This window comes from Candidatus Pelagibacter sp. IMCC9063 (assembly GCF_000195085.1).
Lineage (GTDB): Bacteria > Pseudomonadota > Alphaproteobacteria > Pelagibacterales > Pelagibacteraceae > IMCC9063.
In genome coordinates, this window is the sequence record NC_015380.1 from 1,077,323 (window position 1) to 1,134,993 (window position 57,671).

Here is a 57,671-nt window from a genome sequence, read left to right on the forward strand (position 1 = left end):
TCTGTGTTCTCTACTCTATATTCTTTCAGAAATTTTTTAGCTTCTAATGATTTTTTTGCATAAAAACCCTTCATGGATTTGGTAAGTTTTGAACTTTTAATATGACCATAACCAACTAACAAAGCAGAATAACCACGCTTATCCTTTTCAATAACTTCGACTATTTTACCAGGCTCGACCTGCAAGACTGTCACAGGAACGGCCTCACCACTCTCGTAGAATTTTTGTGTCATACCAATTTTTTTACCAACCAAGCCTAATCTCATAACTAAATTTTAATCTCCACATCTACACCAGCCGCAAGATCTAACTTCATTAAAGCTTCGATCGTTTGGGGTGTTGGTTCTAAAATATCAATAAGTCTCTTATGAGTTCTTGTTTCAAATTGCTCTCTACTTTTTTTGTCAATGTGAGGAGATCTCAAAACGGTAAAAATTTCTTTCGTAGTCGGCAAAGGAATAGGTCCTTTGATTTGAGCACCAGTTCTTTTTGCAGTATTCACAATTTCAATAGTAGACTGGTCCAATATTTTATGATCGTACGCTTGTAATCTAATTCTTATTTGCTGCTTATCCATAATTTATGCTAATTTTTTAGTTACTTCGTCTTGAACATTTTGAGGAACTTTCTCATAATGATCAAAAGTCATTGTATACTGTGCTCTACCTTGAGACATAGATCTTAGGTTGTTTACATAACCAAACATGTTTGCAAGTGGGACCATTGCATTTATCACTGTTGCATTACCTCTTTTATCTGTTGAACCAATTTGTCCTCTTCTTGAATTTAAATCTCCAATTACATCTCCCATATGATCTTCTGGGGTAACTACTTCTACTTTCATAATTGGTTCAAGTAATTTTAGCCCAGCTTTAGTACAGGCCTCTTTAAACCCCATTCTTCCAGCAATTTCAAAAGCCAGAACACTAGAATCTACATCGTGATGCAAACCATCAATGATAGTTACCTTATAATCCAACATAGGAAATCCTGCCAAAATCCCTGAATCTGCAACTCCTTCAATCCCTTTTTCAACACCAGGAATAAATTCTTTAGGTATTGATCCACCTTTAACAATATTTTCAATTTCTCTACCCTTACCAGGCTCTAATGGCTCAACACTTAATTTAACTTTTGCAAATTGTCCTGCTCCACCAGATTGTTTTTTATGTGTGTAGTCAACCGTGGCTGTACCTTGAATAGTTTCTCTGTAAGCAACTTGAGGAGCTCCAATATTAGCCTCTACTTTGAACTCTCTTTTCATTCTATCAACAATAATATCCAAATGTAATTCACCCATTCCTTTGATAATTGTTTGGCCAGATTCATTGTCTGAAGAAACTCTAAAGGAAGGATCTTCTTTTGCTAATCTAGCTAAAGCTTCCCCCATTTTTTCTTGGTCAGCTTTAGTCTTAGGCTCAACTGCAATTTCAATAACGGGATCTGGAAAATCCATAGGTTCTAAAAGAATTGGATTAGATGGATCAGATAAAGTATGTCCGGTAATTGTATGTTTTAAACCAGCAAGAGCCACAATGTCTCCTGTTGATGCTGTTTTAATATCTTCCCTATCGTTTGCATGCATAAGAAGCATTCTTCCAACTCTTTCTTCTTTATCTTTGCTGGTATTCATAACTCCAGTTGCAGCATTTAATGTTCCAGAATAAATTCTAATAAAAGTTAAAGACCCCACAAACGGGTCGTTAGCAACTTTAAAAGCCAAGGCAGAAAATGGTTCAGAGTTTCCAAACTTTCTAATAATCTCATCTTCGGTACCAGGCTTAGTTCCTGTAATTTCTCCAATATCTAGAGGGCTTGGCAAGTAATCTACGACAGCATCAAGCAAAGGCTGAACGCCTTTATTTTTAAAAGCTGATCCACAAACAATTGGAACAAAAGAAAAATCTAAGGTACCTTTTCGAATGCATTTTTTTAAATCATCTTCTGAAATATCTTTACCATCAAGATAAGCTGCCATTAAATCTTCATCCTGCTCTACTGCAGTTTCAACTAATTCTTTTCTATATTTTTCAGCTTCTTCTTTTAAATTTTCAGGAATTTCAACTTCTTCAAACTTGGCTCCAAGACTTTCATCATTCCAAATAACACCCTTCATTTTTACCAAGTCAACGATACCTTTTAAATCAGCTTCCAATCCTATAGGAAGTTGAAGAAGCAAGGGTTTTGCGCCTAAACGTTCCCTAATCATGTCAACACACATAAAAAAATTTGCTCCAGTTCTATCTAGTTTATTAACAAAACACATTCTAGGAACTTTATATTTGTCAGCCTGTCTCCAAACAGTCTCTGACTGAGGTTCAACTCCTGCTACTCCATCAAATACAGCAACAGCACCATCTAAGACTTTTAATGATCTTTCAACCTCAATCGTAAAATCAACGTGGCCTGGAGTGTCAATGATGTTAATTCTATGATCTTTCCAAAAACAGGTTGTAGCGGCAGAAGTAATGGTAATTCCTCTTTCCTGCTCTTGTTCCATCCAGTCCATAGTGGCAGCGCCATCATGAACTTCTCCAATTTTATGTTCTTTACCCGTGTAATACAAAACACGCTCTGTTGTTGTGGTCTTTCCAGCATCAATATGAGCCATGATCCCAATGTTTCTGTATTTATCTTTTGTAATTTCTGCAGTCATAATTACCACCTAAAATGAGCAAAAGCCTTATTTGACTCTGCCATTTTATGAACGTCCTCTTTTTTTTTAATTGCATTACCTTTATTGGTTGACGCATCTAGAAACTCTTTTGATAATCTTTCTTGCATTGTTTTGTCACCTCTTTTTTTAGAAGATTCAATTAACCATCTAATTGCTAAAGCTTGTCCTCTATCGGAACGCACTTCAACAGGAACTTGATAAGTAGCCCCACCCACTCTTCTAGACTTAACTTCTAAATTAGGTCTAACATTTTTAATCGCCTCATTAAAAACATCCAATGGATCTTGTTTTGATTTCTCTTTAATAATTTCAAATGTTTTGTAAACAATTTTTTCAGCAACTGTTTTTTTTCCGTCAAGCATTAAAGAATTAATAAATTTTGTAATTACTCTTGTTCCATAAACTGGGTCAACTTCTACTTGTCTTTTAATTTGAGCTCTTCTTCTAGACATAATTATTTAGGTCTCTTCGTTCCATACTTGGAACGTCTTTGTTTTCTGTTAGCTACACCTTGAGTGTCCAAAAGACCTCTTACGGTATGATATCTAACTCCAGGTAAGTCTTTAACTCTTCCTCCACGTATCATAACAACTGAGTGTTCTTGCAAGTTATGTCCTTCTCCAGGAATGTAACTTGTAACTTCAGAACCATTAGACAATCTAACTCTTGCAACTTTTCTCAATGCTGAATTCGGTTTTTTTGGAGTGGTCGTATAAACTCTTGTGCAAACTCCTCTTTTTAAAGGACAAGCATCAAGCGCGGGAACTTTGTTCCTTGCTACGATTTTTTTCCTTTTCTTTTTTAACAACTGATTGATAGTTGGCATAATTTTTCAAATAATTATTTTTAAGGAAAGCTTACGTAGAACTGTAAAAGGGTAGTAGTTTAAAGACAAAAAAGCTTTACGTGCTACCTTAAAAATTTCGCTATTAATACTGATTTCTGCCAGAAGGTCAATAACAAGTTGGGTCTGAAATGCTTAAAATTAAGGGCTTTTAATTACTGAATTGCTTCTTCAACTGGCTCTGATTTTTGATTTTTAATCTTCTCTTGAAGTTCAATATCTTTTTTCTGAGCTTCGTTATTTAGTCGTATACGACTCATTCCACTACCTGCAGGTATCAATCTACCAACGATAACGTTCTCTTTTAGTCCGTACAAGTCATCAGATTTTCCTTTAATGGCAGCGTCGGTCAATACTCGAGTAGTTTCTTGGAAAGAAGCTGCTGAAATAAACGATTTAGTTTGTAGTGAAGCCTTTGTAATACCTAGCAACACAGGGTCAGCAACAATTTGCTTTTTACCTTCTTTTTTCAACTCAGCGTTAATATTAAGAACATCAATTTTGTCTATAACTTCTCCCAACAAGTAATTACTATCTCCAGGATTTTTAATATCTACTTTTCTCAACATTTGTCTCAAAATTACTTCAATATGCTTATCGTTAATAACCACACCTTGTAAACGGTAAACATCCTGAACCTCATTAACAAAATACTCTGTTAGATATTCAACACCTAAGATTTTTAAAATATCATGTGTAGCTGGACTTCCGTCTAAAAGATATTCTCCTTTAGAAATACCTTCGCCAGGATTGAAATTGATTTGTTTTCCTTTTGGAATTAAATAATTCGATTCAACTCCATCTTCTCCTTGGATGGTAATTTTTTGTTTTCCTCTAACCTCTTTACCGAAGATTATTTTTCCATCATTTTCTGCAATGATAGCTCCTTCTTTTGGTTTTCTTGCTTCAAACAATTCAGCTACCCTTGGCAGACCACCTGTAATATCTTTTGTTTTAGATGTTGCTTTTGGCAATCTTGCTAACACGTCTCCAGCATTTACTGTAGAGCCATCAGCTACTGATAAAATTGTTTCTGGTGATAAATAATATCTAGCCTCATTACCGTCCGCTTTTTTGACTACGTCATCTTTTTTATCTCTAAGCGTAATTCTTGGTTTTAGGTCTAAGCTTTTTGATTGAGATCTCCAATCCAAAACTATTTTAGATGATATACCTGTGTTTTCATCTGTCTTGTCTGAAATCGACGACCCATCAACTAAATCAACGTAATTTACAATTCCAGCTGTCTCAGCAATAACTGGCAATGTGTAAGGATCCCATTCACAAATTTTTTGATTTTTCTTTACAGGCTGATCTGGTCTTACAAATAACTTAGTTCCATAGGGAACTTTATAAGAAGCTTTCACATATCCATCTTTTTCAATAGTGATTTCAATATTTCTTCCCATGATAATTAAATTTTTAGAGGAATCTTCCACAAGATTTTTACTTAGTAATTTCAATACACCATCTGATGGTGCCATAACTGATGACTCTTCTTTAAATGAGGCTGTACCTCCCACGTGAAAGGTTCTCATGGTTAACTGAGTACCAGGCTCACCAATAGATTGCGCAGCTATCATTCCAACACACTCACCTACTGAAACTGGTTTTCCTCTTGCTAAATCTCGACCATAACATTTTTGACAAACACCTTTTTGACTAGAGCAGGTAATAACTGAATAAACTTTAGCTGTTTTTACTCCAGCAGCTTCAATTAATTCACATCTTTCTTCGTCAATCATTTGCTTTTTCTTAACAATAACTTCCCCTGTTAAAGAGTTTTTAATATCTTCAGCTGCATATCTACCTAGTGACCTGTCAGCCAAACTCACCATAATATTTCCACCTTCGATAATCTCACCGATCGTAATAGGCTTATCGTTACCACAATCTAAAGATGAAATGATAACATCCTGAGAAACATCACAAAGTCTTCTAGTAAGGTAACCAGAGTTTGCTGTTTTTAAGGCTGTATCTGCAAGGCCTTTTCTTGCTCCGTGAGTTGAAGTGAAATATTCTAAAATAGTCAAACCTTCTTTAAAGTTTGAAATAATTGGAGTTTCGATAATTTCACCAGATGGTTTTGCCATCAATCCACGCATACCCGCTAATTGCTTCATCTGGGCTGCTGATCCCCTAGCTCCAGAGTCTGCCATCATAAATACAGAATTAATTTGTATTTTTCCTTCTTTGTCTTTTTTAGGAGTGGAAATATTGTCCATCATCTCTGATGCAATTTTATCAGTACATTTAGACCACTGATCGATCACTTTATTATATTTTTCGCCTTTAGTAATCAAACCTTCAGCATACTGGTCTTCATATTCTTCTACTAATTTTTTTGCGTCTTTGATTATATCCTTTTTACTTTCTGGAATAATAAGGTCGTCTTTACCAAAAGAAATACCAGCTTTAAATGCATTTTTAAAACCCAAGCTCATTAAACGATCGCAAAAAATAACTGTTTCTTTTTGTCCGCAAAATCTAAATACCTTGTCAATAACTTCTGAAATATTTTTCTTAGCTAAAGTTTGGTTAATTAAATCAAATTTAATATCTTTGTTCTTAGGTAAAATATTAGAAATAATAAATCTGCCTGCTGTACTTTCAAATTTTTTAAAAATTAAATTACCCTTGTCATCTTTTGTTTCAAACCTTGAGATAATTTTAGAGTGAATATGTATATTTCCTCCCTCAATGGCTTGTTCGATTTCATTAATATTTAAAAAATAACCCTGAGGCTTTTCATCTTTATTTTCTAATGGTTCTTGAGATAAATAATAAATACCTAGTACCATGTCTTGACTAGGTACAATAATTGGCTTTCCGTTAGCTGGGTGAAGAATGTTGTTTGTGGACATCATCAAAACTCTAGCTTCCAACTGCGCTTCAATACTTAAAGGAACGTGAACTGCCATTTGGTCACCATCAAAGTCAGCGTTAAATGCTGCTGTTACCAAAGGATGTAATTGAATAGCTTTCATCTCGGTCAATACTGGTTCGAAAGCTTGAACGCCCAATCTATGCAAAGTAGGGGCCCTATTTAGAAGAACCGGGTGCTGCCTGATAACTTCATCTAAAATATCCCACACTTCCTGTTTTTCTTTTTCAACTATTTTTTTTGCTTGCTTAATAGTTGTTGCATAACCAAGCTTGTCTAATCTTGCATAAACAAAAGGTTTAAATAGCTCTAATGCCATTTTTTTAGGCAGACCACATTGGTGTAACTTTAGTTCTGGTCCAGAAACAATTACGGATCTTCCTGAATAATCAACTCGCTTACCTAATAAGTTTTGTCTAAACCTTCCTTGTTTTCCTTTAAGCATTTCTGCTAAAGATTTTAAAGGTCGTTTTCCTGTTCCTGTTATAACTCTACCTCTTCTACCATTGTCAAAAAGAGCATCAACAGATTCTTGAAGCATTCTTTTTTCATTTCTAACGATGATATCAGGAGCTCTTAAATCCATTAATCTTCTTAAACGATTATTTCTATTAATCACTCTTCTGTAAAGATCGTTCAAATCCGAAGTTGCAAATCTTCCACCATCTAGAGGAACTAGAGGTCTAAGTTCAGGCGGAATTACTGGCAAAGTAGTTAGGACCATCCATTCAGCTTTATTTCCTGAAGCAATGAATGATTCAATTAATTTTAATCTTTTGATAGTTCTTTCTTCATTCACTTTCGATGTAATATTAGGAAGTTCTTCTCTAAGCCTATCTCTATCAGCTTCCATATCTAAGTTGGCAAGGCAATCTCTAATAGCAGAAGCGCCAATACCACCCGTAAAAGAATCTTCTCCAAATTCTTCTTGGGCTTTTAAAAATTCTTCTTCTGAAACAATTTGATTTCTGTGGAAAGGAGTTAATCCAGGCTCTATAATGATAAAGTGTTCGTAATATAAAACTTTTTCTAGATCTTTTAATTTTAAATCCAAAGCAAGTGCAATTCTGCTTGGTAGTGATTTTAAAAACCAAATGTGAGAAACGGGTGTAGCCAAATCAATGTGGCCCATTCTATCTCTTCTAACATTAGATTTAGTAATTTCAGTTCCACATTTTTCGCAAATAATACCCCTGAACTTCATACCTTTGTATTTTCCACATAGACATTCGTAATCTTTGACAGGACCAAAAATTCTTGCACAAAATAAGCCATCTTTTTCAGGCTTGAAAGTTCTATAATTAATAGTCTCTGGTTTTTTTATTTCTCCAAAAGACCAAGATTTAATTTTTTCAGGACTAGCAAGAGATATTTTTATTTTAGAAAAAACGTCTTTGCTAATTTTTTTAGAAAATAAATTTGATAGTTCTCTACTCATAATTAATTAAGCTCCAAGTTTAATGCTAATGATCTAATTTCTTTAACTAATACGTTAAACGATTCTGGGATACCCGATTCAAAATCGTCATCTCCTTTAACAATGGTTTCGTATACTTTAGTTCTTCCTGCAACATCGTCAGATTTCACAGTTAAAATTTCTTGTAGTGTATAAGCGGCACCATAAGCTTCTAGCGCCCAAACTTCCATCTCACCAAATCTTTGTCCACCAAATTGAGCTTTTCCACCTAAAGGTTGCTGTGTAACTAAACTATAAGGACCAGTTGATCTTGCGTGTATTTTGTCATCCACCATATGATACAATTTAAGCATATAGATTATCCCAACAGTCACTTCTCTATCAAACTTCTCGCCTGTTCTTCCATCGTATAAAGTAGTTTGTCCACTCTCTGGCAGCCCAGAAAATTTCAACATGTCAGTAACATCTTCCACACTTGCACCGTCAAATACTGGAGTGGCAATAGGAACGCCTGAAGAAAGATTCTGCAAAACATCTTTTAATTCATTGTTGGTAAAATTTTGAATTTCTTTTTCAATTTCTTTATCATTGTAAATAGAGGATAATGCATCTTTAGTATGAGCTGCATTTTTAGTGGTCTTTTGATATTCGTCTAGGATTTTTTTAATTTTCTCACCCAATTCTGAACAAGCCCAGCCTAAATGAGTTTCTAAAATTTGTCCTACATTCATACGACTTGGCACACCAAGAGGATTTAGAACAATATCAACTTGCTTACCATTGGCCATGTAAGGCATATCTTCAACAGGAACTATTCGACTAATAACACCTTTGTTACCGTGCCTACCTGCCATTTTATCACCAGGCTGCAATTTTCTTTTCATCGCAACAAAAACTTTTACCATTTTCATAACACCAGGTAACAATTCATCACCTCGTTCTATTTTGTCAATCTTGTCATCAAACCTTAATTCAATATCTTTTTTTGCTTTAGAGTACTGTTCTTTCAAAATTGCTAGATCAGATAATGACTTTTCAGAATCTGTTGATAATTTCAAGGTTTCACCCAATGTCAGTTCTGATAAAATTTCTTTTGTTAGTTTGGTTCCTTTGGTAATTTTTTTATAATCATCACCCAAGCTAGAACCTTCTAAAATTTCGATTGCTCTACTTTTAATGTTAAGTTCAAGGATTGCTTCTTCAGCATACTTGTCTTCTAAAACAGATTCGATCTCAGCTTTTTCAATAGAAAGGGCTCTTTCATCTTTTTCAATACCATGACGATTAAAAACTCTAACTTCGACAACTGTACCACCGGTGCCAGAAGGCATTTTTAAAGAAGTGTCTCTTACATCAATTGCTTTTTCACCAAAAATGGCTCTCAATAATTTTTCTTCTGACGTAACTTTTGTATCTCCTTTGGGAGTTAATTTTCCAACTAAAATATCACCAGGTTTCACTTCTGCACCAACATAAACAATTCCTGATTCATCTAGATTCCGTAAAGCTTCTTCACTAGTATTTGGAATGTCTCTTGTAATTTCTTCAGGTCCTAATTTGGTATCTCTTGCCATCACGTCATATTCTTCAATATGGATAGAGGTAAATACATCTTCAGAAACACATCTTTCAGAAATTAAGATAGAATCTTCAAAATTGTAACCAAGCCATGGCATAAATGCCACCATTACATTTTTTCCTAATGCTAATTCTCCAAATTGAGTTGAAGGTCCATCTGCAATGACATCCCCTTGCTTAACTACATCTCCGACTTTAACTAAAGGTCGTTGATTAGTACAGGTGTTCTGGTTTGATCTTTGAAATTTTTGTAAATTATAAATGTCAACGCTGGAAATAGTAAGATCTTTTTCAGAAGTTGCTTTTACAACAATTCTTTTTCCGTCAATTTTCTCAACCACACCTTCTCTTTTTGCAACAATGGTAGCTCCGGAATCTAAAGCCACATCTTTTTCCATTCCGGTTCCAACTAAAGGAGACTCATTTTTAATCAAAGGAACAGCTTGTCTCATCATGTTAGATCCCATCAATGCTCTGTTAGCATCATCATTTTCTAAAAAAGGAATTAGTGCAGCGGCGACTGAAACCACCTGTTTAGGTGATACGTCCATGTAATCAATATTGTCTGGTTTTGCCAATTCAAATCCAAGGCTTTTTCTGCAAGAAACTAGCTCGTCTTTAAATGAACTGTCATCCTTCAAGCTAGAATTTGCTTGGGCTATAGTAAACTTACCCTCTTCCATTGCTGAAAGATGATGAATTTCTTTAGTAACTTTGGAATTTTTTACTACTCTGTAAGGACTTTCAATAAATCCATATCTATTTACTTTTGAATAAGTAGCTAAACTATTAATCAAACCAATGTTCGGTCCCTCTGGAGTTTCGATTGGACAAATTCTTCCGTAATGCGTCGGGTGCACATCCCTTACCTCAAAGCCAGCTCTTTCTCTTGTTAATCCACCAGGCCCTAAAGCAGAAACTCTTCGTTTGTGTGTAATTTCAGCTAATGGATTAGTTTGGTCCATAAATTGAGATAGTTGAGAGGTACCAAAAAATTCTTTTAATGATGCGGCTATAGGTTTTGAGTTAATGAGATCTTGTGGCATGACAGTATCAATTTCTACAGAAGACATTTTCTCTTTAATGGCTCTTTCCATTCGAACTAACCCAACTCTAAATTGGTTTTCCACTAGTTCACCTACAGATCTAACTCTTCTGTTTCCTAAGTGATCAATATCGTCGGTATCTTCCTTGCCATCTTTAAGACGAAGCATTTTTTCAACAATTCTAAGTATATCTTCTTTGGTTAAAACTGTATTTTTTACATCTACATCTAAGTCTAATTTGCTATTTAGCTTTACTCTACCCACGTCGGATAAATCGTAACGAGTGTTATTGAAAAACAAGTTATTAAATAAATTTCTAGAAGTTTCCGGTGTTGGAGGCTCACCTGGTCTTAAAACACGGTAAATATCCATACAAGCTTCATCTGAATTGTTGTTTTTGTCTACTACCAACGTATTTCTTAAGTAAGAACCAATATTCATTCCATCGATATCCGCAAGATAGAAAGTTTTGATATTTAAATGATTTAGCTTTTCTAATGTTTCTACAGTAATCTCATCGCCAGATTCAAAGTAAACTTCACCTGTTTTTTCATTAATAATATCACTAGAAAAGTATCTTCCATGAAGCTCTTCAAAATTAATTAAAATGTTTTTTAAACCTTCTTTTTCAAACTTCATTGCCAAAGGTAGAGGAATTTTAGTTCCTTCTTTTACAACTTTTTTATTAGTATCTGCATTAATTAAATCAAATCTTATTTTGGAGTTTTTATAACCAGATGCAATAAACTTTGTTTTGCATGTATTTTCATTAGTAAAATCAAATCTAATAGATTTGTGAAATAAGTTTAACAACTCATCTTTAGCATGACCTAATGCCATTAACAGAGTGGTAACTGGAATTTTTCTTTTTCTATCTATTCTAAAATATAAAATATCTTTAATATCGTACTCAAGGTCTAACCAAGAACCTCTGTATGGAATTACTCTACAATTAAATAAAAGCTTTCCGCTGGAGTGACCTTTTCCTTTATCGTGATCCAAGAACAATCCTGGACTTCTGTGCATTTGATTAACTACTACACGGTCCGTTCCGTTCACAACAAAAGTTCCTTTTTCAGTCATCAAAGGAACATCACTCATGTAAACTTCCTGTTCTTTTGCAGAAAGAATTTGTTTGGTTTGAGCTTCTTCGTTAATATCATAAGCAACTAATCGCAAAGTCACTTTCAATGGTGCAGAATAAGTTAAGCCTCTTTGCTTACATTCACCAACATCATACTTTTCCTTTTCAAATCTATACGAGATATATTCAATAGTTGCATGACCTGCAAAATCTTCAATAGGAAAAACTTCTTTGAATACTTTATCTAAACCAGAAACGGCTTTTTCTTCAGCGGATTTTAAAAAACTATTGTACGAAGACCTTTGGACCTCAATTAGGTCAGGTATTTTTAAAATGTTTTCTAACTTACCAAAACTTTTTCTTATTTTTTTTTATCCGTAAAAGATAAATGCATAAATATTTCTATGATCCAGTGTTACCTGGATTTAAATTTTTGTAAGTTAAACTTATTTTAATTCTACTTTGGCACCAATAGCTGCAAATTTTTTCTGCAACTCTTCAGCATCTTTTTTAGCAACACCTTGCTTTAATTCTTTAGGTGCAGCTTCAACTAGATCTTTAGCTTCTTTTAAACCAAGTCCAGTAAATGCTCTCACTTCTTTAATAGCACCAATTTTATTATCCCCTGCAGCTGTTAGTACTACGGTAAAATCAGTTTTTTCTTCGGCAGCTTCTCCGCCAGCAGCGCCAGCAGCAGCAACCGCTACAGGAGCAGCAGCAGTAACGCCCCACTTTTCTTCTAAAGTTTTTGAAAGCTCTGCAGCCTCAACCACTGTTAATTTTGATAAGTCTTCTACAATTTTATTTAAGTCTGTCATTTGGTATCCCTTGAATTGTGTGGTTAATCTTTTTTTAAACTTTTTGCGTGCGCCAAATTAGCAATTTTTGCGCCAGGTGCAAGCAAAATACTTATTAATTGTTGAGCTGGTGTTTGCAATATAGCTGCGATTTTAGCCCTTGCTTCATCTAGTGTCGGTAATGTCGCAATCTTAGCTACATCTTCTGGGGCTAAAACTTTACTATCCATTACTCCGCCCACGATTTTTAACATGTCATTCTTCTTTTGGAAGTTAACTAATGTTTTCGCTAAAGTAATTGGATCTTTTGATAGAGCTACTCCAGTTTGTCCTGAAAAAAGAGAAATAGCTTCTTCATGCTGGGTATCCTTTAAAGCAATCTTTGTAATTCTATTTTTTGTAACTTTTAATAAAGCTCCAGCTTCACGCATCTGGTTTCTCAAATCATCAAGCTGATTAACATTTAAACCATGGTAATGATAAATCATCATAGCTTCATTATTATTTAAGCTTTCCTTTAAGGAAGAAACGTAGCTAGATTTTTGTTCTCGGTTCATATGATTAATTTGCTAAATTTAATTTTACAGACGGTCCCATAGAATTAGTTACAAAAATATTTTTAATGTAATTACCTTTTAGGCCTACTGGTTTTTCTTTTTCAATAACGTCATATACCGATTTAAAATTTTCAATTATTTTAGAATCGTCAAAGTTCACTCTTCCTATAGATAAATTTAGGTTTCCATCTTTATCGCAACGAATTTCAACTTTTCCATTTTTAATATCAGTCACAGCTTTTGCGACATTCGGCGAAACTGTTCCAAATTTTGGATTTGGCATAATGCCTTTCGGTCCAAGAACTTTTCCTAATTTTCCCACTTTGGACATCATGTCTGGTGCTGCAATCAAAACATCAAAATCAATTTTTCCTGAATTGATAGTTTCAATTAAATCATCTGAACCAGCAATTTCAGCTCCAGCAGATTTAGCCTCTTCGACCTTGTCATTAGAACAAATAACTGCAATTTTAATTTTTTTCCCGTTACCGTTTGGTAAGTCAACCGTAGTTCTTAAAACACTATCTGGTTTAGTTTTGTCTACTGCTAGAGAAAAACAAACATCAAACGATTCTACAAATTTAGCTTTTGATTTTTCTTTAATAACTTTAACAGCTTCTTCAATTTTCAAAGAATTATTTTTATCAAAATCTTTTACTAAAGATCGATATCTTTTTGATTTCTTTTTTTCAGCCATTAGTCTTTTACCTGTATTCCCATTGATCTTGCAGAACCTGCGATTATTTTAATTGCTTCTTCAATGTCAAAGGCACTTAAATCTTTCATTTTTGCTTCAGCAATTTTTTTTAATTGTTCTTTGGTAATAATTCCAGCTGACAACCTTCCTGGTTCTTTAGATCCAGATTTTAGTTTCATTGCTTCTTTAATTAAGTGAGAAGCTGGAGGTGTCTTGATAATAAAATCAAATTTTTTGTCTTTATAAATAGTAATGACAACTGGAACTGGCTGTCCCATAAATTCTTTTGTCTTATCATTAAAAGCCTTGCAAAATTCCATAATATTGATTCCACGCTGTCCTAGAGCAGGTCCAACAGGAGGAGCTGGATTTGCCTGCCCACCTTTAATTTGCAATTTTAAATAACCTGAAATTTCTTTTGCCATAATTCTATAATTTTTCTACCTGTGCATAATCTAAATCTACAGGTGTCGGCCTACCAAATATAGAAACTGAAACCTTAAGTCTAGATTTATCTTCATCTATTTCTTCAACTAAACCATTAAATGAAGCAAAAGGCCCATCTGAGACCTTAACTTGTTCACCAATAGTAAAGATAACTGAGCTAGTAGGGTTGGAAATGCTTTCTTCCATATTTCCAAGAATTTTTTGAACCTCATCCTCATGAATAGGTGAAGGCTTTCCTTGAGGGCCTAAAAAACCACTTACTTTTTTCAAGTCTTTAATTAAGTGATAAATTTGATCCGTCATAATCATTTTTGCAAGAACGTAGCCCGGAAAATACTTCTTTTTGACAATGGTTTTTTTTCCTTTTTTAATTTCAGTTACATCTTGTGTGGGAACTAAAACCTGATCAAAATGATCAGATAGATCAGCTTTATCCAGCTCTTCTTGAATTTGTTCTGAGACTTTCTTTTCAAATCCAGAGTAAGATTGAACAATGTACCATTTCATCATGTTGTGTTTAAGCTCCAATTAAGTAGTTAAGACCCACTTTAAAAAATTGATCTAAAAGTAAAAAAAACAAAGAAGCAACTACTGCCATAGCAATTACCATAACTGTTCCCATCAAAGCTTCCTTGCTTGTAGGCCAAGTGATTTTAAAAATCTCTTGTTTAACACTTCTTAAAAAATTAAGTGGGTTTTGCATAGTTATCTATATCTCAAATCTGGCAGGAGTGGAGGGACTTGAACCCACAGCCTCCGGTTTTGGAGACCGGCGCTCTACCAGTTGAGCTACACTCCTTTGTAGAGTTTTACTCTATAACTTTAGTTACTACTCCCGCACCAACAGTTCTTCCACCTTCTCTAATTGCAAATTTAAGATTTTCATCCATCGCAATGGGGTTGATTAAAGTTACTGTCATTTTAGCATCATCGCCAGGCATGATCATTTCTGTTCCTTCTGGCAATGTTACTTCACCTGTAACGTCCGTAGTTCTAAAATAAAACTGAGGTCTATATTTAGTAAAGAAAGGAGTATGTCTTCCACCCTCTTCTTTTTTCAAAATATAAGCTTGAGCTTCAAATTTTGTATGGGGTTTGATAGAACCAGGTTTTGCAAGAACTTGTCCACGCTCCACTTGATCCCTTTCAATTCCTCTAAGAAGAATTCCCACGTTGTCTCCAGCTTCACCTGAGTCTAAGAGTTTTCTAAACATTTCCACTCCAGTACAAACTGATTTTTGTGTTTCTTTAATTCCGATGATTTCAATTTCTTCACCAGTCTTAACTTGTCCAAGTTCAATTCTACCCGTCACTACTGTTCCACGTCCTGAAATTGAAAAGACATCTTCAATAGGCATTAGGAATGGTTTTTCAATAGGTCTTGCAGGCTGAGGAATAGTTTCGTCTACTGCTTTCATTAATTCAAGAATTGGTTTAATTCCCATTTCAGCATCACCTTCTAAAGCTTTTAAAGCTGACCCTTTAATAATTGGAATAGTGTCTCCTGGATATTTGTAAGAAGTAAGAAGTTCTCTAATTTCCATTTCAACTAATTCCAAAAGTTCTTTGTCATCTACCGTGTCACATTTATTTAAAAATACTACCAAAGAAGGGACTCCAACTTGTCTTGCAAGTAGAATGTGTTCTCTCGTTTGTGGCATTGGTCCATCTGCTGCATTCACAACCAAGATAGCTCCATCCATTTGTGCTGCACCAGTGATCATATTTTTTACATAGTCAGCATGACCTGGACAATCTACGTGTGCATAGTGTCTTGCTGGAGTTTCGTATTCAACATGAGCAGTTGAAATTGTAATTCCTCTTTCTTTTTCTTCAGGAGATTTGTCAATCTGATCGTATGCTGAAAAAGTTGCACTAGATCCTTCTGCTGTAGATAAAACTTTTGTAATTGCTGCAGTTAAAGTTGTTTTACCGTGGTCGACGTGGCCGATTGTTCCAATGTTACAATGCGGTTTGCTCCTGTTAAATTTCTCTTTTGACATTTTTATTTTTAATCCTTCTTATTTTTTTTGTTTAATTTTTGGAGCGGGTGAAGAGAATCGAACTCTCACAACCAGCTTGGAAGGCTGGAGTTCTACCATTGAACTACACCCGCAGTACCAAACTGTTTTACCCACAACAGCCATGTGCTTATAACATTAAAGTCTAAATAATCAACTATTAGAGAGGTCAAAAAAAGCCAGTTAAAAGAAGCTTTTTATGGTGGAGGGAGAAGGATTCGCACCTTCGAAGGCCGGAGCCAGCGGGTTTACAGCCCGCCCCATTTGACTGCTTTGGTATCCCTCCAGAAAACAAAAAGTATAGAAAGATATATATAAAAAATAATGATAATCTATAAAAAAATACAATGATGCAAAAAGATAATTTTTTTTGGGTGGGTGGAAAAAATACTATTCATGAAATCTCAAAGTGGAAAAGGAGAACCATCAAGCAAGTCCTTTCAACTAAAAAAATTAATACTTCAGAAAATCTTCAAGAGACACTAGTAGACCAAAAAAAGATCAATAAAATTTTTAACGATCCTAATTTTGTTCACCAGGGCTTGGCCGCCCTAATAGAGAAAACTAAGTTTTTAAAAGACAAAGATATTAAAAATATTCCTGACCATTCAAACATTGTTCTTTTGGATAACGTTAATGATATTCGAAACATAGGCTCCATCATTAGAAACTGCGCTGCTTTTGAAATTTCTCACCTAATTATAGAAAAAAAAATCAATATAGACTCACATTATTTATTTAAATCTGCATCTGGTGCAACCGAACACATTCAATTCATTAAAGTCTCTAACTTAAACACTGCAATTCAAGAGCTAAAAAGAAATGGTTTTTTTGTATTTAGTGCAGCTCTTGATGCTAAACAAACAATGAAAGAAATAAGTTTTGGAAGTAAAAATTGTATTGTACTAGGATCCGAAGGAGAAGGAGTAAGAAATTTAATATCAAAAAATAGTGATGAGCATTTTAAAATTGAACACTCTTCTAATATAGATAGTTTAAATGTGTCTAATACTTCGGCTATTATATTTAACCACCTCTACCAAAATACTTGTAAATAAAAAAAAGGCCCACCGAAGTGGGCCCTCTTTTTTCAATTTAAATTATAATTAAATAATTAAAATGATTGTTTGTAAGTGATTGAGTATGCATCACCATCTTTACCAACTGTTCCACCGTCGTTTTCGGTTTGTTGGTAAGAAAATGCTACAGTAGCTCCACCTAAATTGTAAGCTGCTTCAAACTGAGTAGTTTCCTCATCAGAAGTTATTGCTGCTGCTTCATACTCAAGTTCTGCATAACTAACACCTAGAGTAAGTGCATCAGATGCTGCAAATGTTACACCGTAAAGAGTATGCGTAAGGTCATTATCTACACCAGATACATCTTCACTGTTTTGAGTAGCACCAACTGCAAATTGACCGAAGTTATAAGCAACACCAACCATAGTTGACTCATCTTCATCAGTGGCTGCTGTTTCTTTTGTTGTTTCAGCTCTTGAAAGTGCAACACTTAGACCGTCAATACCAAAGTTTCCAGAGAAACCGTATTCCATTCCAGAACCACCACCAGAACCTGTAGCTTTATCGCCAGCAGTATTTGAAGCAGTTGTGTCAGGAGCGTATCTCAATTCAACTTTTCCAATTCCATCGATGTTTTGTTGAACACCAAAGTTTTGTACTCCATGAATTGTTCCTGCAGATGGATCAACACTAGCTGAACCAGCGTTATCGGCAGGACTTGAATTGTAAGCACCAGGTACTACGTTGTTATCGTGAATTGAACCACCATCTTTAGAGATAAAAAACTTCGTATCTCCATTAGCGATAGTAATTTCAGTATCAGCAACTGTACCAGCGATTTCCATTACTTCCATGTCAAGTTTTGAAGTCCATCCACCAACTAAATCTTTAGTGTGGTTGAATTCAAACTTAGTTTCTTGACCGATTGCATTTCCGTCGTAGCTTGTTGGAGTTCCAGAAACTGCAGGCGCTTCTTTAGAGCCGTAAGTAGTTTCAATTGAACCCTTTATTTTTAGTTCTGCATTTGCAGAAACAGCTAACATAGACACAAGTGCCGTAGTTAGGATCATTGTTTTTTTCATAGTATTTCCTTTCATTATGAAATGTTAGTTTTAGTTAACTAAACTAAGTCAGTTTATATATGTCTTTAAAAATAAATTTAGAGGAAACTGTTATTTTTGCTAAAAAAAACAAAATTGTTGTATTTGTGCAACACAGTTTTTTTTGCTATAAAAGCTTTGTAAAATAACAAAAAATAGTCATAAAAATAGCTTAAAAAAATTAATATAATAATAATTTATGAAAAAAATTATCAGCATATCCTTAATCATATTTTTTACCATTTTTGCAACAGCTTGCACAAAAAACAAAGAATCAGCAGACGGTACAGTAATAAAGAAGAAAAAAAGAAGTCATAACATGAAAAAAAGAGCAGAGGAATATGAGGGCGGAATCCTGACTGGTAAGAATGGAATATTAAGCGGGGGGAAAAGAACTGCTGCACAATTTGCTGCTGATAACATGTTATGGCGAGCTTCGCTGGAGACTTTAAATTTTATACCTCTTAGTTCAGCAAACTATTCTGGAGGAGTAATAATAACGGACTGGTATTCTCGAGAGAATTCTAAAGATTCTATAAAAATTCAAGTGGTTTTTAAATCAGATGAATTGAGTACAAATTCTATAGAAATTGTTTCCCATAAAAAAATATGTAACACCAATGGCTGCCGAACTACTGCCATGCGGCAAAGTTTTAATTCTGAAATTAAAAATAAGATTCTTGAAAGAGCAAGAATTCTTAATGTTGCAAAAGTTAATAAAGAGAAAAAATAATTATTATTGTTTGGCGGGAGTGACGAGACTCGAACTCGCGACCTCTAGCGTGACAGGCCAGCGCTCTAACCAACTGAGCTACACCCCCGAATGTTGGTGGGCGATGAGAGACTCGAACTCCCGACCCTCTCGGTGTAAACGAGATGCTCTACCAACTGAGCTAATCGCCCTTTTTAAATTCAGAAAATTCTTATAGCAGGAAATCTAATAGTCACAAAGCATTATAATTAATGCTTACTCTCCTGTGAAGTTCCCTTGTTATTATTTGAAGGAATTTGCTCAATTTCTACCCACTCGACTGGCTTGAGACTTTTAGTTAGCGCAATTTTCAAAACTTCCTCGACATGTTTAACTGGGATTATTTTCAAACCTTGTTTTACATTGTCAGGAATCTCTTTTAAATCTTTTTCATTTTCTGCAGGGATAATAGCTGTTTTAATTCCGCCACGAAGCGCTGCTAATAATTTTTCTTTTAAGCCACCGATGGGCAATACTCTTCCGCTCAATGTAACCTCACCCGTCATAGCAACGTCTTTTTTAACTGGTGTATTGGTCAGCGCAGAAACAATAGCTGTCACCATTCCAATTCCAGCAGAAGGACCATCTTTAGGAGTAGCACCTTCAGGAACGTGAATGTGAATATCTTTTTTTTCAAACACTGGAGGTATAATTCCAAATTCTAAACATCTCGATCTCACAAAAGATTTCGCAGCATGCATAGATTCTTTCATTACATCTCCCAGTTTTCCTGTCAGCTCTAATTTTCCTTTTCCAGGCATCACTAATGTTTCTATAGATAAAATTTCTCCACCGACTTCTGTCCAAGCAAGTCCAGTAACAGTACCTACCTTGTCATCTAGTTCAATCTCGCCATATTTAAACTTTTTTACACCAAGATAATTTTCTACCTGATCCTCTTTCAGATCAATTGTGGTAGATTTGCTAGTGACAATTTCTTTAACTGCCTTTCTAGTCAATTTAGATATTTCTCTTTCCAAACCTCTGACACCAGACTCTCTCGTGTAATGTCGAATGATGCTTTTGATAGATTCATCGTCAATTTTCCACTCCCCTTCTTTCAAGCCACTATCTTTAATTTGCTTAGGGATTAAATATTTTTTAGCAATTTCTGATTTTTCATCTTCCGTGTAACCAGATATTCTAATAATTTCCATTCTATCTAATAATGGCCCAGGTATATTAAGGGTATTTGCAGTAGTAACAAACATAACGTTAGATAGATCGTAATCCACTTCTAAATAATGATCGTTAAAAGTATTGTTTTGCTCAGGATCTAAAGCTTCTAATAAAGCGGATGAAGGATCTCCTCTATAATCATTTCCTACCTTGTCAATTTCATCTAATAAAAAAAGAGGATTTTTGGTTCCTGTTTTTTTCATCATCTGAATAATTTTTCCTGGAAGACTTCCTATATAAGTTCTTCTGTGACCTCTAATTTCTGCTTCATCACGAACGCCACCTAATGACATTCTGACAAATTCTCTACCAGTCGCTTTTGCAATAGATTTTCCTAAAGATGTTTTTCCTACTCCTGGAGGTCCTACCAAGCAAAGAATAGGCCCTTTAATTTTTTGTATTCTAGACTGAACTGCAAGAAATTCTAAAATTCTATCTTTTACTTTTTTAAGACCATAATGATCTTTGTCTAGAACTTTTTGAGCCACATTAATATCTGTGTTCACTTTAGAAGACTTGTACCATGGTAAAGCAACCATCCACTCTAAATAATTTCTTACTACTGTAGATTCTGCAGACATGGGACTCATCATTCGTAATTTTTTCAATTCTGCAAAACATTTTTCTTCTGCCTCTTTAGGCATTTTTGCTTTTTTAATAGAATCTTCTAGAACTTTGGTTTCATCTTTTCCTTCTTCAATTTCACCAAGCTCTTTTTGGATCGCCTTCAATTGCTCGTTAAGATAGTACTCCCTCTGAGTCTTCTCCATTTGATTTTTAACCCTACCTCTAATTCTTTTTTCTACAGATAAGACATCAATTTCATTATCTAAATAACCTAGAATTAATTCTAATTTTTTCTGAATGTCGACACTTTCTAAAATCTTTTGTTTTTCAAAAAGATCGATACTTAAATTTGAGGCAATCTTATTGGATATAACTACTGGGTCTGTTTCATTTTTAAAATTGATGTTATTTTCATCATTAAATTTTTTTGAAATTTTCGAAAGCTTTTCGTATTTTCCAATAATAGCTTTAGACAAGGAAATTGCCTCAGGCTTTTTAGGATCGAGTTTAACTTCCTCACAATCTGCTAATAAGAAATCTTCATTCTTTTTAAATTCTTTGATTTTAACTATAGACTTTCCTTCAACTAGAATTTTTACAGTGCCGTCGGGTAATTTAAGCAATTGGAGTATTTCTCCTAAAGTTCCGTAAGCATAAATATCTTTATCCTTAGGATCGTCTGTTTCCGCATCTTTTTGGGCTACTAAAATAATTTTTTTATACTTAGAGGCCACAGCTTCTAAAGCCTTAATGGATTTTTCTCTTCCAACAAATAGAGGGATAGCTGCATTCGGAAATACCACAATATCCCTAAGTGGTAGGATTGGGTATTCATTCAAATTTATTTTTGTAGTGTCTGACATAATTACTTTATTAAATAGGTATTAATTTAATGAATACAAGTATGATTTGTGAGGGCTGTTAATAAACTAATTAGCTATTTTTTCTTCTTTGACAGATTTTTTAGAATAAATAAGAAGTGGCTTAGATTTTCCTAGGATTACTTCCTTATTAACCACTACTTCTTCTACGTTCTCTATAGAAGGAAGGTCAAACATGGTTTCCAACAACACTTCTTCAATAATAGATCTTAATCCTCTAGCTCCCGTTTTCCTCAGAATAGCTTTTCCAGCAATAGCCTTGAGTGCATCTTTTGAAAAATTTAATTTAACACCTTCAATTTCAAAAAGTTTAGCATATTGCTTAGTTAACGAATTTTTAGGCTCTTCCAAAATCTTAACCAAAGAATCTTCATCTAAATCTTCCAATGTGGAAATGATAGGAAGTCTTCCAATAAACTCTGGGATCAAACCAAATTTTAACAAATCTTCAGGTTCAATGCTTTTTAACAATTCACCGACTTTTTTTTCTGCCTTAGTGTTTAGTTTAGAACCAAATCCAATGGAAGATCCTTTGTCTCTTGATGAGATAATTTTATCAATGCCTGCAAAAGCACCGCCACAAATAAAAAGTATGTTAGTAGTGTCTACTTGTAGAAATTCTTGTTGAGGATGCTTTCTTCCACCTTGGGGAGGAACACTGGCAACTGTACCTTCCATAATTTTTAATAAAGCTTGCTGAACTCCTTCACCAGATACATCTCTAGTAATAGATGGATTTTCTGTTTTTCTACTAATCTTATCCACTTCATCAATATAAACTATTCCTCTTTGTGCTTTTTCAACATTGTAGTCTGCAGCTTGAAGAAGTTTTAAAATAATATTTTCCACGTCCTCACCAACATAACCAGCTTCAGTTAAAGTGGTAGCATCAGCCATAGTGAATGGAACATCTAAAATTCTTGCTAAAGTTTGGGCTAATAAGGTTTTTCCACAACCAGTTGGTCCCATTAGTAAAATATTTGACTTCGCAAGTTCTACATCACCTTTATTATTTTTTCCTTCATAGTTTAGTCTTTTGTAATGATTGTGAACTGCTACTGATAAAATTTGTTTTGCTGTTTTTTGACCGATGACATATTCATCCAGTGTGGAAAAAATTTCTTTCGGAGAAGGAACTCCCTCTTCATTTTTAGAAAAATTACTTTTACTTTCCTCTTTGATAATATCCATACAAAGCTCAACACACTCATCGCAGATAAAAACCGTCGGCCCTGCAATTAGTTTTCTGACTTCGTGTTGACTCTTTCCACAAAAAGAGCAGTACAATGTATTTTTAGTTTCTTTTGTCATAATCGAATCAATGAACAGATAATAATATGCTGGCCATACCAATATCAAGCATTAGTTGTATCTGTGGATGTAATTGTTAAGAATATTAAGGTTTTGAATGATTAAGAAGGTCTTTTTTCAACAACTTTATCTATTAAACCAAATGCCTTTGCTTCTTCAGCGCTCATAAACTTATCGCGTTCTAAAGCTTCTTTAATTTTTTCTACACTCTGACCGGTGTGTTTGGAATAAATTTCATTTAACTTTTTTTTAGTTTGCATAATTTCATTAGCATGGATTTCAATGTCTGTTGCTTGACCTTGAAAACCTGCAGAAGGTTGGTGTACCATAACTCTAGAATTGGGTAATGACATACGCTGACCTTTTTCACCAGCAGCTAAAAGAAAAGACCCCATAGAGCAAGCTTGTCCAATACAAAGGGTTGCAACAGCAGGCTTGATGTATTGCATTGTATCATAAATAGCTAAGCCATCAGTGACGATACCTCCGGGGCTATTAATGTACATAAAAATTTCTTTTGAATTATTTTCAGATTCTAAAAAAAGAAGTTGTGCAGAAATTAAACTAGAAACCTGGGAGTTGATGGGACCAACTAAAAAAATAATTCTTTCCTTTAAAAGTCTAGAATAAATATCGTAGGCTCTTTCACCCCTGGGAGTTTGTTCAACAACCATAGGTACTAAGGTGTTCATGTAAATATCAATTGGATCTTTCATACGAATCGGAATTTACTCTGTTTGACTATTTTTTACTAGTTTTTTTAGGAGTGGCTTTTTTTACATTTTTACTGGGTGCTACTTTTTCCTTAGTTTTACTAGCGGAAGTCTTTTTTTTCTCACTATCTTCACCAATATTATTAAATAGCTTCAATAGCTCTTCTTTGGACATAACCTTTGTCACTATTTTACCTTTGCTTTTAATGAGCTCAACAACCTTGTCTTCAAAGACAGGTCCTTTTAGCTTGGTTAATTCAGCAGGATTTTTTTGGTAAAAGTCTCTAATGTTTTTTTCTTGTCCTGGATAATTTCTTAGTTGCTTTTCTAATTCCATTTTTAATTCTTCTGGAGTAACTTTGATATTATTTTCCTCACCGGTTTTATTTAACAATAAAGCAAGTTTGACTCTTCTTTTTGCAATCTTTAGAGCAGTTTGTTTATCGCTATCGGATAATTTAATTTTATCATGATCGTGCTCATGCTTAAATTTTTCTCCTTTAGCTTTTAATTCATTCATTTTTTCATGAACTAAAGAATGTTCCACATTTTGCACTTCATCGTCCAGTAATCCCTTGGGTAAATCAAAAGTAAATTTCTTATCCAAGTCGTCTAAAATTTCTTTTTTCAAAAGCTGATCTGTTACACTCTCGTATTCCTTGGAAATTTGATTACCAATCATGCTTTCTAAATCCTTGAGATCTTTGGCGCCGAAATTTTTAGCAAAAGCATCATCAATTTTCTGATCTTCTGGTTTTTTTACTTCTACAATTTTACATTTAAACTCCGCTGGTTTGCCTGCCAATTCTTTATTGGGATAGTTTTCTGGCAACTTAACTTTTGCAACTTTTTCATCTCCTTGCTTTGAACCAATCATCTGTTTATCAAAACCTGGAATAAAAAGATCTTTGCCCAAAACAATCTGAAGTTTTTCACCTTTATTGCCCTCAAATGGCTTTCCCTCAACTGTAGCTTCAAAGTTAAAGACTACCATATCGTCATTTGCTGCCTTGTCTTTTTTATCAACGTATTTCTTATTGCTTTCTGCAATACCTTTTAATCTTTGCTCAATTTCTTTCTTATCTGATTTTACCTCATATTTATTTAACGTAATTTTTTCAAAATCTATTTTCTTTATTTCTGGTACCTGTTCTACGGTAACAGTGAATTCTAAGTTTTTATCCTCGCCCGATGTTTGGACATCAATTTTAGGCTGACTGGCTGGTGTAATGTTTTGTTCTTTGAGTGCTTGAAATGTAGATTCTTGAAGTAACTTTTCTGCCACTTCTCCATAAACTGAAGAGCCAAATTGTTTTTTTAATAACTCCATGGGAGCTTTACCTGGTCGAAACCCTTTTAAATTAATTGTGTTTTTTAATTCAGATAGTCTCACTTCTATTTTGGCATCTATTTCTTTTTTCTCAACTACGATCTTTAAAGTTGATTGAAGTTTTTTGGACGATGTTACAGTAACTTTCATAATTCCTCATTTGGTGCGGAAGAAAGGACTTGAACCTTCACGAGTTGCCTCACTGGTTTCTAAGACCAGCGCGTCTACCATTCCGCCACTTCCGCGATTAATTTCTGGCTATTTATAGTGCTTTTTAAATATTAATCAATTGAAGATAAATTTGAATTTAATACCTTTTTTTAAAATCAGGAAAAAACAAATGCAACCAATAATACTGAAATAACGAATAAAATTACAAATTTTATTGGGTGTCTAACAATTAGTCTAATAAACTTTTTCATTTTATATGCTTTTTCTTCATTGTGCTGTCCATGCCCCGTCTAGCGAAATATTTGATCCAGTAACTTGATCAGCTTCCTGAGAACATAAAAAAAATATCATTGATGCTATATCCTCTTTTCTAACGAATTTTAATGAAGGTTGCTTATCTCTTAACATTTCTACCCTAGCATCAAGAAATGGAATATTTTTGTTTTTTGCAACTGCTTTAATTTGATCTTGGATTAGTTCCGTAAGGACAAAGCCTGGACATAAAGAGTTACATGTAATTGGATCTTTTGCAGTTTCTAGAGCTGTTACTTTTGTTAATCCAACCAACCCATGCTTAGAAGCTGTGTAAGCAGATTTATTTACCGAGCCAATTAAGCCGTGGGTAGAAGCTATGTTAACAATTCTGCCCCATTTATTTTTTCTCATAACGGGCAATAGCTCCTTTGTGAATAGAAAAGGAGTTGTAAGATTAATATCTATCATCTTTCTCCAAACCTTTTCTGGATACTTTTCAATAGGCATCACAAATTGAATTCCCGCACAATTAATCAGCACATCAATTTTTTTAAATTTTTTAAGAGAACTAGCTATTACTTTTTTAACGTTTTTAGAGCTTGTGAGCTCTGTATTGATAGTTAAAGATCTTTTTGAACTAAATTTTTTTTAAATATTTTTGTATTATTGGCCTTAGCTATTCCAGCGGCAATAACGTTGAATCCCTTTTTGTAAAAAAGCTCAATGATAGAAAGCCCTATAACTCCTGTGCCGCCAGTAACCAGTATCGTTTTTTTCATTATGATTTGTTTATATGCTTTTATGCAGATATTTGCATTTCTTAAGTATATTCAATCAAAAGTTGCTTGCTGGCATGAACCTTAATTATCAACATTATGCATATCAGGCATGGTATAAAAGCATTCAAAAATATTCTTAAATAGTATTAATTGTTCATTTGTAACTTAAGAAATAACAGGAGCTAATAAAAATGACTGCAGAGAATATTTTAAAAACAATTAAAGATAAAGAGATTGAATTTGTAGACTTGAGGTTTACGGACCCTAGAGGGAAACTTCAACACTTAACTCAAGATGTCAGCACCGTTGATGCTGAATTTTTAAACGATGGAACTTTTTTTGATGGCTCATCTATTGCTGGATGGAAAGCTATTAACGATTCTGACATGATTTTAAAACCAGATTTAACAAGATCTTTTGTTGATCCGTTTACTTCTCATAATACCTTAGTTATTTTTTGCGATATTATGGATCCTATTAAAAAAGATTACTATGAAAGAGATCCAAGATCGATTGCAAAAAAAGCAGAAGCTTATTTAAAAACGACAGGTATTGGTGATACTATTTATTTTGGACCTGAACCTGAATATTTTGTCTTTGATGATGTAAAGATTTCTAACTCCATGAATAAAGTTTCTTTTGAAATTGACAGTTCTGAAGGTCCCTACAATTCAGATAAAAAATATGAAAATGGTAACATGGGTCACAGACCTGGGGTAAAAGGTGGATATTTTCCAGTGCCGCCAGTTGATAGCTGCCAAGACTTAAGAGCTGAAACTTTAAAAGCAATGAAAGACATGGGTGTGAAAGTAGAAAAGCATCATCATGAAGTTGCGCCTTCTCAGCATGAACTAGGAACTATGTTTGATACAATGGTTACTAATGCAGACAATATGCAAATTTATAAATACGCAGCTCATATGGTTGCGCATTCTTTTGGAAAGACTGCAACGTTTATGCCAAAACCAATTAAGGGAGATAATGGTTCGGGCATGCACTGTCACCAATCTATTTGGAAAGATGGTAAGCCAACATTTGCTGGTGATAAGTATGCAGGTCTATCGCAAGAGTGTCTTTATTATATTGGTGGAATCATTAAGCATGCTAAAGCTCTTAATGCATTTACCAACGCCACCACGAACAGTTACAAGAGATTAATTCCTGGGTTTGAAGCTCCGGTTATTCTTGCATACTCTGCAAGAAATAGATCTGCAGGTTGTAGAATACCATTTAGCTCTAGTCCTAAAGGAAAAAGAGTTGAGGTAAGATTCCCAGATGCTGCTGGAAATCCCTATTTAACTTTTGCCTCTATGTTAATGGCAGGACTTGATGGAATTAAAAATAAGATTGATCCAGGAAAACCTTTTGATAAAGATTTATATTCTTTAAGTGCTGAAGAGCTTGAAGGTGTACCGCAAGTTTGTGGTTCCTTACGAGAAGCCCTAGAAAGTCTTGACAACGATAGATCCTTTTTAACTGCGGGCAAGGTGTTTACTGATGATCAAATATCAGCCTACATTGATCTTAAAATGGAAGAGGTTTACAATTTAGAACATGCTCCTCATCCAGTAGAATACCAAATGTACTACAGCTCTTAAGCTACGTTTTTAAACAATTAAAACCCCGCATGAAAGTGTGGGGTTTTTTTTTATTCAGAATCGAATAAAAATTAATCTGTATATTTTTATAAATTAATCTAATGATCTTAACGTGGTAACAAAAAAAAATAACTATTCAGCAAAAGATATTGAGGTTTTGGAGGGTCTTGCTCCGGTAAGAAAAAGGCCAGGAATGTATATTGGTGGTACCGATGAAACAGCTTATCACCACCTAGCAAATGAAATTATAGACAACTGCATGGATGAGGTGGTTGCAGGGGAGGCTTCCGAAATAACAGTTATATTAAATAAAAATGGCTCGTTAACTGTCATGGATAATGGGCGTGGAATTCCAATTGATAAGCATCCTAAAAAAAATAAAAGCGCTTTAGAGGTAGTAATGACTACCCTTCACTCTGGGGGGAAATTTAAAGAAGATGGAGTATACACCACATCAGCTGGACTGCATGGAGTGGGCTTATCGGTAGTCAACGCGCTATCCTCTAAAATGAAAGTGGAAGTTTTTAAAAAGAAAAAAATACACTTTCAGGAATACTCTAGAGGTAAGCCTTTAAATAAGCTTGCCCAAAAAGGAACCTACCCTTCTCCGCACGGTACTAGAGTTACTTTTTTACCTGACGATCAAATATTTGGAAAAGATTTAATATTTCTTCCAATAAAAATTTATGAAACCTGTAGGAATAAAGCTTTTTTATTTAAAGGTGTAAAAATTCACTGGGAGTGTGACAAGAGCCTATTAAGTAGAAAAGAAAATATTCCAAACAAAGATACCCTATTTTATCCGGAAGGATTGGAACAATATTTAAAATCTGAATTATCAAATGCAAAAAAGGTCCACGATAAATTTTGCTCCCTTAAAGGTGATTTTCAAGACAAAAAAGGGAAAGTAGAACTGGTTATTCAATGGCATGATAATAAAAATAATTTTACCAAGTCTTTTGCAAATACAGTTCCGACTTCTAATGGTGGAACTCACGAAAGTGGCTTTAGAGGCGGTGTTGCAAAAGCAATCCGAAAATATGCTAAATTAAAAAACAACAAAACAGTAATTAAAGCCTCTCAAGAAGATATTTTTAGTAACGCTAGTTATATAGTTTCTGTTTTTATAGGTAACCCGGAATTTGAAGGGCAGACTAAAAATAAACTATCTTCTTCTTTTGTGCTAAAATACTGTGATCAATCAGTCTCCATTCTATTCGAAGATTGGCTTAACAGAAATTCAAAAGCTGCAAAATCTATTTTAACTTTTATTGAAGAGAAAATTAGAGAGAGAAATCTTTACGAATTAAATAACAATGTTGAAAGGCAAACCTCTTTTAGAAAAATTCGTCTCCCAGGAAAGTTAGCAGACTGTGCTAGCGACAAAACAGAAGGAACAGAGCTTTTTATTGTAGAAGGTGATTCTGCAGGTGGTTCGGCTAAACAAGCAAGGGACCGCTATACTCAAGCTATATTACCTCTAAGAGGAAAAATTCTAAATGTAAAAAATTCTAATACCGCAAAAATTCTTGCAAATAATGAAATTGGCAATTTGCTCCAGGCATTAGGATGCCAAAGAGGAAATAAATACGTTCGAAAAGATTTACGTTATGAAAAAATTATCATCATGACGGATGCCGATGTGGATGGAGATCACATTTCCACACTTCTGTTAACTTTCTTTTTTATTGAAATGCCTGAATTAATTAAGGATGGCAGATTATTTATGGCTGTTCCTCCATTATATAAAATTAGCTCTGGAGCCCAAACTTTTTACGTAAGGGACGATAAAGCAAAAGATAAGATTGTTAAAAGTTTTAAAAAGAATGCTAAAATTGAAATTGGTAGATTTAAAGGCTTAGGAGAAATGATGCCTGCTCAATTAAAAGAAACTACGATGAATAAAGAGACTAGAAATTTAATTAAAGTATCTGTGCCAACAAATAAGATTAAATATAAAGTAACTAGTAAATTGATAAATGATCTTATGGGAAAAGATGCAGATTTAAGACTTAAATTTATATCTGAAAATGCCGGTAAAATTTTAAATTTAGATATTTAAGAACTTATTCTTCCAAAATAATTTACTAAAATTACGCCAATAATAATAAATAATAATCCTACAATTCCATAAACATTTGGAACTTGATTGTATCTAAACATTCCAAACAAAGTTACAGCTGCAATTGTAAGCCCTCCATAAGTAGCGTAGGTAAATCCGGCCGGAATAACAGTCATCGCTTTAGAAAGACAATAAATTGCTAGAATAATAAACACGGAACAAAACATAGAAAGCAAAGGCTTCGTGAAACCTTCCGTTAATTTAAGCAGACTGTTGGCCGTACTGCCTAACACAACACCTGAAAATAGAAAAAAATAGGCAACTGCAAGCTTCATAAAAACAGATTACCTTTAATAAAGATTTAAATAAATAGATAATTATGGTGCCCTCGGCCGGACTCGAACCGGCACTCACCGAAGTGCAAGGATTTTAAGTCCTTTGTGTCTACCATTCCACCACGAGGGCACATATAGAAACGATTAAATACATCGCATTCCAATTAGCTTTGTTGAGATATCAAATTAGTTTTCGAACATCAACAACTTTTGGGGGACAGAATAGAAATGGAATCTGAATCTTTGCTATATCAAGTTAACTTACGTTATCACCTACTCTTACTTTATTAAGGCTTAGTCAATTCCTCTGAAGAGCTTTATTTTTTAAGAACGTTTGCTAGCCTGTTCATTTTCATTATCATTATGCGGCTCGCTTAACTCAATATTTTCCTCTTCCCATTTTCTTATTCTTTCTTTTTCTTTCTCATCTTCCTTTTTTTCGATAGCAATAAGCTCTTCTTGTTTTTTATCTTGTTCTGCGTCGAATTTTTTTTCCCATTCACGTAAATTCATTTCCTCAATCTCTACTCTTCTATGCCACTCCTTGTTCAATTCCTCTTCATCTTTTATTGCCTGGTCCTCGATCATTTTTAACTCAAGAGCTTTTTGTTTCTCTTGCTCTTTTATATTCTTTTTATTTAAAGACTCTTTTCTATCAATTTCCTCTTCAGCAAGCTGTTGCAATTTCTTTTTTCTTTCCGCCTCAACTATTAATTTCTCTTCTTCTAATTTTTTTAATCTTTCTACCTCTTTTTCTTTTAGCTCTTGTAGTATCTTTGCTTGCTTTTCCGACTGTTCATTTAATTTTTGTTCTTGATATTTTAATTTACGAGCCTCGTTTTGTAATAAAAGCTCTTTTTCTCTAAGCATAATCTGCTGATCTTTATTTCTCTTGGCATTTTCTTCCCTTATTCTACGAGCTTCTTCTCTCGAAAATTCGTCTCGCTCATTTTTTAATCTTAGCTCTTCTTCTAATGCAAATTGACTCTCGTCTCTTAGGCGCTGGGCCTCCTCATCTTTTAATCTTAACTCTTCATCTTTTTTTATTTTTTCTTTTTCTTCTCTCTTTTTTTTAGCTTCAATTAATTTTAATTGCTTTTGTTCTTTTACTTTCTGTTCCTCGATTTTTTGTTGCTGTTTTTCAATATTTAGTTTAATTCTTTGATTTTCCAACCTTATATCTTCTTGGTCAATTAATTTTTGTTGGTGTGCCCTCTCTTCTTTTAATATTTCTAACTGTATTCTTTCTGCTCTTTTTATTTTTGCATTTTCTATTTCTTCTAATTTTTTATTTTTTTGCTTTTCTATAAAATTTTCGTAATTATTCACCAGGGTCTGCTTTGTAATTTTTGCTATTTTAGAAATAGTTATTTTTTTTAAAAAACCCATTGGGTTTTGAGAAATAACTTTACTAGAAATTTTTGAGGTTATTTTCTTTTTTTTTATATTCTTGCCCATAAAGAATATATTTGATCTTATTTAGTTTGTTTAATCAATGCAAAAAATGCATATTTTATAAGCATTTTTTTAAATATGTGATATATTTTTTATTAATTTTTAATAAAAATGAACCTCAAATATTTTGGAGCAGGGTTACGACAGAATCTCCTTAGCTGTTAACTTAAATTGATGATCCAAGGGATATTAGGGCTGAGACTACCGAGGCTATTAATCACACATGCAAAAATTATAAAGCACACAAGGAAAGACTATAAAAGATTTAAAATTTTTTTTGACAGTTTGGCAAAGTTTTCTCTTGGTAGTGATGTTGTTTTTTTAAAATGCCCAGAGCAACTTTTGTGGATTAAAAGTCCTTCGTTGCCGTCTATAATATCAATAGTTTTTTTTGAGTTGCACGCAGCTAGGTGAGATGGTGCTCCGTGGCAAGTTAATATTAAACTAGAGCATGAGATTAAATGATTTAAATCATGAATATCTATTTTTCTAAAAAGATAGATTTTAATATCATCATCAATAATTTTTTCATAAACAAATTCATTTATTTTATGCGATTCTGAGATCAGTCTGTCAAATAAAGTATTTCTAATTAATCCATCAGAAATCCAAAGGGTATATTTTTTCTTATTAACAACCTCTTCTATAAAATAAATTAACTCTTCGTAGCTAGGCTCAATATTTTCAAAAGTTTTAATATAATTATCCCAAATCCACTTTTCATCAAAATTAAAAAATAAGATTGGATTTTTGCTTACTGGCATTTTGTAATTTAACTTATTTGCTATTCTATCTTTTAACAAATAATCCTCCTCTATAAGAGTTAACTTTAATAACTTCAAAGCTTCTTTCTGATAAGAAATAATTGATTGATTGTAATCTATGTAAAAAAAATAATTAAAAAAAATAGAAAAAAATTTTTTAATAAAAAGACTTGGTGAAAAAAGAATTTTCAATTTTGAGTGTATGAAAATTGAAAAATAGATAGATCTTTTTTTTCCATCCAAAGTCATAATTAAATCTTTTTTAGAAAATAGTTTAATAAATAAAATTATTTTCTGGATAAAGCTTTTGGGATAAAGATAAGCTTTATTAAATAATTGAAGATCTCGAGTGTAACTATAATTTTTTTCAGAGCAGACAATGCTAATTATTGAAGAGGGATAATTTCTTTTTAAGCAATTTATTAAAGGAAGATATAACAACAAATCTCCTATTCGATCTGTCCTAAAGATTAAAATTTCCTTCATTAATGATTATTTAGCACTAAATACATAAATCATTTTTTCAATATCCTTTTTGCATTCTATAATTTTATTTTCATTTGTAGATCTCATTACGAGCATAGTTCCGAAGCCACCCTCTTTTGAGTATGGGTAACTACCTATGTCTATATCTGGGTACTTATCTTGGATGTTTGAAAGCTCAACTGCCATACTACTTTCTCTTACTTTGGCATCACAAGAAACGGAAATAATTTTTTTGCCACTGGTTAAAACCTCCTTTAATTGAGGTAGCATCAGCTCTACATAGCTCGGAATTCCTGGCAACACAAAAACGTTTTCTACTGAAAAGGCCGGTGCAGATCCTTGCTCATTATATATTAAGGTTGCACCCTCTGGCATTCTAGCCATTTTTTTTCTACCTTCATTAAAATCAGAATTCGCATAATACTTTTCAAGAATGACATAAGCTTCTTTATTGTATTCATATTTTTTTCCAAAAGCCTTTGCTACCGATTCCGAAGTAATATCATCGTGGGTAGGACCTATGCCTCCAGTAGTGAAGACATACTGATATTTCTTTCTCAGTTCGTTTAAAGAAGAGATAATTACATCTTCTTTATCTGGAATAATCTTTACTTCTTCTACGCTAATACCTAGATCACCTAACCATTTTGCTATAAAGCTAGTATTTTTATCAACAGTTCTGCCTGATAATATTTCATTACCTATAATTAGAATGGCTGATGTAAATTCTTTGCTGAAAATCATTATGAAATTTAAAAATAAATTAATACCGTCAAAATTTCAAAAAAGATATAAAAGATTTTTTACGGATGTTGAAAGTAAAGGAAAAACTCTAATTTCTCACTGTGCAAACTCTGGTTCTATGCTAGGACTTTTGGATGAGGGCAATAAAACTTGGATTTCTCCAGCAGACAACCCTGATAGAAAATTAAAATATACTTTAGAAATCATCAATGACAAAAAATCTAACGTAGGGGTTAATACTCATTTGGCTAACCGTATAGTGGAAGAAGCAATTGAAAAAAAGATCATTAAAGAAATTAAAAACTATTCTGAACACCAGCGTGAAGTAAAATTTGGTCTCCACTCTAGGTTAGATTTTCAATTAAGAAACAAAACTAAAAAAGCTTTTTTAGAAGTTAAGAATGTAACCCTGTCCAGGCAAAATGGAGTTGCAGAATTTCCTGATGCTGTAACTTCTAGAGGATTAAAGCATTTAGAGGAATTGGAGAAAGCTATAAAAAAAGGATACGAATCTTTTTTAATTTATCTAGTGCAGCGTGAAGACTGTAAAGAGTTTAAAATAGCTAAAGATATAGACCCCAAGTATTATGAGGGTTTTTTAAAAGCTAAAAAAAATGGAGTTAAATTTATAAGTTATTCGTGTAAAGTGAATGAAAAAGAAATTTACATAAACAAACCAATAAAAATTATATTTAAATAAGTGTCTATTCAACAATACTCCCAAGAAGATTTTAAAAAATTAAAAAAAGCAGGTTGCATAACTGCTCGGGCTTTAGATTTTTTAGATGATAAAATAAAACCAGGTATCACAACCAATTACATAGATAGAATTGTCTCAGAATTTCTTAAATCAAACAATGCTACTTCCGCTCCACTATTTTACAAGGGCTTTACTAAGTCTATATGCACCTCTGTAAACCACGTCGTTTGTCATGGCATACCTTCTGAAAAAATATTAGAAGATGGAGATATCGTAAATATAGATATCACTAGCTACATTGACGAGTTTCATGGTGATGCTTCTAGAATGTATTGCGTGGGTACCCCTTCTGTTAAAGCTAAAAAATTAGTGGATGTAACTTATGAGTCTTTGGTTCGTGCAATTAAAATATTAAAACCAGGAGTTACCTTGGGAGATATTGGCTATGAAATTCAAAACTTTGTAGAAAACGAGGGATTTTCAGTTGTCAGGGATTTTTGCGGTCATGGAATAGGTAGATTGTTTCATGAAGAACCGAGCGTTGTTCATTACGGTAAAAAAAATCAAGGCATGAAAATTAAAGAAGGAATGGTTTTTACAATTGAGCCTATGATTAATGCTGGAAATTTTCAAACAAAAGTATTAAATGATGGTTGGACAGCAGTTACAAAAGATAAGTCATTATCAGCTCAATTTGAACACACTGTTGGTATAACTAGTAATGGTTGCGAAATTTTTACATTGTCCAACAAACACGATAAAGAATTAAATCAATGATACCAAGATACAGCAGAGATATCGTTACCAGTATTTGGTCCCAAGAAACTAAATATAAAATATGGCTAGATATTGAAATTTATGCGGCTGAAGCCATGGAAAAATATAAAATTATTCCAAAAGGAGTTGCTGCCAAGGTAAGAAAAAAATCAAAGATTAATGTTAAGCGAATTGATGACATTGAGAAAATCACTAAACATGATGTGATTGCGTTTTTAACGTCCATTGCAGAAAAAGTTGGACCAGAAGCAAAATTTCTTCATCAGGGCATGACCTCTTCGGATGTATTAGACACTTGCTTTAATATCCAGCTTCAAAGATCAGGAAAAATACTACTAGATGATCTAGATCAACTTCTAAAGGCACTTAAAAAAAGAGCCATACAGCACAAGAAAACGATTTGTATGGGTCGAAGTCACGGAATTCATGCAGAACCAGTTACGTTTGGTTTAAAATTAGCAACCTATTATGAAGAATTTAAAAGAAATAAAAAAAGATTAGAAAGTGCTGTTAAAGAGATATCTACCTGTGCAATTTCAGGAGCGGTGGGAACATTTGCTCATATCACTCCTAAAGTAGAGCAGTATGTTTCTAAAAAATTAAATTTAATTCCAGAACCTATCTCTACACAGATAATTCCAAGAGATAGACATGCTCAGTTTTTTAGTGTGTTAGGAATTATTGCAAGTTCAGCAGAACGTCTTGCTACAGAAATACGTCACTTACAAAGAACCGAAGTTTTAGAAGCAGAAGAATATTTTTCATCTGGGCAAAAGGGATCTTCCGCTATGCCACACAAAAGAAATCCCGTGCTGACCGAAAATATTACTGGCTTGGCAAGAATGGTTAGAAGCTACGTATTTCCCGCTATGGAAAATATTGTTCTTTGGCACGAAAGAGATATTAGTCATTCTAGCGTAGAAAGAAATATTGGTCCTGATGCAACTGTTACTTTAGATTTTTTACTTAATAGATTAACCGGAGTTGTTAAAAATTTAGTAGTCCATAAGGGAAATATGCTTTCTAATATGAACAAGTTTAAAGGCTTAGTATTTTCTCAAGGTGTAATGCTAAAACTAACTCAAAAAGGTGTTAAAAGAGAAAATGCTTATAAAGTAGTACAAAGCAACGCTATGAAAACATGGGATAAAAAAGAAGATTTTTATACTAATTTAAGTAAAGATAAGTTAATTAAAAAACATCTAACAACAAAAGAACTTGGGCAACTGTTTGACCTCAACTATCATACTAAAAATGTTAATCATATTTTTTCAAGGGTATTTAAAAAATGAGTAGAGGAAAAAAAATTTACGAAGGCAAAGCAAAAATTTTATACGCGGGACCTGAAAGGGGAACTTATATTCAGTACTTCAAGGATGATGCAACAGCATTCAATAATGTTAAAAAAGCAGTCATTGATGGTAAGGGTGTTTTAAACAATAGAATCTCAGAATTTTTATTAAATCAATTAAATGAAATGGGTATTGAAACTCATCTTATAAAAAGAGTTAATATGAGAGAACAGTTAATCAAGGCTGTGGAGATTATTCCAATTGAATTTGTGGTTCGAAACATAGCTGCAGGCTCTCTTTCTAAACGACTAGGAATTCCTGAGGGCACCCAATTAAAAAGACCAATTATTGAATATTATTATAAAGACGATGCTCTGGGAGACCCCCTGGTTACAGAAGAGCATATCGACATAAATGACTGGGCTTCCATGGAAGAAATATCTATTGCAACAGATACATCACTAAGAGTTAATGATTTTTTAATTGGATTGTTTCGTGCTGTTGGAATTAAACTAGTCGACTTCAAATTAGAATTTGGACGTATTTGGAAAGACGATGAAAAAAGAGTTATTTTAGCGGATGAAATTAGTCCGGACACTTGCAGATTGTGGGATGTGAAGGACGAAAGAAAATTAGATAAAGATAGGTTTAGAAAAGACTTGGGTGGATTAATGGAGGCATATCAGGAAGTTGCCAAAAGACTTGGAATCATGCCAGAAGGTACCAACATCAAAGAAATTAACACCAAAATTTCTAAAAACTTTAAAATTAAAAAATAAATTGAAATTTGAAATTTTTGTTACTCTAAAAAAAGAGGTTTTAGATCCTCAAGGAAAAGCCGTTGAAGGAGCTATTCAAAACTTAGGCTTATCTAATATTTCTAATATACGACAAGGCAAATACTTCACTTTAGAAGTAAACGATTCCAATGAAGAAAAGGCAACCCAACAAGCAGAAGAAGCTTGTAAAAAACTTCTGGCTAACCTCACAATCGAAGAATATTCAATTAAAAAGATAGGCTAATGAAAGCATCGGTCATCGTATTTCCAGGGTCGAATTGCGATAGAGATGTTCAGGTAGCTTTAAAAAAATTTCAAATTGATACCACTATGGTCTGGCATCAAGAAACGAGCCTGCCCAAGTCTGATCTTGTTGTTCTGCCTGGAGGATTTTCTTATGGTGATTATTTGAGATGTGGAAGCATGGCATCTAAATCTAAAGTTATGAATGAAGTTATTAAGTATGCCAAAGATGGTGGTTATGTATTTGGAATATGCAACGGATTTCAAATTTTAACAGAGACAGGTTTGTTGCCAGGAGCTTTGCTAAGAAACAGTAAACTAAAATTTATATGCAAAAATGTTTTTATTAAAACTACTAATAACCAAACTGCTTTTACTAAAAAAATACCTGAAAATAAAATTTTATCAATACCCATAGCTCATAATGAAGGAAATTATTTTGCCAGCAAAGAAGAAATGCAATCTTTAAAAGAGCACAACCAAATCGTATTCCAATATTGTGATGAAGTAGGAAATATTTCAGGAGAATCTAATCCTAATGGTTCTTTTTTGAATATTGCAGGAATTTCTAATCAAAACAAAAATGTCCTAGGTATGATGCCCCACCCTGAACGATCTATTGATCAACTATTAGGTGGTGTAGATGGTCAAGGTATTTTCCAATCTTTATTATAAATGGAAACTGTATCAGTCGATCAAGCTACTAAACTAGGATTAACTCCTTCAGAATTTGAAAAAATTAAAGAATTGATCGGAAGAGAGCCTAATTTTACCGAGCTTGGTATTTTTTCTGCCATGTGGAATGAACACTGTTCTTACAAATCTTCTAGAGTTTGGTTGTCTCAACTTCCAACTAAAAATAAATACGTAATTCAAGGTCCTGGCGAAAACGCAGGGGTAATCGATATTGGTGATAATGATGTAGCCATCTTTAAGATTGAAAGCCATAACCACCCTTCTTATATAGAGCCTTATCAAGGAGCTGCTACGGGAGTTGGTGGAATCTTGCGGGATATATTTACTATGGGAGCCAGACCGGTTGCTAATTTAAATTCCATTCGGTTTGGAAGACCAGAGCATGCAAAAACTAAATACTTATTAAATGGTGTTGTTTCTGGGATAGCTGGCTATGGAAACTGCATGGGAATACCAACGGTTGGTGGTGAGGTAGAGTTTGACGAGTGTTATGACGGAAATATTCTAGTCAACGCGATGAATATAGGTATAGCCAAGAAAGATAAGGTGTTTCTCTCGATTGCAAGTGGTGTAGGAAATCCTGTTATTTATGTTGGTTCCAAAACAGGTAGAGATGGCATTCATGGTGCCTCTATGGCGTCTCAAGAATTTGATGATAATTCTGAAGCTAAAAAACCAACCGTTCAAGTAGGAGATCCCTTTGCAGAAAAACTTCTATTGGAGGCATGTTTAGAACTAATGAAGACAGACACCATTGTTTCCATTCAAGACATGGGAGCTGCTGGATTAACCTCATCTTCTGTGGAAATGGCATCTAAAGGAAAGTTAGGAATAGAAATTAATTTAAATAAAGTTCCTTGCCGAGAAGAAAATATGCAACCCTTTGAGCTTATGCTTTCTGAAAGCCAAGAGCGAATGCTAATTGTTTTAAAGGAAGGAAAAGAGAAGGACGCAGAAAAGATATTTAAAAAATGGGATTTAGATTTTTCTGTGATTGGAAAAATGACGGATAATAAAAATTTAGTTCTGCATTTCAAAGATGAGATAGTTTGTGACATTCCCATTACTTCTCTTGCAGATGAGGCTCCCAAATATAATCGAGAATGGGAATCTACACCCCTTCCTCAAGAAATTGATATGGATCAAAAATTAAAAGATTTAGATATTAAAACTTGTTTAAAGCAACTACTAAGCCACGAAAACCAAGCTAACAAAATGTGGGTCTGGGAACAATACGACCATATGGTTATGGGTGACACTATTCAAAAACCAGGTGGAGATGCGGCTGTAGTCAGGGTTCATGGAACCAATAAGGCATTAGCAGCTAGTGTGGATTGTACACCAAGATATTGCTTAGCTCACCCTTTTACTGGAGGCATGCAAGCTGTATGTGAAACCTATAGAAATTTATCTGCTGTGGGTGCAAAACCTAGAGCAATTACTAATTGTTTAAATTTTGGAAACCCTGAAAAAAAAGAAATCATGGGTCAATTTGTAGATGTTATTAAAGGCATAAAAGAAGCCTGTACTAAATTGGATTATCCAGTCATTTCAGGAAATGTATCTTTATACAATGAGACTAATGGAGTTGGAATCAAACCCACCCCTACTATTGGAGGTGTCGGACTCATTCAGGATGTGAATAATACTATGACTTATGGATTAAAATCATCCGACAATCTTCTAATCGTTGTTGGGGAAACCAAAGGTCATGTACACCAGAGCGCTCTATGCCATGACATTCTCTATTTAAAAAAAGGACCTCCTCCCACTATGAATCTAGAAGAGGAAAAAAAGAATAGCTTCTTTATAAGAGGTCTTATTGAAAAAAAATTAGCCCAATCTGTACATGATGTTTCTGATGGAGGAATTGCTTTAGCAATTGCAGAAATGTGTATGGCTGGAAAAATAGGCGCTAAAATCAGCACTAACTTAACAGGACCCGAAAGAGTAAAGTATTTATTTGGTGAAGATCAGGCTAGATATGTAATCGAGATAAAACAGGAGCATCTAAATAATTTAGTTCAAATAGCAAAAGAACAAGAGATAAGCATGACACAACTAGGCTCTACTAATCTAGAGCAATTTGCTATAGATGAAATTAAAATATCGGTTGATGAAATGATTAAATTAAATAATAATTGGTTTTATAATTACAATTCAAATTAAATGGCAATAAAACAGCAAGAAATAGAACAATTACTAAAAGAAGGTTTCCCCGATGCAGAGATTCAGATTCAGGATCTTGCTGGAGATGATAATCATTTTTCTGCAAAAATAATATCGTCTGCTTTTAAGGGAAAAAGTAGAGTTCAACAACATCAAATGGTGTATAGCTCTCTTAAAGGAAAAATGGGTACTGACTTGCATGCTTTAGCATTAACAACGGAGGAAAAATAATGAATATAAATGAAAAGATACAAGATACAATTTCTAAGAATGATGTAGTGCTATTTTTAAAAGGAACTCCAGATATGCCTCAGTGTGGTTTTTCCATGGCTGTTTGCAATGTCTTGAAACACTTGGAAGTACCATTTGATGGTATTAATGTTTTAGAAGATGAAGAGTTAAGAAATGGAATTAAAACATTTAGTGACTGGCCTACTATTCCTCAACTTTATATTAAAGGTGAGTTTGTTGGGGGTTGTGACATTATAAAAGAAATGTTTGAAAAAAAAGAACTTCAAAAACTATTGGAAGATAAAAAAATTACTTTTAAAAAGTAAATTATCGAGAGTAGTATTCTACTACTAGATTTGGTTCCATAATTGCAGGGTAAGGAATTTCTTCCATTTTAGGAACTCTTGTATATTTTGCTGTTAGTTGTTTGTGATCTACCACAACGTACTCTGGAACTTCTCTTTCCTTGCTTGCTACTGAACTTAAAATAGTTGTTAGCTGTTTAGAAGAATCTCTAACTTCAATTTCATCATTTTCTTTTAATGAATAACTTCCCACATTAACTTTTTTTCCATTTACTTTAATGTGTCCATGATTAATGATCTGTCTTGCTTGAAATACAGTTAAAGCAAATTTAGCTCTATACACCACTGCATCCAATCTAGATTCTAAAATACCTACTAAATTTTCTCCAGTATTTCCCCTAACTCTTTCGGCTTCTTGAAATACGTTTCTAAATTGTCGCTCGTTAAGATTACCATAATAACCCTTTAATTTTTGTTTTGCTTGCAATTGAATTTTGTAATCTGAAGGCTTTCCTCTAGCTCTTGTTTGTCCGTGTTGACCAGGACCAAATGCTCTTGTGTTAAATGGACTTTTTGGACGGCCCCAGAGATTAACTCCTAGTCGTCTGTCTACTTTATGTTTTGCTTGTATACGTTTTGTCATTATTTAAGATAGGCACTTATAAACAACAAAGGTTTTTTGTCAATAAGGCTTTAAAATCAGTACTTCTTTAGAGAACTGAAAATACCCATTAAAGTCTTCAGTTCTCGCTTAGTTAAGGGCTGTTGAGAGAATATGTTCTTAATACTTTTGACCATGAACTCTTTTTTCTCAATTGGCCTAAAAAAACGAGTTTTTTCCAAATTTCCAATCAGAAAATCATAGAATTTAAAGAGATCACTTTTACCGACAATCTCACTTTTGTCCGTATTATTATAAATAATTTTTTTTTGCTTGGATGTGTATAAATTATAAGCAACTACAGACACTGCATGCGATAAATTTAAAGATTCGTACTTAGCATCTGAAGGAATTTTCAATAGATAATTAGCACTAATTAAATCTTCATTACTTAAACCTGCATTTTCCGGACCAAACAAAATAGCTATTTTTTTTTACTTTTTTTAATAATTTTTACAGCCTCATCTAAGGAATATATTTTTTTATTTAGATTTCTAATTCTTGCAGTGGTAGCAAAAACAATATCACTTTTACGTAACGCATCTGATGTGGATTTAAATACTTTTGCTTTGTGAATAATGTCAACTGCCTTAACCGAAGTATACACAGCTTTAGTATTTGGCCATTTTTCTTTTGGATTTACTATTGCCAATTTGCTTAAGCCAAAATTTTTCATGGCTCTTGCGGTAGCTCCAATATTTTCTCCTATTTGTGGTTTAATTAAAACAATAGAAATATTTTTCAAACTCATTTTGAATTTTCTGGAGCTTGTGACTTATAAAGCTTATAATCAATACTATCTATTAAAGCTCGAAAAGATGCTTCGATGATATTTGGGGATACTCCTATCGTAAACCAATTCTCGTTACTTTTGTCTGAACTTTCAATTAAAACTCTAGTCATTGCATTCGTTCCAGTGTTTAAAATTCTTACTTTATAATCAATTAATTTTAAGTCTTTTAAGTATTCGGAATATTTTCCAATATTTTCTAAATTATTTCGAATAGCTTGGTCCAATGCATTTACTGGGCCGTTTCCTATTCCTTCACAAACAATTTCTTCACCGTCCACAATTAAAGTTGCTTTTGCTTTAGAATTTAAATCGGTAGAAGTTCCTTCATTTTTCACAACACTTACTTCATAATTTTTAATTTGAATGTAATTAGGAACCTGTCCTAACAATCTTCTAGTAAGTAATTCAAATGATGCATCGGCACCATCATAGGAATAGCCTGAAAATTCTCTATCTTTTACCTCATCTAAAATTTTTTGGATTTTAGGATCTTTTGAATCTACAGTAATTTTTAATTTCTCTAATCTGGAAATAATATTGGACCTACCTGCTTGATCAGAAATAACCACAGTTCTATTATTTCCAACTAAGGTAGGGTCTATATGCTCATAGGTCTTTGGATCTTTTTGAACAGCAGAGACATGCAGCCCTCCCTTATGGGCGAATGCAGAGGAGCCCACATAAGCAGCTCTATTGTTGGGTTTTCTATTCAAAATTTCATCTAATAATCTTGAGCAGTCAGTCAAATAAGCTATTTTTTCTTCATTTACAGACGTCGTAAAACGATCTTTAAAATATTTTTTAAAAAGCAAAGTTGGAATAATTGATACTAGATTGGCATTACCACAGCGTTCTCCTAAACCATTTAATGTTCCTTGCACATGTCTCACACCAGAAATAACAGCAGCCAAAGAATTTGCTACAGCATTTTCTGTATCATTATGAGTATGAATCCCAAGGTTAGCACCCGGTATAATCTTAGCAACTTCTGAAACTATAGTGCTTACTTCGTAGGGTAGTGTTCCGCCATTTGTATCACACATGACAATCCATCTTGCTCCATGATCATAAGCGGTTTTAATACAAGTTAAGGCGTACTCTTTATTATTTTTATATCCATCAAAGAAATGTTCAGCATCAAATATAAATTCCTTCTCATTCTTTACAAAATGCTTTGTAGTCTCTTTGATATTTTCTAAATTTTCTTCATTACTAATATTTAAAGCAATGTCTACATGATAGTCCCAAGTCTTTCCGACAACACAAACTGAACGAGTATTGGCATTTAACAAAGAAGATAATCCAGGATCATTTTCTGCACTTCGTCCACTTTTTTTAGTCATACCAAAAGCTACGAAAGTAGAGTCTTTAACATCTGGCTGGTGATTAAAAAAACTAGTATCCAATGGATTTGCTCCTGGCCATCCGGCCTCGATATAATCTAAGCCTAACATTGCTAAAGCTTTAGAAATTTTTATTTTGTCTTCTAAACTAAAATCCACTCCTTGGGTTTGTGAACCATCTCTCAGAGTTGTGTCAAAAAGATAAATTTTTTCTTTGCTCATTATATGTACTTCCAAGTAGTTGAATTTTCTTTATCTTCTATTAAAATACCTTTGTCATTTAATAAATCTCTTATTTCATCTGAACGTTTAAAATCTTTATTATCTCTGGCAAGATTTCTCTCTTGAATCAATATATTGACCTCATCTTCAGACAATGATTTTTTGCTTTTTTGATCTTTCCATCCTTCTGCATTAACATTAAACAGACCTATAAATTTACAAGCTGTAGACAGTTTCTTTCCTGATTTTGTATTTCCATCCATTGCCTCTTGATGCAATTTATGTAGCTGAGAAATAAATAAGGGAGTATTCAAGTCATCTTTTAGGGAATCTAACAAACTAGGATCGATTGTTTCATTTTCATCTGAATAAAAATCATACCATTTGTTTAATGACTTGTAAGAGTTCTCTAAAATTTGATTATTCCAATCAAAGGGCTGCGTATAATGAGTGCTTAACATAGCCAGTCTGATGACCTGTCCATCAAATTTACCTTTGAGCTCATTGATAGTAATAAAATTTCCATCTGATTTGGACATTTTTTCTTTATTTACAGTTACATATCCATTGTGCATCCAAAATTTTGCGAGAAGATTGGTCTCATTGGCACAAGTAGATTGCGCTATTTCATTTTCGTGATGTGGAAAAATCAAATCCAAACCTCCTCCGTGAATATCAAACTCTTTACCCAAATACTTTTCGGACATGGCAGAGCATTCCAAGTGCCACCCAGGTCTACCTTTGCCCCAAGGAGAATCCCATCCTGGCTCATCTTCAAGAGATGGTTTCCACAAAACAAAGTCTACTGGACTTTTTTTAGATTTCGAAATTTCTACCCTTGATCCAGAAATCAATTCATCAATTTTTTTATTAGAAAGACTGCCATAATCCTTATATTTAGATACCTCAAAATAAACATGTCCCTTTTCGATATAAGCAAATTTTTTCTCAATTAACTTTGTCGTTAACTCAATCATTTCTTGTATGTGATCTGTAGCCTTAGGTTCTTTCGTCGGAGTTAGACAATTTAAATAGCTACAATCATCTTGAAAATCTTTAATAACTTCTTTTGTAAGGTCTTGAATAGAGATATTTTTACTTTTTGCAGACTCTAAAATTTTATCATCCACATCAGTAATATTTCTGACATATTGAACTTTTTCTTTTCCAAATATTTTGTTTAACAATCTAAAAAGTAAATCAAATACAATTAAGGGTCTGGCATTACCAACATGAGGGTAGTCATACACAGTAGGTCCACAAACATACACGCGAACATTATTTAAATTCAAAGGAACAAAAGTCTGCTTGGATCTATTAAGAGTATTATATAACTTTAATTCACTACTCATCAAATTTACAAACTGGTATGGGATTCATTTTGTGTAAATTCATTTCTCTAATTTTTAAATATTTAGATCGATTAGCTGAATTGGGGTTGCTCATGGCCTCTTCTAACTCTTGATAGCTCATACCCAGTTGCTGCTCATCATTTCTTCCGTCAGACCAAAGCCCATCTGTGGGAGCTGCATTAATAATGGATGGATTGATACCAAGTTCTTTACCCATGTCCCATACTTGCGTTTTGGTACAATCCGCAATAGGAGAAATATCAACTCCTCCATCTCCATATTTAGTATAAAAACCTACACCAAAGTCTTCTACTTTATTTCCCGTTCCAACTACTATTCCATTATTGGATCCTGCGACCTGATACAGTGTGCTCATTCTTAATCTAGCTCTGGTATTTGCAAAAGCATGTTCATTGTTATTCTTACCTAAAGTTTTTTCAAATTCTCCAAACGTTGAATCTAAGTTTATATTTAAAACGTCCACATTTTTGAAATTATCAAAAAGCCAATCACAATGAATTTTGCTTAAATCATCTTGCTCTTTAATTTGCTTGATAGGCATGGATAGCACAAAAGTTTTAAATCCAGAAGCAGCACAGATAGTGCTAACTACAGCTGAATCAATTCCACCTGACACCCCCACCACCAAACTATCTGGTTTTTTTGGCATTTTAGAGCAATAATCTAAGATCCAGCCAGTGATAAATAAAATTCGTTCTTTAGGTTCCATGGTATTTTTTAACTTAAATATCTTAAAAAATCTAAGATAATTATGACGCTGCTTTAATGGAAGTTTTAGAAAAGTTAGAGTTTTTTTTAATTTCTCCTGAAATTAAGAATGCTAGCTCCAATGCCTGACTTGCATTTAGTCTAGGATCACAATGAGTATGGTATCTATCGGACAGATCTTTATCGGTAATATTTTGAGCACCTCCAATACACTCTGTCACATCCTGACCTGTCATTTCAATATGCAAACCTCCTGCAAACGTACCTTCGGATTGATGGACTTCAAAAAAACTTTTAGTTTCAGAAATTACATTTTCAAAAGGTCTAGTCTTAAATCCTGTGGATGCTTTTACTGTATTTCCATGCATAGGGTCACATGACCAAATTACATTTCTACCAGCTTTTTTAATAGCCTGTATTAGCTTTGGTAAAAATTTTTGAACTTTATCGTGACCAAATCTTGCAATTAAAGTAATTCTTCCTGCTTCATTATCAGGATTTAAAACTTCTGTTAATTTTACAATTTCTTCTGGGTCTGAAGTAGGACCACATTTAATTCCCAATGGATTTTTAATTCCTTTGCAAAATTCAACATGTCCACCATCTAATTGTCTAGTTCTGTCACCAATCCATAAAAAATGTGCCGACGTATCATGATATTCGCCTGTAGTAGAATCTATTCTTGTCATAGCCTCTTCAACAGGAAGTAATAATGCTTCATGACTAGTAAAAAGATTAACAGTACGAAGTCTTCGATTGTTTTCTGAAGTAATTCCGCAAGCATTCATAAAATCTAAAGCATCGGAAACTTTTTGTTCTATTTCTTGGTATTTTTCTTTAGCCTTATCTTTAACAAAAGACATATTCCACAAATGAACTTTATTTAAATCTGCAAATCCTCCTTGAGAAAAAGCTCTCAATAAATTCAATGTAGATGCTGACTGAGAATATGCTTTCAATAGTCTTTCTGGATCTGGCTCTCGTCCTTTAGCATCAAAAGCCATAGAATTAATATTATCTCCCAAGTAACTAGGCAGTTCCACTCCATCTTTATTTTCTGTGGGAGCGCTTCTTGGTTTTGAAAATTGACCAGCAATTCTACCTAGTTTTACAATAGGTAAACCAGAAGATACCGTTAAAACTAACGACATCTGCAAAAATAATTTAAAAAAATCTCTTATATTATTTGGATGAAACTCAGCAAAACTTTCAGCACAATCTCCGCCCTGCAATAAAAAAGCTTTACCTTGGCTTACTTTTGCCAAATGCTCTTTTAAAGATCTAGACTCTCCTGCAAATACCAAGGGAGGAAAGTTAGATAGTTCATTTAAGACATTATTAAGCTTATCCTGATCTTTGTATTCAGGTAAATGTTTAGACGGTTTGCCTTTCCAGCTATTTGGCTTCCAGTTTGTCATACAACTAGAAGTATATAAACTTAGTTGGCTTTCTCAACAAGTCATTTATTTCGAAGAAAAAAATTATTAATAATTAGGAGTGAGTTGGCTAATTAGTTAAAGTTTGTAATCAACAGGTCTATTTTAAAGATCCTTCCAATATATACTTTAATATACGGAATGCTTGATTTTGATCTTTGGCAACTGCAGCTGCAGATGCATCTACTTCTTTAAGTGCATGCTGATGATCGTCATTATGAATAACGATAATAGATTTGTTAAGAGCTGAAGCATATCCTGCATCAAAAGCTGCATTCCATTGCTTATATTTTTCACCAAATTTAACAATCACAACATCGCAATCTTGGATAGATTTTTTGGTTCGAATAGAATTAATATTGGCCCCTTTGCTATCTTTCCAAAAATTTTTTTCTTCAGCACCAAGTATTTCTACACCACAATTATCTGAATTTTCATGATTGGTTACAGGTGAAGAAAACTGAACCTCTAATTTTTCTTTTTGGCAAAGTTGGATAATTTCTTCTCTCCAGTTACTATGTATCTCGCCGGCTAAATATACGTTTAACATATAATACTATTTATTCTATTTAAAATTTTTTTACAATTAAAGCATAATTTTTACTAAAAAAATACCAACAAGCTCTCTAAAAAAAATATCAAAATAGTATAAATTATTTTGAATTCTTAAATTTTGATAGGAGTTGATTAAACTAGAATAATCACTCGAAATATAAAAAAAAGAAGGAAACCCTTGTATTTTAATATCATACTTTTTAGCTATCATTAAAGATCGTTTCATGTGAAAAGCACTTGTTACTAATAAAACTTTTTTATTTTTTTTATTTGTTAAGAAAAACTTTAGTTGCTTAAAGTTTTCAATAGTATTCCTTGCGCTGGGTAAAAAAATAATGTCTTTTTTTTCTATATTTGAATTTGATATTATTGTTTGCACAAACTCAGATTCTGGGTTTTCTTTATTCTTAGTGTCTAGGGATGTGTTTCCACTAGAATATAGAATTTGAACTTTCTTAGGCAAGTAGTTGTTTTTAATATTAATTGCTTGAACTATTCTCTCTCTACTACCACTAGGAACAAAAATATAATCAATATGATTTGGAAGTTTGCTATTTTTATAATCTTTTTCTAGACCATGATGAATTAAGTTTTTTCCTAAAGGAAATAAAGATATGCATGAAAAGAATAAGAAAAAAAAACAAAATATTTTTTTAAACCTTTCATTTTTCTTAACAATGCCTAAATAAAAAAAAATAATGAGTGCAAAAATAAAAAAATTACTAGGTAAAATTAATGGAGTTATAATTTTAGATGCGTAAAAATAAAGATTCATCCAAATCTATTCAACCGTCACTGATTTTGCTAAATTTCTAGGCTTGTCAATGTCGTACCCTTTGTTTTTTGCAGAATGAAAGGCAAGAATCTGCAAGGGCAATGTTAATAAAAACGGCAATAGTTCGTCTGATGTTTTTTCTACTTCGATAGTCTTCCAAACATTTTCGCTACTAATCTCATCTTTGCTTTTATTGCTTATCAATAGAACTTTTGCACCCCTCGATATAACTTCCTGCATATTTGATAAAGTTTTTTCATAATACTTATCTCTTGGTGCAAGTACTACTACTGGTATTCCTTCTTCTATTAATGCTAAAGGACCGTGTTTCATTTCACCTGCTGGGTAACCTTCGGCATGAACATAACATAACTCTTTTAACTTAAGGGCCCCTTCCATTGCTACGGGATAAGCAAAACCTCTTCCAAGAAACATGGAGCCCTTTGCATTGGCAAAGGTATTGCTAATATTTTCAATTTCTGACTCTACTGATAAGGTTGACTTGATTAACTTGGGTAGCTTTTTTAGTTCTTTTATTTTCTGCTCGAACGTTTTTTTATTAATATCTTTTTTTAAAAAAGAAATTTTTAAAGTAAGAATATACAAAACTAGCATTTGTCCAGTAAAAGCTTTTGTGGAAGCTACCCCAATTTCTGCGCCACAATGAATGGGCAGTACAAGATCAGAATTTCTTGCAATAGAGCTTTCGACTACATTGACAATACTCAATGTTTTCATTTTATTTTTTTTACAAAGCTCTAAAGCAGCAAAAGTATCTGCTGTTTCTCCCGATTGAGAAACAAAAATATATAAGTTATTTTTTTTAAATTTGTTAGTTTTGTAACGAAATTCAGAAGCTATATCAATTACAACATCTAAAGAAGTTAGTTCCTCTAACCAATATTTAGCAATCATACAAGCATGGTAAGCAGTACCGCAACCAATTAACGTAATCGAATCTATTTTTTGAATATCCCAAGGAAGATTATAAATATTAATATCATCTCTCAAATGATCTACGTATTCATTAATACAAGATTTGGCTGTGTCGGGTTGTTCAAAAATTTCTTTTTGCATGAAAGTTTTAAAGTCACCTTTTTCATAACTTTCTGACTCTTCTGATAGGGTTAATATTTTTTTATTAATTTTTTTTCCTTTGGAATTGTAAAATTCAGCATTGTCTTTTGTTAATAAGCAAATTTCACCGTCCTCTAAATAAGAAATCTTGTTGGTCATCGATTTTAAAGCGTAAGAATCTGAACCTAAATAGTTTTCATTGTGCCCATAACCCACCGCTAAGGGCGAGCCTCTTCTAGCTCCTACAATTAAATCAGGATTGTCTTTAAACAAAATCCCCAAAGCGTAGCTTCCATGCAACTTTTCTAATGTTTTTTGAATAGCTACAAGAGGTGTATTTTTTTTTAAATTTTCTGAAAGTAAAGCGGTAATAACTTCCGTGTCTGTTTGTGATTTAAATTTGTAACCTTTTTTTTCTAATAATTTTTTTAAAATAGTTGAGTTTTCAATAATACCATTGTGAACTACCGAGACACTTTCGTTAGAATGTGGATGAGCATTAATCTCATTGGGAATGCCATGAGTGGCCCATCGAACATGGCCAATACCAACTATTCCAGCAAACGTTTTTTTGGAACAGATTTTTTCTAATTTATTCACTCTTCCTTCACATTTAATTTCATCAATAAAATTATTTGAAAATGTAGCAATACCTGCTGAATCGTAACCTCTATACTCTAATTTTTTTAACGAACTAATAATATTGCTTACAACAGGCTTTGAGCTGGCAATTCCTATAATTCCACACATTTATTTTTTTTGTTTTTTATTGTTTAACTTTATTTTTTTTTGCTCAGCCCTGGTAAGTGCCAAGGTATTGTCCGGAACATTTTTCGTGATCACCGACCCTGCTCCAATAATAGAATTTTTACCTACAGTTACAGGAGCAACTAAAGAACTATTGGATCCTATAAAAGATCCTTTTTTAATCAATGTTTTGCTTTTTTTAACTCCATCATAATTGCAAGTGATAGTGCCAGCACCAATATTAACATCCTCTTCAATCATAGCGTCCCCAATATAGGAGAGGTGATTAATTTTAGAATTTTTATTAATTTTAGAATTTTTAGTCTCTACAAAGTTACCAATTTTTGAATTGTTTTCTAGTACTGTTCCAGGTCTAATTCTAGCATACGGTCCGATGGAAACTTTATTTTTGATTACAGCACCTTCAATGTGAGAAAAAGAACGAATAACAACATCATTTCCAATTTTAACTTTGGATGAAATTACGACATGCGGCTCAATTTTAACATTTTTTCCAAATGTTGTATCCTTAGATAAAAAAACAGTTTCAGGAGCAATCATTTGAACTCCTTGCTTCATAGCTTTGTTACGTAATTGATTTTGCATAATAGTTTCTGCTATTCCAAGCTCATTCATATCATTAATTCCTAAAGCGCTTTTAGCATCTTTTGCATTAATGAGCTTGATTTTATGATTATACTTTTTTGATAGTTTTACAATGTCGGTCAAATAAAACTCTTTTTTAGCATTATTATTTTTAATTTGAGTGACTAATTGCAAGGCTTTTGAGCTGAACGCCATGATTCCAGAATTGCAAGTTTTGATTTTTTTTTGAATTGCAGATGCATCTTTAAACTCAACAATCTCTGAAACTTTCCCTTTTTTCTCAACTACAATTCCATACCCAGTATTAACTTTTGGTTTAAAGCCCATTATAACAACGTCGTTTTTGGCTAACTGCTTATTCATATTTTTTAAATCATAAAAATCAATTAAAGGATTGTCTCCATACAAAACTATTAACTTGCTATTTTTCAGTTTGTTTTTTTTTTGAAATATTTGTACTGCATGACCCGTTCCTAGTTGAGGTTCCTGCAGAAGCATTTGTAAATCGGGATATTTTTTTTTATTCCTGATAAACTTTTATTAATCATAATAGAAATCTTAAAGGGCTTTAGTAATTTTGCTTTGATAATAACATGATCAATCATAGGAGTTCCTCCTAGAGTATGCATAACTTTAGGAGTTTCAGACTTCATTCTAGTTCCCTTGCCTGCTGCCAATATAAGAATATGTAGATTGTTTGCCATTTTCACTTGCTTCATATAATAATGAAAAAAGTATCTTAACTCACTAATTATTGCCTACTAAAACTTTAATAAATGATAAATAAAGCCATTCTTTTTGATCTCGACGGAACTTTAGTTGAAACTGCTCCAGATTTAATGTCAGCACATAATCATGTTATGGAAAAATATGGATTTGAAAAAAAACCATTAAGTGACATTAGGTATTTGGCAGGAAGAGGTGCTGCAACTATGCTTATGCGATCAGCCAATTCTCGTAACACAAAAACTGAAAATAAAATTGATGAAAAGACTCAAAAAGAAATGACCGTGGAGTTTATAGACTTTTATAGCAAAAATATTTGTAAAGGTTCTGTTATTAATCCTGGGGTAATAGATTATTTAAAGTGGTGCAAAGATCAAAAAATTCATTTAGCTGTTTGCACTAATAAAATGGAGCACCTTACCATCAAGCTTTTAAAAGAAATTAAACTCTATGATTATTTTGATTTTATAGCTGGCGCTGATACATTTAATTACAGAAAGCCTAATCCACAACACATAACTTCTATTTTAGAAATCTTAAATATACCAATTGAAAACTCTATTATGATAGGTGATAGTGAAACTGATGCTGAAGCTTCCAAAGCTGCTAAGGTTAAATTTATTTTAATAAAAGGTGGCTATACAGAAAAAAACTATGATCAGATTTTTCATGATCATTTGGTTGGTACTTTTGAAGAAATAAAAGATTTATCTAAAAAAATCCTTAATATTTAAAAAAGTTTTTGGGAATCGCAAAAAAAACCTCTATAAGTACGTCTTATGCATTTTATTAAAAAAGAACCTAAGCAAAAAAGAGAAGATCTAGTTACAAAACTAAAGACTGGAAACTTACTAAGATTTCCTGGTGCTTATAATGCTTTGGTTGGAAAACTAATTGAAGAAATTGGCTATGATGGAGTTTATGTCTCTGGAGGAGTAATGGCTAACGATCTTGGCATGCCAGATATTGGGCTTACTACTTTGCATGATGTTTCAAATAAATCTCATCAAATTGCAAGAGCAACTAACCTTCCAACTATTATAGATATTGATACAGGCTTTGGTGAAGCAATGAATGTTTCAAGAACAATTGAGACTATAGAAGGACTTGGAATATCTGGTTGTCACATTGAGGATCAAATGAATCCTAAACGATGTGGTCATCTTGATAACAAAGATCTAGTTTCGACAGAAGAAATGGTAAAAAAAATTAAAGCTGCAGTTAAAGCTAAAAAAGATAGTAACTTTCAGGTTATTGCAAGAACAGATGCTAATGCTGTTGAAGGATTAGAAAAAACTATTGCAAGAGCTCAAGCATATGTAGATGCTGGTGCTGACATTGTTTTTCCTGAAGCTTTAAAAGATGAAAAAGAATTTGAAGAATTTAGAAAAAAAATAAAGGTTTATTTACTTTCAAATATGACTGAGTTTGGAAAGTCTAAACTGCTGACTAAAGAGCAACTGGAAAATTTAGGGTATAATATTGTTATTTATCCAGTAACTACACAACGATTAGCACTCAAAAATGTTGAAGACGGGTTAAAACAAATCTTTAAAGAAGGTCATCAAAATAATGTTATTGATAAAATGCAAACTAGAAAAAGACTATATGAACTAGTTGATTATGAAAAATATGGAGAATTTGATCAATCAGTTTTTAATTTTGGCACTAAGGGTCATGAATAAATGAGCGATGAAATTAAAAAAGGCTTGGTAGGAGTTGTTTCTGATGAAACTAAAGTTTCCGAGGTTATGCCTGAAATCAACTCTCTTACGTATAGAGGTTATGCTGTCCAAGAATTGTGTGCAAAATGTAATTTTGAACAAGTAGCATATCTACTTCTTCATGGTGAATTACCAAATCCAGATGAATTAAAAGCTTTTGAGGAGTACGAAAGAACTAATAGGAATATTAGTGATACTCTAAAAAATACTATAAAAAATTACCCTAACAATGCCCATCCTATGGATACAACTAGGACTACAGTGAGTCACATGGGGTTAGAAGATCCTGATACCGAAGACAATTCTCCAGAATCTAATATGAGGAAATCTATGAGATTATTAGCTCAAATTTCAACTGCGGTAGCAGCAAATTTTAGAATTAGAAAGGGTCAAGAAATAATTAACCCAGATCTTAGTTTGAGTTTTAGCGAAAACTTCTTTCATATGTCGTTTGGAAAAGTTCCAAGCCCAGAGGTGGTAAAAGCTTTTGATGTTTCAATGATTCTTTATGCAGAACACAGCTTTAACGCATCTACATTTACATCGCGCGTTATCACTAGTAGTCTTTCCGATATGCATGGAGCGGTAGTGGGTGGAATTGCCAGTCTGAAAGGTCCATTACACGGTGGTGCCAATGAGGCGGTGGCCCATATGTTAAATGAAGTTGGCTCTGCAGATAAAGCTGAAGAGTTCATTTTAAATAAAATCAAAAATAAAGAATTAATTATGGGGTTTGGTCATAGGGTCTATAGAGATGGCGACTCTAGAGTTCCTACTATGACTGAATACTATTACAAAACAGCTGAGTTTTATCAAAACAAAGAGTTGCCAAAAATTTCAAAGATTTTAGAGAATACGATGTTAAGAGAAAAAAAAATCAAACCCAATTTAGATTTTCCAGCAGGACCTGCTTATCAATTAATGGGATTTGATATAGATTTTTTCACTCCAATTTTTGTTGTTTCAAGAATAACTGGATGGTGTGCCCATATCATGGAACAACTATCTAGCAACAAGCTGATAAGACCCCTTTCTAAATATGCTGGAAGTCCACACAGAAAAATTAACTGACAACATTTTGGATTTAGATCAATTTTTATGGAAAAAAAGAATTCTTCTTATAGGGGAGAATACCTTTAATACCGTTCAAGCAAAGTTTATTTTAGAAAAATCAAGAATAGAAATTAAAAAGAGCAAAATAGAAGTTATTTGTTTTAATTTTCTCAATAAACCAAAGGAAATTCCAGCTGCAAATATTGTTTTGATTGGATTAGATGGATTGATCAAACTCAAATCTCAAGAACTTGATTTAAAAAAAATCTTTTCACTAATTTCAAGCATGCCTATGGCTAATTTTTAGCGTAAAATCTTGAAACTAAAAACAATCCCAAAGCAACAGCAGGTCCAATTCCAAAGGCAAACAAAAGAGTGCCTTCACCTAAAGTTCCCCCTAAATACCAACCAACCGTAGCTACTGTTATTTCAATAAAAGCTCTTACTACAGCAATAGGTAGGTTGGTTTTTCTTTGGAGGCCGGTCATTAACCCATCTCTTGGACCTGGCCCTAAGTTAGCAATTAAATATAAACCACTTCCAAATCCGACAAGTAACACTCCACAAACTAACATTAAAAATTTAGATATATATAATTCTGGTGTGGGGATGAAAGCTATAGAAAGATCAATCATTGCTGCAATAATGATAGCATTTAAAAAAGTCCCCATGCCTGGTTTTTGTCCTAAAAATATCCAAAGAGATAATACGGAAATACTTATTAGAAAGGTTATAAATCCTATGGAAAAATTAGCGTGCAAAGCAATACCCTGGGCTAATACTTGCCAGGGTGAATTTCCTATATAAGAAATCATAATCAATCCCTCCCCCAAACCAAAAAGAGAAAGTCCAATACACAAAAATAGAAATGTAGAAATCTTAGGTTTGTAATTTAATGGATTATTAGAACTCCATGAAACCTTAGGAATACTCCGAATAGATAAGAACATTTTAATTATAAAATTTAGGTTTGCTTTTATTATTTCTCAACGGTACTATTTGTGCAAAAATAACCGCTATCAAAATTACTATTATTCCAAGAATTTTTATTTCATTTAAAAACTGATCTAATAATATCCAACCAAAAATTGCTGCAATGGCTCCTTCTAGAGAAAGTATGATTGCAACTGGTGCTGGGTTTAAATTTTGTTGTGCATAAATTTGAAGTAAAAAAGCTATACCGCTAGATATTACTCCTACATAAAACAACTCCTTCCATTCTAATAAGATATTGGAAAAAACTATCTCTTCAAAAATATATGCCGGTACCAGAGCAACTACTGCACCAACCAAACATTGGAATGCTGCAATAGTAATGGGATAGTTAAATATCCTTAAAAACTTTGAAATAAAAACAATATGAAATGCCCAAAAAAAAGCATTAATTACGGATAGCGTGTCTCCTGCTCTAATAGTAACATCATCAAGTTCGGTTAACAAAAAACCACCCAATAAACACATTAGGACAGAAGGCCATATCGACCAGTGTATATTTTTGGAAAAAAGAAAATAAGCCACAAAGGGAACTAGCACTACATATAAAATAGTAAAGACGGCAGTGTTGGCAACATCGGTGCGTAACAATGCAAATTGCTGGAGACACATTCCAGCAGAAAGTAAAAAACCCAAAAGAACTATATAAGAAACAATAATTTTAGAATTAGTTTTTGTTTTTTTAATATCACTAAACTCATAAATAAAAAAAAATGGCAAAAGACATAAAAAAGCAATCACCATTCTTGCTCCGGTAAAAGTAAAGGGACCAATATGATCCATGCCCATATCCTGAGCTACAAAAGCACTTCCCCATATAAAAGAACAAGAGATAGCACAGATAAAAGAAAATAGTTTTTTACTCATTGGAAAATAATCTTAAAAAAAATAACAAATTTGATTAGAGGGTTATTTCAGAATTTTATAATTGAAACAATTAAAAATTATTTTTTATATTTATTAAAAAAAGTAATGGTTCTGGCCATGGCATCTTCGTAAATTTCCCTATTATACCCGACGCCTTTTTTGTATTTTTTATTATGCCATGCATGGCCGCCTTTTTTGTAATAATGAACTTCTACTTTCGAACTTTTTTTGGCAACTTTGGTTATATAAGATTTTACCCATTTATATTTTTGTACTTGGTCTTTCTTCGGATGTAGTATCAACAAAGGGTTTGTGTCTTTTTTTATATATTTTACAGGATATCCTCTTAAATCAGCTGTTGCACTTGGACCAAATTGCCATACACCATAATGACTTGAAGATGCACTTACTTGCTTGGTGCCAGCCATGAAAGTTGCCCAAAAACCTCCATTAGAAAATCCTACTGCAAATATATTTTTCGAATCTACTTTTGGATCTTTTTTCATAATCTCGACTATTTCTGTGAGATTTTTTTCAATAGGTTTTCTAAATTTTGTAAAAGTTAACTTTCTTTTTTTAGGTGTTATTCCATGACGTTCAAAAAAATTTGGTGCATAAATAGCATAACCTTCCTTTAAAAAAAAAGATGACCAGTTTTTTATTTCACCAACCCTAAATCCTCCACTAGTGTGTAATATTAAAACAGTTGGAAATGGACCTTTTCCATCAGGATATTTTTTTTCGTGATAAATAGGCTCGGCAAAAACTGAAGTACATATAAAAACTAATAGAAAAAATAGTTTATGCATAAAAAACATATTAACAGATCTACTGAGTTTACAAGTATTGTTTAAATGGATATTTGAGCAAAACGATTTGCTAAAGTGTCAATTTTAAGAGAGTTTTGGTTAGCAAAGTCATCGATTGCTTTTTTTACTTCTGGAATGCAAAAATTCTCAGAATAGTCATCACATAGAATTGTAGAATTTTTTTTAAGTCCCTGAAACAATAACGTTAAGTCGCTAATAACAGTTCCATAGCTATGACCACCATCTAAAAAAACATAATCAATTTCAGCCAAAGGAACTTTTGTTAAATTTTCTCTAGAATCTCCTTTTAACAATGTAACTTGGTGAGTAAAACTTTCTAATAATTTACTAACACTTTCCAATGAATTTAAATTTTCTTTTTTAATAAAGTTGTAGTAAATATTTTTTAACGGATTGGAAAATTTTTGACTTTCTAAAAAATTAGGTTCGATTTCATCATCA

The 57,671-nt window shown here is 33.1% G+C and carries 58 protein-coding genes and 7 tRNA genes (2 of these 65 running past the window's edge); 17 read left to right on the forward strand and 48 right to left on the reverse strand.

Translation table 11 applies throughout. From position 1 onward, the window contains the following. From rplC to SAR11G3_RS05850, 17 genes are all read right to left on the reverse strand, one after another. Window positions 1-266 carry the beginning of a 50S ribosomal protein L3 gene (gene rplC, locus SAR11G3_RS05770; protein WP_013695864.1) on the reverse strand. 553 nt of this gene lie to the left of the window's left edge, so 266 of the gene's 819 nt are visible here — the first part of the coding sequence; its start codon is at window positions 264-266; its stop codon lies off the left edge, out of view. Window positions 267-268: 2 nt separating this feature from the next. Continuing rightward, window positions 269-577, reverse strand: coding sequence for a 30S ribosomal protein S10 (gene rpsJ / locus SAR11G3_RS05775; protein ID WP_013695865.1), 309 nt, complete (start codon window positions 575-577; stop codon window positions 269-271). A 3-nt stretch (window positions 578-580) separates the two neighbouring features. Then, window positions 581-2,656, reverse strand: coding sequence for an elongation factor G (gene fusA / locus SAR11G3_RS05780; RefSeq protein WP_013695866.1), 2,076 nt, complete (start codon window positions 2,654-2,656; stop codon window positions 581-583). Window positions 2,657-2,658: 2 nt separating this feature from the next. Then, on the reverse strand, window positions 2,659-3,129 hold the full coding sequence (gene rpsG / locus SAR11G3_RS05785; RefSeq protein ID WP_013695867.1) for a 30S ribosomal protein S7: 471 nt from the start codon (window positions 3,127-3,129) through the stop codon (window positions 2,659-2,661). 2 nt (window positions 3,130-3,131) lie between these two features. Continuing rightward, a complete protein-coding gene (gene rpsL / locus SAR11G3_RS05790; protein WP_013695868.1) occupies window positions 3,132-3,503 on the reverse strand; it encodes a 30S ribosomal protein S12 in 372 nt (123 codons plus the stop codon). 173 nt (window positions 3,504-3,676) lie between these two features. Continuing rightward, window positions 3,677-7,843, reverse strand: coding sequence for a DNA-directed RNA polymerase subunit beta' (gene rpoC, locus SAR11G3_RS05795; RefSeq protein WP_013695869.1), 4,167 nt, complete (start codon window positions 7,841-7,843; stop codon window positions 3,677-3,679). 2 nt (window positions 7,844-7,845) lie between these two features. After that, window positions 7,846-11,895: a DNA-directed RNA polymerase subunit beta gene (rpoB, locus tag SAR11G3_RS05800; protein ID WP_081456294.1), complete on the reverse strand. Its 4,050-nt coding sequence runs from the start codon at window positions 11,893-11,895 to the stop codon at window positions 7,846-7,848. A gap of 81 nt (window positions 11,896-11,976) precedes the next feature. Beyond that, window positions 11,977-12,348, reverse strand: a complete 372-nt coding sequence (rplL, locus tag SAR11G3_RS05805; RefSeq protein ID WP_013695872.1) for a 50S ribosomal protein L7/L12 — start codon at window positions 12,346-12,348, stop codon at window positions 11,977-11,979. A gap of 23 nt (window positions 12,349-12,371) precedes the next feature. Beyond that, the gene (gene rplJ / locus SAR11G3_RS05810) at window positions 12,372-12,884 is read right to left on the reverse strand and encodes a 50S ribosomal protein L10 (RefSeq protein WP_013695873.1); all 513 of its coding nucleotides are present in this window, start codon (window positions 12,882-12,884) and stop codon (window positions 12,372-12,374) included. Between the two features lie 4 nt (window positions 12,885-12,888). After that, window positions 12,889-13,581: a 50S ribosomal protein L1 gene (rplA, locus tag SAR11G3_RS05815; RefSeq protein WP_013695874.1), complete on the reverse strand. Its 693-nt coding sequence runs from the start codon at window positions 13,579-13,581 to the stop codon at window positions 12,889-12,891. Beyond that, on the reverse strand, window positions 13,581-14,006 hold the full coding sequence (gene rplK, locus SAR11G3_RS05820) for a 50S ribosomal protein L11 (protein WP_013695875.1): 426 nt from the start codon (window positions 14,004-14,006) through the stop codon (window positions 13,581-13,583). The genes rplA and rplK overlap by 1 nt, the downstream gene beginning before the upstream one ends. 4 nt (window positions 14,007-14,010) lie before the next feature. Then, the gene (gene nusG / locus SAR11G3_RS05825) at window positions 14,011-14,538 is read right to left on the reverse strand and encodes a transcription termination/antitermination protein NusG (protein ID WP_013695876.1); all 528 of its coding nucleotides are present in this window, start codon (window positions 14,536-14,538) and stop codon (window positions 14,011-14,013) included. Between the two features lie 7 nt (window positions 14,539-14,545). After that, entirely contained in the window at window positions 14,546-14,731 is a 186-nt protein-coding gene (gene secE / locus SAR11G3_RS05830; protein ID WP_013695877.1) for a preprotein translocase subunit SecE, read from the reverse strand. 20 nt (window positions 14,732-14,751) lie between these two features. After that, a tRNA-Trp gene (locus tag SAR11G3_RS05835) sits at window positions 14,752-14,827 on the reverse strand. Between the two features lie 10 nt (window positions 14,828-14,837). After that, entirely contained in the window at window positions 14,838-16,031 is a 1,194-nt protein-coding gene (tuf, locus tag SAR11G3_RS05840) for an elongation factor Tu (RefSeq protein WP_013695878.1), read from the reverse strand. Window positions 16,032-16,070: 39 nt separating this feature from the next. Beyond that, window positions 16,071-16,144, reverse strand: a tRNA-Gly gene (locus SAR11G3_RS05845). 105 nt (window positions 16,145-16,249) lie between these two features. Further along, window positions 16,250-16,335, reverse strand: a tRNA-Tyr gene (locus SAR11G3_RS05850). 61 nt (window positions 16,336-16,396) lie between these two features. Here SAR11G3_RS05850 and SAR11G3_RS05855 point away from each other — a divergent pair. Further along, window positions 16,397-17,107, forward strand: a complete 711-nt coding sequence (locus tag SAR11G3_RS05855; protein WP_049775434.1) for a TrmH family RNA methyltransferase — start codon at window positions 16,397-16,399, stop codon at window positions 17,105-17,107. A gap of 56 nt (window positions 17,108-17,163) precedes the next feature. Here the strand turns inward: SAR11G3_RS05855 and SAR11G3_RS05860 are convergent, their stop codons facing one another. After that, window positions 17,164-18,150, reverse strand: coding sequence for a porin (locus SAR11G3_RS05860; protein WP_013695880.1), 987 nt, complete (start codon window positions 18,148-18,150; stop codon window positions 17,164-17,166). Between the two features lie 217 nt (window positions 18,151-18,367). Here SAR11G3_RS05860 and SAR11G3_RS05865 point away from each other — a divergent pair, with 217 nt between their 5' ends. After that, window positions 18,368-18,901 carry a DUF3576 domain-containing protein gene (locus SAR11G3_RS05865; RefSeq protein ID WP_013695881.1) on the forward strand — a complete coding sequence of 178 codons (534 nt, stop codon included), beginning with the start codon at window positions 18,368-18,370 and terminating at the stop codon, window positions 18,899-18,901. An 11-nt stretch (window positions 18,902-18,912) separates the two neighbouring features. Here the strand turns inward: SAR11G3_RS05865 and SAR11G3_RS05870 are convergent. From SAR11G3_RS05870 to SAR11G3_RS07245, 9 genes are all read right to left on the reverse strand, one after another. Next, a tRNA-Asp gene (locus SAR11G3_RS05870) sits at window positions 18,913-18,989 on the reverse strand. A 6-nt stretch (window positions 18,990-18,995) separates the two neighbouring features. Next, a tRNA-Val gene (locus SAR11G3_RS05875) sits at window positions 18,996-19,071 on the reverse strand. A gap of 57 nt (window positions 19,072-19,128) precedes the next feature. Further along, window positions 19,129-21,528, reverse strand: coding sequence for an endopeptidase La (gene lon / locus SAR11G3_RS05880; RefSeq protein WP_013695882.1), 2,400 nt, complete (start codon window positions 21,526-21,528; stop codon window positions 19,129-19,131). 66 nt (window positions 21,529-21,594) lie between these two features. Beyond that, a complete protein-coding gene (gene clpX / locus SAR11G3_RS05885) occupies window positions 21,595-22,857 on the reverse strand; it encodes an ATP-dependent Clp protease ATP-binding subunit ClpX (protein ID WP_041862394.1) in 1,263 nt (420 codons plus the stop codon). 101 nt (window positions 22,858-22,958) lie between these two features. After that, window positions 22,959-23,573 carry an ATP-dependent Clp endopeptidase proteolytic subunit ClpP gene (gene clpP, locus SAR11G3_RS05890; protein ID WP_013695884.1) on the reverse strand — a complete coding sequence of 205 codons (615 nt, stop codon included), beginning with the start codon at window positions 23,571-23,573 and terminating at the stop codon, window positions 22,959-22,961. A gap of 25 nt (window positions 23,574-23,598) precedes the next feature. Continuing rightward, a complete protein-coding gene (gene tig / locus SAR11G3_RS05895) occupies window positions 23,599-25,050 on the reverse strand; it encodes a trigger factor (RefSeq protein ID WP_013695885.1) in 1,452 nt (483 codons plus the stop codon). Window positions 25,051-25,061: 11 nt separating this feature from the next. Then, window positions 25,062-25,145: transfer RNA gene (locus tag SAR11G3_RS05900), tRNA-Leu, on the reverse strand. Window positions 25,146-25,338: 193 nt separating this feature from the next. After that, window positions 25,339-25,944, reverse strand: coding sequence for a 3-hydroxybutyrate dehydrogenase (locus SAR11G3_RS07030; RefSeq protein WP_081456295.1), 606 nt, complete (start codon window positions 25,942-25,944; stop codon window positions 25,339-25,341). Between the two features lie 2 nt (window positions 25,945-25,946). Next, complete coding sequence (locus tag SAR11G3_RS07245; protein ID WP_013695887.1) at window positions 25,947-26,105, reverse strand: SDR family oxidoreductase; 159 nt, start codon at window positions 26,103-26,105, stop codon at window positions 25,947-25,949. A gap of 191 nt (window positions 26,106-26,296) precedes the next feature. On the opposite strand from SAR11G3_RS07245, the gene glnA reads away from it, so the two are divergent. Continuing rightward, complete coding sequence (glnA, locus tag SAR11G3_RS05910) at window positions 26,297-27,703, forward strand: type I glutamate--ammonia ligase (RefSeq protein ID WP_013695888.1); 1,407 nt, start codon at window positions 26,297-26,299, stop codon at window positions 27,701-27,703. A gap of 112 nt (window positions 27,704-27,815) precedes the next feature. Further along, on the forward strand, window positions 27,816-29,765 hold the full coding sequence (locus tag SAR11G3_RS05915) for a DNA gyrase/topoisomerase IV subunit B (protein WP_013695889.1): 1,950 nt from the start codon (window positions 27,816-27,818) through the stop codon (window positions 29,763-29,765). On the opposite strand, the gene SAR11G3_RS05920 is transcribed toward SAR11G3_RS05915, so the two are convergent. The 5 genes from SAR11G3_RS05920 to SAR11G3_RS05940 all read right to left on the reverse strand — a co-directional run bounded on the left by SAR11G3_RS05920 (window position 29,762) and on the right by SAR11G3_RS05940 (window position 33,549). Further along, complete coding sequence (locus SAR11G3_RS05920) at window positions 29,762-30,100, reverse strand: DMT family transporter (RefSeq protein ID WP_013695890.1); 339 nt, start codon at window positions 30,098-30,100, stop codon at window positions 29,762-29,764. The two genes, SAR11G3_RS05915 and SAR11G3_RS05920, sit on opposite strands and share 4 nt — an antisense overlap. 45 nt (window positions 30,101-30,145) lie before the next feature. After that, window positions 30,146-30,230: transfer RNA gene (locus SAR11G3_RS05925), tRNA-Leu, on the reverse strand. Window positions 30,231-30,424: 194 nt separating this feature from the next. After that, the gene (locus SAR11G3_RS05930) at window positions 30,425-31,558 is read right to left on the reverse strand and encodes a hypothetical protein (RefSeq protein ID WP_013695891.1); all 1,134 of its coding nucleotides are present in this window, start codon (window positions 31,556-31,558) and stop codon (window positions 30,425-30,427) included. 251 nt (window positions 31,559-31,809) lie between these two features. Next, window positions 31,810-32,805, reverse strand: a complete 996-nt coding sequence (locus SAR11G3_RS05935) for a glycosyltransferase family 9 protein (protein WP_013695892.1) — start codon at window positions 32,803-32,805, stop codon at window positions 31,810-31,812. Window positions 32,806-32,811: 6 nt separating this feature from the next. Beyond that, entirely contained in the window at window positions 32,812-33,549 is a 738-nt protein-coding gene (locus tag SAR11G3_RS05940) for a competence/damage-inducible protein A (RefSeq protein WP_013695893.1), read from the reverse strand. A 1-nt stretch (window position 33,550) separates the two neighbouring features. On the opposite strand from SAR11G3_RS05940, the gene sfsA reads away from it, so the two are divergent. From sfsA to grxD, 9 genes are read left to right on the forward strand one after another with little or no spacing between them, the layout of a single operon-like run. Next, a complete protein-coding gene (sfsA, locus tag SAR11G3_RS05945; protein ID WP_013695894.1) occupies window positions 33,551-34,249 on the forward strand; it encodes a DNA/RNA nuclease SfsA in 699 nt (232 codons plus the stop codon). Continuing rightward, window positions 34,250-35,026 carry a type I methionyl aminopeptidase gene (gene map, locus SAR11G3_RS05950; protein ID WP_013695895.1) on the forward strand — a complete coding sequence of 259 codons (777 nt, stop codon included), beginning with the start codon at window positions 34,250-34,252 and terminating at the stop codon, window positions 35,024-35,026. Then, complete coding sequence (gene purB / locus SAR11G3_RS05955; RefSeq protein WP_013695896.1) at window positions 35,023-36,318, forward strand: adenylosuccinate lyase; 1,296 nt, start codon at window positions 35,023-35,025, stop codon at window positions 36,316-36,318. Before map ends, purB begins: the two co-directional genes overlap by 4 nt. Further along, window positions 36,315-37,097, forward strand: a complete 783-nt coding sequence (purC, locus tag SAR11G3_RS05960; protein ID WP_013695897.1) for a phosphoribosylaminoimidazolesuccinocarboxamide synthase — start codon at window positions 36,315-36,317, stop codon at window positions 37,095-37,097. The genes purB and purC overlap by 4 nt, the downstream gene beginning before the upstream one ends. A 1-nt stretch (window position 37,098) precedes the next feature. Next, window positions 37,099-37,341: a phosphoribosylformylglycinamidine synthase subunit PurS gene (purS, locus tag SAR11G3_RS05965; RefSeq protein WP_013695898.1), complete on the forward strand. Its 243-nt coding sequence runs from the start codon at window positions 37,099-37,101 to the stop codon at window positions 37,339-37,341. After that, a complete protein-coding gene (purQ, locus tag SAR11G3_RS05970) occupies window positions 37,341-38,015 on the forward strand; it encodes a phosphoribosylformylglycinamidine synthase subunit PurQ (protein WP_013695899.1) in 675 nt (224 codons plus the stop codon). Before purS ends, purQ begins: the two co-directional genes overlap by 1 nt. Further along, on the forward strand, window positions 38,016-40,205 hold the full coding sequence (gene purL / locus SAR11G3_RS05975) for a phosphoribosylformylglycinamidine synthase subunit PurL (protein WP_013695900.1): 2,190 nt from the start codon (window positions 38,016-38,018) through the stop codon (window positions 40,203-40,205). Further along, the gene (locus tag SAR11G3_RS05980) at window positions 40,206-40,436 is read left to right on the forward strand and encodes a BolA/IbaG family iron-sulfur metabolism protein (RefSeq protein ID WP_013695901.1); all 231 of its coding nucleotides are present in this window, start codon (window positions 40,206-40,208) and stop codon (window positions 40,434-40,436) included. After that, window positions 40,436-40,762, forward strand: coding sequence for a Grx4 family monothiol glutaredoxin (gene grxD / locus SAR11G3_RS05985; protein ID WP_013695902.1), 327 nt, complete (start codon window positions 40,436-40,438; stop codon window positions 40,760-40,762). The genes SAR11G3_RS05980 and grxD overlap by 1 nt, the downstream gene beginning before the upstream one ends. A gap of 1 nt (window position 40,763) precedes the next feature. Here the strand turns inward: grxD and rpsD are convergent, their stop codons facing one another. The 12 genes from rpsD to SAR11G3_RS06040 form a co-directional block, all read right to left on the reverse strand. Beyond that, entirely contained in the window at window positions 40,764-41,384 is a 621-nt protein-coding gene (gene rpsD, locus SAR11G3_RS05990; protein ID WP_013695903.1) for a 30S ribosomal protein S4, read from the reverse strand. 56 nt (window positions 41,385-41,440) lie between these two features. Continuing rightward, window positions 41,441-41,821 (reverse strand): TrmH family RNA methyltransferase, encoded by a 381-nt coding sequence (locus SAR11G3_RS07745; RefSeq protein WP_013695904.1) that lies wholly within the window; start codon window positions 41,819-41,821, stop codon window positions 41,441-41,443. Between the two features lie 5 nt (window positions 41,822-41,826). Beyond that, a complete protein-coding gene (locus tag SAR11G3_RS07750; protein ID WP_013695905.1) occupies window positions 41,827-42,153 on the reverse strand; it encodes a tRNA Cm32/Um32 methyltransferase in 327 nt (108 codons plus the stop codon). Beyond that, a complete protein-coding gene (gene cimA, locus SAR11G3_RS06000; protein ID WP_013695906.1) occupies window positions 42,150-43,760 on the reverse strand; it encodes a citramalate synthase in 1,611 nt (536 codons plus the stop codon). The genes SAR11G3_RS07750 and cimA overlap by 4 nt, the downstream gene beginning before the upstream one ends. After that, complete coding sequence (gene cysS / locus SAR11G3_RS06005) at window positions 43,760-45,112, reverse strand: cysteine--tRNA ligase (protein ID WP_041862396.1); 1,353 nt, start codon at window positions 45,110-45,112, stop codon at window positions 43,760-43,762. Before cysS ends, cimA begins: the two co-directional genes overlap by 1 nt. Continuing rightward, on the reverse strand, window positions 45,105-45,842 hold the full coding sequence (gene nadE / locus SAR11G3_RS06010) for an NAD(+) synthase (RefSeq protein WP_013695908.1): 738 nt from the start codon (window positions 45,840-45,842) through the stop codon (window positions 45,105-45,107). Before nadE ends, cysS begins: the two co-directional genes overlap by 8 nt. 40 nt (window positions 45,843-45,882) lie before the next feature. Further along, window positions 45,883-47,259: a class II 3-deoxy-7-phosphoheptulonate synthase gene (locus SAR11G3_RS06015; protein WP_013695909.1), complete on the reverse strand. Its 1,377-nt coding sequence runs from the start codon at window positions 47,257-47,259 to the stop codon at window positions 45,883-45,885. Window positions 47,260-47,377: 118 nt separating this feature from the next. Further along, window positions 47,378-47,827 (reverse strand): YtoQ family protein, encoded by a 450-nt coding sequence (locus tag SAR11G3_RS06020; RefSeq protein WP_013695910.1) that lies wholly within the window; start codon window positions 47,825-47,827, stop codon window positions 47,378-47,380. A 36-nt stretch (window positions 47,828-47,863) separates the two neighbouring features. Continuing rightward, on the reverse strand, window positions 47,864-48,607 hold the full coding sequence (locus SAR11G3_RS06025; RefSeq protein WP_013695911.1) for a YdcF family protein: 744 nt from the start codon (window positions 48,605-48,607) through the stop codon (window positions 47,864-47,866). Window positions 48,608-48,613: 6 nt separating this feature from the next. Continuing rightward, complete coding sequence (gene glmS, locus SAR11G3_RS06030; RefSeq protein WP_013695912.1) at window positions 48,614-50,434, reverse strand: glutamine--fructose-6-phosphate transaminase (isomerizing); 1,821 nt, start codon at window positions 50,432-50,434, stop codon at window positions 48,614-48,616. Next, entirely contained in the window at window positions 50,435-51,535 is a 1,101-nt protein-coding gene (gene glmU, locus SAR11G3_RS06035; protein ID WP_013695913.1) for a bifunctional UDP-N-acetylglucosamine diphosphorylase/glucosamine-1-phosphate N-acetyltransferase GlmU, read from the reverse strand. Continuing rightward, window positions 51,511-51,741, reverse strand: a complete 231-nt coding sequence (locus tag SAR11G3_RS06040; RefSeq protein WP_013695914.1) for an NTP transferase domain-containing protein — start codon at window positions 51,739-51,741, stop codon at window positions 51,511-51,513. The genes glmU and SAR11G3_RS06040 overlap by 25 nt, the downstream gene beginning before the upstream one ends. Window positions 51,742-51,813: 72 nt before the next feature. Between SAR11G3_RS06040 and SAR11G3_RS06045 the strand changes: the two genes are divergently transcribed. Genes SAR11G3_RS06045 through SAR11G3_RS06060 form a run of 4 tightly spaced genes read left to right on the forward strand, consistent with a single transcriptional unit; the run spans window position 51,814 to window position 54,847 of the window. After that, complete coding sequence (locus SAR11G3_RS06045; RefSeq protein WP_013695915.1) at window positions 51,814-52,497, forward strand: HAD family hydrolase; 684 nt, start codon at window positions 51,814-51,816, stop codon at window positions 52,495-52,497. A gap of 45 nt (window positions 52,498-52,542) precedes the next feature. Continuing rightward, window positions 52,543-53,448 carry a methylisocitrate lyase gene (gene prpB / locus SAR11G3_RS06050; RefSeq protein WP_013695916.1) on the forward strand — a complete coding sequence of 302 codons (906 nt, stop codon included), beginning with the start codon at window positions 52,543-52,545 and terminating at the stop codon, window positions 53,446-53,448. Next, window positions 53,449-54,558 carry a bifunctional 2-methylcitrate synthase/citrate synthase gene (locus tag SAR11G3_RS06055; RefSeq protein ID WP_013695917.1) on the forward strand — a complete coding sequence of 370 codons (1,110 nt, stop codon included), beginning with the start codon at window positions 53,449-53,451 and terminating at the stop codon, window positions 54,556-54,558. Continuing rightward, window positions 54,527-54,847, forward strand: a complete 321-nt coding sequence (locus SAR11G3_RS06060; protein ID WP_013695918.1) for a hypothetical protein — start codon at window positions 54,527-54,529, stop codon at window positions 54,845-54,847. The genes SAR11G3_RS06055 and SAR11G3_RS06060 overlap by 32 nt, the downstream gene beginning before the upstream one ends. Here the strand turns inward: SAR11G3_RS06060 and yczE are convergent. The 4 genes from yczE to SAR11G3_RS06080 all read right to left on the reverse strand — a co-directional run. Then, window positions 54,837-55,490, reverse strand: coding sequence for a membrane protein YczE (yczE, locus tag SAR11G3_RS06065; RefSeq protein WP_041862399.1), 654 nt, complete (start codon window positions 55,488-55,490; stop codon window positions 54,837-54,839). The two genes, SAR11G3_RS06060 and yczE, sit on opposite strands and share 11 nt — an antisense overlap. Before the next feature lies 1 nt (window position 55,491). Continuing rightward, window positions 55,492-56,400 (reverse strand): DMT family transporter, encoded by a 909-nt coding sequence (locus SAR11G3_RS06070; RefSeq protein WP_013695921.1) that lies wholly within the window; start codon window positions 56,398-56,400, stop codon window positions 55,492-55,494. Window positions 56,401-56,477: 77 nt separating this feature from the next. Beyond that, the gene (locus SAR11G3_RS06075; RefSeq protein WP_158304712.1) at window positions 56,478-57,209 is read right to left on the reverse strand and encodes a dienelactone hydrolase family protein; all 732 of its coding nucleotides are present in this window, start codon (window positions 57,207-57,209) and stop codon (window positions 56,478-56,480) included. Window positions 57,210-57,250: 41 nt separating this feature from the next. Continuing rightward, window positions 57,251-57,671, reverse strand: partial view of a class I SAM-dependent methyltransferase gene (locus tag SAR11G3_RS06080; RefSeq protein WP_013695923.1) — the 3' portion only. It continues 221 nt past the right edge of the window; 421 of the gene's 642 nt are visible here — the last part of the coding sequence; the start codon falls outside the window, past its right edge; the stop codon is at window positions 57,251-57,253.

Bases quoted from the DNA above. Each gene is read 5' to 3' on its own strand.
- SAR11G3_RS06025 (WP_013695911.1), bottom strand. From the start codon at position 48,607: ATGAATCTTTATTTTTACGCATCTAAAATTATAACTCCATTAATTTTA.
- nadE (WP_013695908.1), bottom strand. From the start codon at position 45,842: ATGGAACCTAAAGAACGAATTTTATTTATCACTGGCTGGATCTTAGAT.
- nusG (WP_013695876.1), bottom strand. From the start codon at position 14,538: ATGATGAAATGGTACATTGTTCAATCTTACTCTGGATTTGAAAAGAAA.
- rpsD (WP_013695903.1), bottom strand. From the start codon at position 41,384: ATGACAAAACGTATACAAGCAAAACATAAAGTAGACAGACGACTAGGA.
- SAR11G3_RS07245 (WP_013695887.1), bottom strand. From the start codon at position 26,105: ATGAAAAAAACGATACTGGTTACTGGCGGCACAGGAGTTATAGGGCTT.
- clpX (WP_041862394.1), bottom strand. From the start codon at position 22,857: ATGACAAAAGAAACTAAAAATACATTGTACTGCTCTTTTTGTGGAAAG.
- SAR11G3_RS06055 (WP_013695917.1), top strand. From the start codon at position 53,449: ATGAGCGATGAAATTAAAAAAGGCTTGGTAGGAGTTGTTTCTGATGAA.
- glmS (WP_013695912.1), bottom strand. From the start codon at position 50,434: ATGTGTGGAATTATAGGAATTGCCAGCTCAAAGCCTGTTGTAAGCAAT.
- rplA (WP_013695874.1), bottom strand. From the start codon at position 13,581: ATGGCTGAAAAAAAGAAATCAAAAAGATATCGATCTTTAGTAAAAGAT.
- lon (WP_013695882.1), bottom strand. From the start codon at position 21,528: ATGTCAGACACTACAAAAATAAATTTGAATGAATACCCAATCCTACCA.
- SAR11G3_RS06020 (WP_013695910.1), bottom strand. From the start codon at position 47,827: ATGTTAAACGTATATTTAGCCGGCGAGATACATAGTAACTGGAGAGAA.
- SAR11G3_RS06075 (WP_158304712.1), bottom strand. From the start codon at position 57,209: ATGCATAAACTATTTTTTCTATTAGTTTTTATATGTACTTCAGTTTTT.
- sfsA (WP_013695894.1), top strand. From the start codon at position 33,551: ATGAAATTTAAAAATAAATTAATACCGTCAAAATTTCAAAAAAGATAT.
- SAR11G3_RS05930 (WP_013695891.1), bottom strand. From the start codon at position 31,558: ATGGGCAAGAATATAAAAAAAAAGAAAATAACCTCAAAAATTTCTAGT.
- SAR11G3_RS05940 (WP_013695893.1), bottom strand. From the start codon at position 33,549: ATGATTTTCAGCAAAGAATTTACATCAGCCATTCTAATTATAGGTAAT.
- rplJ (WP_013695873.1), bottom strand. From the start codon at position 12,884: ATGAACCGAGAACAAAAATCTAGCTACGTTTCTTCCTTAAAGGAAAGC.
- rpsG (WP_013695867.1), bottom strand. From the start codon at position 3,129: ATGTCTAGAAGAAGAGCTCAAATTAAAAGACAAGTAGAAGTTGACCCA.
- cysS (WP_041862396.1), bottom strand. From the start codon at position 45,112: ATGAGTAGTGAATTAAAGTTATATAATACTCTTAATAGATCCAAGCAG.
- rpsJ (WP_013695865.1), bottom strand. From the start codon at position 577: ATGGATAAGCAGCAAATAAGAATTAGATTACAAGCGTACGATCATAAA.
- SAR11G3_RS05860 (WP_013695880.1), bottom strand. From the start codon at position 18,150: ATGAAAAAAACAATGATCCTAACTACGGCACTTGTGTCTATGTTAGCT.
- yczE (WP_041862399.1), bottom strand. From the start codon at position 55,490: ATGTTCTTATCTATTCGGAGTATTCCTAAGGTTTCATGGAGTTCTAAT.
- SAR11G3_RS06070 (WP_013695921.1), bottom strand. From the start codon at position 56,400: ATGAGTAAAAAACTATTTTCTTTTATCTGTGCTATCTCTTGTTCTTTT.
- glmU (WP_013695913.1), bottom strand. From the start codon at position 51,535: ATGCTTCTGCAGGAACCTCAACTAGGAACGGGTCATGCAGTACAAATA.
- grxD (WP_013695902.1), top strand. From the start codon at position 40,436: ATGAATATAAATGAAAAGATACAAGATACAATTTCTAAGAATGATGTA.
- SAR11G3_RS06015 (WP_013695909.1), bottom strand. From the start codon at position 47,259: ATGACAAACTGGAAGCCAAATAGCTGGAAAGGCAAACCGTCTAAACAT.
- rplK (WP_013695875.1), bottom strand. From the start codon at position 14,006: ATGGCAAAAGAAATTTCAGGTTATTTAAAATTGCAAATTAAAGGTGGG.
- cimA (WP_013695906.1), bottom strand. From the start codon at position 43,760: ATGAGCAAAGAAAAAATTTATCTTTTTGACACAACTCTGAGAGATGGT.
- tuf (WP_013695878.1), bottom strand. From the start codon at position 16,031: ATGTCAAAAGAGAAATTTAACAGGAGCAAACCGCATTGTAACATTGGA.
- SAR11G3_RS06060 (WP_013695918.1), top strand. From the start codon at position 54,527: ATGCTGGAAGTCCACACAGAAAAATTAACTGACAACATTTTGGATTTA.
- SAR11G3_RS05920 (WP_013695890.1), bottom strand. From the start codon at position 30,100: ATGAAGCTTGCAGTTGCCTATTTTTTTCTATTTTCAGGTGTTGTGTTA.
- SAR11G3_RS05935 (WP_013695892.1), bottom strand. From the start codon at position 32,805: ATGAAGGAAATTTTAATCTTTAGGACAGATCGAATAGGAGATTTGTTG.
- clpP (WP_013695884.1), bottom strand. From the start codon at position 23,573: ATGAAAGATCCAATTGATATTTACATGAACACCTTAGTACCTATGGTT.
- purL (WP_013695900.1), top strand. From the start codon at position 38,016: ATGGAAACTGTATCAGTCGATCAAGCTACTAAACTAGGATTAACTCCT.
- purC (WP_013695897.1), top strand. From the start codon at position 36,315: ATGAGTAGAGGAAAAAAAATTTACGAAGGCAAAGCAAAAATTTTATAC.
- rpsL (WP_013695868.1), bottom strand. From the start codon at position 3,503: ATGCCAACTATCAATCAGTTGTTAAAAAAGAAAAGGAAAAAAATCGTA.
- purQ (WP_013695899.1), top strand. From the start codon at position 37,341: ATGAAAGCATCGGTCATCGTATTTCCAGGGTCGAATTGCGATAGAGAT.
- prpB (WP_013695916.1), top strand. From the start codon at position 52,543: ATGCATTTTATTAAAAAAGAACCTAAGCAAAAAAGAGAAGATCTAGTT.
- SAR11G3_RS05980 (WP_013695901.1), top strand. From the start codon at position 40,206: ATGGCAATAAAACAGCAAGAAATAGAACAATTACTAAAAGAAGGTTTC.
- SAR11G3_RS07750 (WP_013695905.1), bottom strand. From the start codon at position 42,153: ATGAGTTTGAAAAATATTTCTATTGTTTTAATTAAACCACAAATAGGA.
- SAR11G3_RS06045 (WP_013695915.1), top strand. From the start codon at position 51,814: ATGATAAATAAAGCCATTCTTTTTGATCTCGACGGAACTTTAGTTGAA.
- tig (WP_013695885.1), bottom strand. From the start codon at position 25,050: ATGAAAGTTACTGTAACATCGTCCAAAAAACTTCAATCAACTTTAAAG.
- rpoC (WP_013695869.1), bottom strand. From the start codon at position 7,843: ATGAGTAGAGAACTATCAAATTTATTTTCTAAAAAAATTAGCAAAGAC.
- glnA (WP_013695888.1), top strand. From the start codon at position 26,297: ATGACTGCAGAGAATATTTTAAAAACAATTAAAGATAAAGAGATTGAA.
- SAR11G3_RS05855 (WP_049775434.1), top strand. From the start codon at position 16,397: ATGATGCAAAAAGATAATTTTTTTTGGGTGGGTGGAAAAAATACTATT.
- rplL (WP_013695872.1), bottom strand. From the start codon at position 12,348: ATGACAGACTTAAATAAAATTGTAGAAGACTTATCAAAATTAACAGTG.
- secE (WP_013695877.1), bottom strand. From the start codon at position 14,731: ATGCAAAACCCACTTAATTTTTTAAGAAGTGTTAAACAAGAGATTTTT.
- purB (WP_013695896.1), top strand. From the start codon at position 35,023: ATGATACCAAGATACAGCAGAGATATCGTTACCAGTATTTGGTCCCAA.
- fusA (WP_013695866.1), bottom strand. From the start codon at position 2,656: ATGACTGCAGAAATTACAAAAGATAAATACAGAAACATTGGGATCATG.
- SAR11G3_RS06040 (WP_013695914.1), bottom strand. From the start codon at position 51,741: ATGGCAAACAATCTACATATTCTTATATTGGCAGCAGGCAAGGGAACT.
- SAR11G3_RS05865 (WP_013695881.1), top strand. From the start codon at position 18,368: ATGAAAAAAATTATCAGCATATCCTTAATCATATTTTTTACCATTTTT.